The 57,671-nt window shown below is 72.5% G+C and carries 49 protein-coding genes and 2 pseudogenes (2 of these 51 cut by a window edge); 22 read left to right on the forward strand and 29 right to left on the reverse strand.

All coding sequences use genetic code 11. From position 1 onward, the window contains the following. The 4 genes from O7619_RS29140 to galT all read left to right on the forward strand — a co-directional run. Positions 1-22, forward strand: partial view of a glycosyltransferase family 2 protein gene (locus O7619_RS29140; RefSeq protein WP_282284694.1) — the final stretch only. It extends 1,541 nt beyond the left edge of the window; 22 of the gene's 1,563 nt are visible here — the last part of the coding sequence; its start codon lies beyond the left edge, outside the window; it ends in the stop codon at positions 20-22. Positions 23-163: 141 nt separating this feature from the next. Beyond that, entirely contained in the window at positions 164-1,693 is a 1,530-nt protein-coding gene (gene cysC / locus O7619_RS29145; protein WP_282284695.1) for an adenylyl-sulfate kinase, read from the forward strand. Positions 1,694-1,814: 121 nt separating this feature from the next. Then, the gene (locus O7619_RS29150; protein ID WP_282284696.1) at positions 1,815-2,603 is read left to right on the forward strand and encodes a DeoR/GlpR family DNA-binding transcription regulator; all 789 of its coding nucleotides are present in this window, start codon (positions 1,815-1,817) and stop codon (positions 2,601-2,603) included. Next, entirely contained in the window at positions 2,600-3,673 is a 1,074-nt protein-coding gene (gene galT / locus O7619_RS29155) for a galactose-1-phosphate uridylyltransferase (protein ID WP_282284697.1), read from the forward strand. The genes O7619_RS29150 and galT overlap by 4 nt, the downstream gene beginning before the upstream one ends. Before the next feature lie 69 nt (positions 3,674-3,742). Here galT and O7619_RS29160 read toward each other — a convergent pair whose 3' ends face one another. From O7619_RS29160 to O7619_RS29170, 3 genes are all read right to left on the reverse strand, one after another. After that, positions 3,743-4,960, reverse strand: a complete 1,218-nt coding sequence (locus O7619_RS29160; protein WP_282284698.1) for an NADP-dependent isocitrate dehydrogenase — start codon at positions 4,958-4,960, stop codon at positions 3,743-3,745. A gap of 413 nt (positions 4,961-5,373) precedes the next feature. After that, positions 5,374-6,324 (reverse strand): malate dehydrogenase, encoded by a 951-nt coding sequence (mdh, locus tag O7619_RS29165; protein WP_282284699.1) that lies wholly within the window; start codon positions 6,322-6,324, stop codon positions 5,374-5,376. 99 nt (positions 6,325-6,423) lie between these two features. After that, the gene (locus tag O7619_RS29170) at positions 6,424-7,287 is read right to left on the reverse strand and encodes a bifunctional methylenetetrahydrofolate dehydrogenase/methenyltetrahydrofolate cyclohydrolase (protein WP_282284700.1); all 864 of its coding nucleotides are present in this window, start codon (positions 7,285-7,287) and stop codon (positions 6,424-6,426) included. 246 nt (positions 7,288-7,533) lie between these two features. On the opposite strand from O7619_RS29170, the gene O7619_RS29175 reads away from it, so the two are divergent. The 5 genes from O7619_RS29175 to O7619_RS29195 all read left to right on the forward strand — a co-directional run bounded on the left by O7619_RS29175 (position 7,534) and on the right by O7619_RS29195 (position 13,140). Continuing rightward, the gene (locus tag O7619_RS29175; RefSeq protein ID WP_282284701.1) at positions 7,534-9,132 is read left to right on the forward strand and encodes an ABC transporter substrate-binding protein; all 1,599 of its coding nucleotides are present in this window, start codon (positions 7,534-7,536) and stop codon (positions 9,130-9,132) included. Positions 9,133-9,221: 89 nt separating this feature from the next. Beyond that, positions 9,222-10,160, forward strand: a complete 939-nt coding sequence (locus tag O7619_RS29180; protein ID WP_282284702.1) for an ABC transporter permease — start codon at positions 9,222-9,224, stop codon at positions 10,158-10,160. Further along, entirely contained in the window at positions 10,153-11,109 is a 957-nt protein-coding gene (locus O7619_RS29185; RefSeq protein WP_282284703.1) for an ABC transporter permease, read from the forward strand. Before O7619_RS29180 ends, O7619_RS29185 begins: the two co-directional genes overlap by 8 nt. Before the next feature lie 5 nt (positions 11,110-11,114). Next, positions 11,115-12,128: an ABC transporter ATP-binding protein gene (locus tag O7619_RS29190; protein ID WP_282284704.1), complete on the forward strand. Its 1,014-nt coding sequence runs from the start codon at positions 11,115-11,117 to the stop codon at positions 12,126-12,128. Then, the gene (locus O7619_RS29195; RefSeq protein ID WP_281586713.1) at positions 12,118-13,140 is read left to right on the forward strand and encodes a dipeptide ABC transporter ATP-binding protein; all 1,023 of its coding nucleotides are present in this window, start codon (positions 12,118-12,120) and stop codon (positions 13,138-13,140) included. Before O7619_RS29190 ends, O7619_RS29195 begins: the two co-directional genes overlap by 11 nt. Before the next feature lie 47 nt (positions 13,141-13,187). On the opposite strand, the gene purH is transcribed toward O7619_RS29195, so the two are convergent. Continuing rightward, positions 13,188-14,759: a bifunctional phosphoribosylaminoimidazolecarboxamide formyltransferase/IMP cyclohydrolase gene (gene purH / locus O7619_RS29200; RefSeq protein WP_282284705.1), complete on the reverse strand. Its 1,572-nt coding sequence runs from the start codon at positions 14,757-14,759 to the stop codon at positions 13,188-13,190. Beyond that, on the reverse strand, positions 14,756-15,376 hold the full coding sequence (gene purN / locus O7619_RS29205) for a phosphoribosylglycinamide formyltransferase (protein WP_282284706.1): 621 nt from the start codon (positions 15,374-15,376) through the stop codon (positions 14,756-14,758). Before purN ends, purH begins: the two co-directional genes overlap by 4 nt. A gap of 173 nt (positions 15,377-15,549) precedes the next feature. On the opposite strand from purN, the gene O7619_RS29210 reads away from it, so the two are divergent. Continuing rightward, positions 15,550-15,846, forward strand: a complete 297-nt coding sequence (locus O7619_RS29210) for a CD225/dispanin family protein (RefSeq protein ID WP_282284707.1) — start codon at positions 15,550-15,552, stop codon at positions 15,844-15,846. A 34-nt stretch (positions 15,847-15,880) separates the two neighbouring features. Then, positions 15,881-16,402, forward strand: a complete 522-nt coding sequence (locus O7619_RS29215) for a DUF4190 domain-containing protein (protein ID WP_282284708.1) — start codon at positions 15,881-15,883, stop codon at positions 16,400-16,402. 191 nt (positions 16,403-16,593) lie between these two features. On the opposite strand, the pseudogene O7619_RS29220 reads toward O7619_RS29215, so the two are convergent. Beyond that, positions 16,594-17,868, reverse strand: a pseudogene (locus O7619_RS29220) (DUF6350 family protein); the annotation flags it as partial. Positions 17,869-18,028: 160 nt separating this feature from the next. On the opposite strand from O7619_RS29220, the gene O7619_RS29225 reads away from it, so the two are divergent. Beyond that, complete coding sequence (locus O7619_RS29225; protein ID WP_282284709.1) at positions 18,029-18,298, forward strand: DUF4190 domain-containing protein; 270 nt, start codon at positions 18,029-18,031, stop codon at positions 18,296-18,298. Between the two features lie 55 nt (positions 18,299-18,353). Here O7619_RS29225 and sucD read toward each other — a convergent pair whose 3' ends face one another. The 3 genes from sucD to O7619_RS29240 form a co-directional block, all read right to left on the reverse strand. Further along, positions 18,354-19,241 (reverse strand): succinate--CoA ligase subunit alpha, encoded by an 888-nt coding sequence (gene sucD, locus O7619_RS29230; RefSeq protein ID WP_282284710.1) that lies wholly within the window; start codon positions 19,239-19,241, stop codon positions 18,354-18,356. A gap of 3 nt (positions 19,242-19,244) precedes the next feature. After that, on the reverse strand, positions 19,245-20,423 hold the full coding sequence (gene sucC, locus O7619_RS29235; protein WP_282284711.1) for an ADP-forming succinate--CoA ligase subunit beta: 1,179 nt from the start codon (positions 20,421-20,423) through the stop codon (positions 19,245-19,247). Between the two features lie 415 nt (positions 20,424-20,838). Then, positions 20,839-21,243 carry a cobalamin B12-binding domain-containing protein gene (locus tag O7619_RS29240; RefSeq protein ID WP_282284712.1) on the reverse strand — a complete coding sequence of 135 codons (405 nt, stop codon included), beginning with the start codon at positions 21,241-21,243 and terminating at the stop codon, positions 20,839-20,841. A gap of 383 nt (positions 21,244-21,626) precedes the next feature. Here O7619_RS29240 and O7619_RS29245 point away from each other — a divergent pair, with 383 nt between their 5' ends. Together O7619_RS29245 and O7619_RS29250 are read left to right on the forward strand one after the other, a co-directional pair. Next, a complete protein-coding gene (locus tag O7619_RS29245) occupies positions 21,627-22,346 on the forward strand; it encodes a M23 family metallopeptidase (RefSeq protein WP_282284713.1) in 720 nt (239 codons plus the stop codon). A 251-nt stretch (positions 22,347-22,597) separates the two neighbouring features. Next, on the forward strand, positions 22,598-23,359 hold the full coding sequence (locus tag O7619_RS29250; protein WP_282284714.1) for a M23 family metallopeptidase: 762 nt from the start codon (positions 22,598-22,600) through the stop codon (positions 23,357-23,359). A gap of 55 nt (positions 23,360-23,414) precedes the next feature. On the opposite strand, the gene pcrA is transcribed toward O7619_RS29250, so the two are convergent. After that, positions 23,415-25,805: a DNA helicase PcrA gene (pcrA, locus tag O7619_RS29255; RefSeq protein WP_282284715.1), complete on the reverse strand. Its 2,391-nt coding sequence runs from the start codon at positions 25,803-25,805 to the stop codon at positions 23,415-23,417. 287 nt (positions 25,806-26,092) lie between these two features. Here pcrA and O7619_RS29260 point away from each other — a divergent pair, with 287 nt between their 5' ends. After that, on the forward strand, positions 26,093-26,446 hold the full coding sequence (locus O7619_RS29260) for a chorismate mutase (protein WP_282284716.1): 354 nt from the start codon (positions 26,093-26,095) through the stop codon (positions 26,444-26,446). 95 nt (positions 26,447-26,541) lie between these two features. Here the strand turns inward: O7619_RS29260 and O7619_RS29265 are convergent, their stop codons facing one another. From O7619_RS29265 to O7619_RS29295, 7 genes are all read right to left on the reverse strand, one after another. Next, complete coding sequence (locus tag O7619_RS29265; RefSeq protein ID WP_282284717.1) at positions 26,542-27,558, reverse strand: dipeptide ABC transporter ATP-binding protein; 1,017 nt, start codon at positions 27,556-27,558, stop codon at positions 26,542-26,544. Further along, positions 27,551-28,579, reverse strand: coding sequence for an ABC transporter ATP-binding protein (locus tag O7619_RS29270; RefSeq protein WP_282288988.1), 1,029 nt, complete (start codon positions 28,577-28,579; stop codon positions 27,551-27,553). The genes O7619_RS29265 and O7619_RS29270 overlap by 8 nt, the downstream gene beginning before the upstream one ends. 25 nt (positions 28,580-28,604) lie before the next feature. Further along, the gene (locus tag O7619_RS29275; RefSeq protein ID WP_282284718.1) at positions 28,605-29,588 is read right to left on the reverse strand and encodes an ABC transporter permease; all 984 of its coding nucleotides are present in this window, start codon (positions 29,586-29,588) and stop codon (positions 28,605-28,607) included. A 75-nt stretch (positions 29,589-29,663) separates the two neighbouring features. Next, a complete protein-coding gene (locus O7619_RS29280; RefSeq protein WP_282284719.1) occupies positions 29,664-30,590 on the reverse strand; it encodes an ABC transporter permease in 927 nt (308 codons plus the stop codon). 144 nt (positions 30,591-30,734) lie between these two features. Beyond that, complete coding sequence (locus O7619_RS29285) at positions 30,735-32,378, reverse strand: ABC transporter substrate-binding protein (protein ID WP_282284720.1); 1,644 nt, start codon at positions 32,376-32,378, stop codon at positions 30,735-30,737. Positions 32,379-32,951: 573 nt separating this feature from the next. Then, on the reverse strand, positions 32,952-33,629 hold the full coding sequence (locus O7619_RS29290; protein WP_282284721.1) for a response regulator transcription factor: 678 nt from the start codon (positions 33,627-33,629) through the stop codon (positions 32,952-32,954). A gap of 2 nt (positions 33,630-33,631) precedes the next feature. Then, complete coding sequence (locus O7619_RS29295) at positions 33,632-34,909, reverse strand: ATP-binding protein (protein WP_282288989.1); 1,278 nt, start codon at positions 34,907-34,909, stop codon at positions 33,632-33,634. Positions 34,910-35,058: 149 nt separating this feature from the next. Between O7619_RS29295 and O7619_RS29300 the strand changes: the two genes are divergently transcribed. The 3 genes and pseudogenes from O7619_RS29300 to O7619_RS29310 all read left to right on the forward strand — a co-directional run bounded on the left by O7619_RS29300 (position 35,059) and on the right by O7619_RS29310 (position 38,788). Further along, a complete protein-coding gene (locus tag O7619_RS29300) occupies positions 35,059-36,852 on the forward strand; it encodes a PspC domain-containing protein (protein ID WP_282284722.1) in 1,794 nt (597 codons plus the stop codon). Then, positions 36,849-37,031: pseudogene (locus O7619_RS29305) on the forward strand (hypothetical protein); the annotation flags it as partial. The gene O7619_RS29300 and the pseudogene O7619_RS29305, both read left to right, overlap by 4 nt. Positions 37,032-37,540: 509 nt before the next feature. After that, a complete protein-coding gene (locus O7619_RS29310; RefSeq protein ID WP_282284723.1) occupies positions 37,541-38,788 on the forward strand; it encodes a phosphatidylserine decarboxylase in 1,248 nt (415 codons plus the stop codon). A gap of 73 nt (positions 38,789-38,861) precedes the next feature. On the opposite strand, the gene O7619_RS29315 is transcribed toward O7619_RS29310, so the two are convergent. The 3 genes from O7619_RS29315 to O7619_RS29325 all read right to left on the reverse strand — a co-directional run bounded on the left by O7619_RS29315 (position 38,862) and on the right by O7619_RS29325 (position 42,101). Then, positions 38,862-39,785, reverse strand: coding sequence for a CDP-alcohol phosphatidyltransferase family protein (locus tag O7619_RS29315; protein ID WP_282284724.1), 924 nt, complete (start codon positions 39,783-39,785; stop codon positions 38,862-38,864). A gap of 346 nt (positions 39,786-40,131) precedes the next feature. Further along, the gene (locus O7619_RS29320; protein WP_282284725.1) at positions 40,132-41,043 is read right to left on the reverse strand and encodes an NUDIX domain-containing protein; all 912 of its coding nucleotides are present in this window, start codon (positions 41,041-41,043) and stop codon (positions 40,132-40,134) included. Between the two features lie 110 nt (positions 41,044-41,153). Next, a complete protein-coding gene (locus tag O7619_RS29325; protein WP_282284726.1) occupies positions 41,154-42,101 on the reverse strand; it encodes an NUDIX domain-containing protein in 948 nt (315 codons plus the stop codon). A 144-nt stretch (positions 42,102-42,245) separates the two neighbouring features. Here O7619_RS29325 and O7619_RS29330 point away from each other — a divergent pair, with 144 nt between their 5' ends. Beyond that, positions 42,246-42,575: a PspC domain-containing protein gene (locus tag O7619_RS29330; RefSeq protein ID WP_282284727.1), complete on the forward strand. Its 330-nt coding sequence runs from the start codon at positions 42,246-42,248 to the stop codon at positions 42,573-42,575. A 7-nt stretch (positions 42,576-42,582) separates the two neighbouring features. Here O7619_RS29330 and guaA read toward each other — a convergent pair whose 3' ends face one another. Next, positions 42,583-44,139 (reverse strand): glutamine-hydrolyzing GMP synthase, encoded by a 1,557-nt coding sequence (gene guaA / locus O7619_RS29335; protein ID WP_282284729.1) that lies wholly within the window; start codon positions 44,137-44,139, stop codon positions 42,583-42,585. A gap of 119 nt (positions 44,140-44,258) precedes the next feature. Next, positions 44,259-45,941, reverse strand: a complete 1,683-nt coding sequence (locus O7619_RS29340; protein WP_282284730.1) for a GMC family oxidoreductase — start codon at positions 45,939-45,941, stop codon at positions 44,259-44,261. 130 nt (positions 45,942-46,071) lie between these two features. On the opposite strand from O7619_RS29340, the gene O7619_RS29345 reads away from it, so the two are divergent. Further along, the gene (locus O7619_RS29345) at positions 46,072-47,172 is read left to right on the forward strand and encodes an LCP family protein (protein ID WP_282284731.1); all 1,101 of its coding nucleotides are present in this window, start codon (positions 46,072-46,074) and stop codon (positions 47,170-47,172) included. A gap of 53 nt (positions 47,173-47,225) precedes the next feature. Here the strand turns inward: O7619_RS29345 and O7619_RS29350 are convergent, their stop codons facing one another. From O7619_RS29350 to guaB, 4 genes are all read right to left on the reverse strand, one after another. Next, on the reverse strand, positions 47,226-48,683 hold the full coding sequence (locus tag O7619_RS29350) for a M1 family metallopeptidase (RefSeq protein ID WP_282284736.1): 1,458 nt from the start codon (positions 48,681-48,683) through the stop codon (positions 47,226-47,228). Positions 48,684-48,802: 119 nt separating this feature from the next. Further along, entirely contained in the window at positions 48,803-50,197 is a 1,395-nt protein-coding gene (locus O7619_RS29355; RefSeq protein WP_282284739.1) for a M1 family metallopeptidase, read from the reverse strand. Between the two features lie 52 nt (positions 50,198-50,249). Continuing rightward, on the reverse strand, positions 50,250-51,371 hold the full coding sequence (locus O7619_RS29360) for a GuaB3 family IMP dehydrogenase-related protein (protein WP_282284740.1): 1,122 nt from the start codon (positions 51,369-51,371) through the stop codon (positions 50,250-50,252). A gap of 36 nt (positions 51,372-51,407) precedes the next feature. Further along, entirely contained in the window at positions 51,408-52,967 is a 1,560-nt protein-coding gene (gene guaB, locus O7619_RS29365; protein WP_282284741.1) for an IMP dehydrogenase, read from the reverse strand. Positions 52,968-53,109: 142 nt separating this feature from the next. On the opposite strand from guaB, the gene O7619_RS29370 reads away from it, so the two are divergent. Further along, on the forward strand, positions 53,110-53,511 hold the full coding sequence (locus O7619_RS29370; protein WP_282284742.1) for a DUF5319 domain-containing protein: 402 nt from the start codon (positions 53,110-53,112) through the stop codon (positions 53,509-53,511). A gap of 14 nt (positions 53,512-53,525) precedes the next feature. Here the strand turns inward: O7619_RS29370 and O7619_RS29375 are convergent, their stop codons facing one another. Then, positions 53,526-54,335 (reverse strand): response regulator transcription factor, encoded by an 810-nt coding sequence (locus tag O7619_RS29375; RefSeq protein WP_282284743.1) that lies wholly within the window; start codon positions 54,333-54,335, stop codon positions 53,526-53,528. Positions 54,336-54,586: 251 nt separating this feature from the next. Here O7619_RS29375 and O7619_RS29380 point away from each other — a divergent pair, with 251 nt between their 5' ends. Next, positions 54,587-54,970, forward strand: coding sequence for a WhiB family transcriptional regulator (locus O7619_RS29380; RefSeq protein WP_282284744.1), 384 nt, complete (start codon positions 54,587-54,589; stop codon positions 54,968-54,970). A gap of 69 nt (positions 54,971-55,039) precedes the next feature. Here O7619_RS29380 and O7619_RS29385 read toward each other — a convergent pair whose 3' ends face one another. Next, entirely contained in the window at positions 55,040-56,728 is a 1,689-nt protein-coding gene (locus O7619_RS29385; RefSeq protein ID WP_282284745.1) for a molybdopterin-dependent oxidoreductase, read from the reverse strand. Positions 56,729-56,852: 124 nt separating this feature from the next. Next, positions 56,853-57,671 carry the end of a chaperonin GroEL gene (groL, locus tag O7619_RS29390; RefSeq protein WP_282284746.1) on the reverse strand. 828 nt of this gene lie beyond the right edge of the window, so the window shows 819 of its 1,647 coding nt (coding positions 829-1,647); the start codon falls outside the window, past its right edge — the gene reads right to left on this strand; it ends in the stop codon at positions 56,853-56,855.

The raw sequence follows: 57,671 nt of genomic DNA on the forward strand, positions 1-57,671 counted from the left end.
ACCCGTCGGGTCCCGTCGGTGAGGATTCGGTGTCCCTGACTCCATCCGTGACCAGTTCACCGGCGGTCCTCGGAACGTGCGGTTGCCGGCGGGTGGAGTGGCGCTCTCGACCGATCGCCGGTGGGCTGCGAAACTGTGTGCCGGCCGGCGAGTTGGGGGTTCGATGAGCAACGGGTGGATCCTGCCCGAGGATGTGCTGCGGGATGCGCCGGCGTACGCGCCAAGACCCGCTGAACTGGCCGATCTCGAGTTGCTGTTGACCGGGGCGTACGCGCCGTTGAGCGGCTTCATGACCCGGGCGGACCTGGCGTCGCTGGGCCGGCGCGGCCGGCTCGCCGACGGCACGCCCTGGCCGGTGCCGGTGACGTTGCAGGTGCCGGCGGCGCTCGTCGAGGGGCTGGAGCTGGCCGATCCGGCCCGCCGTGCGCTGGTGCTCACCGACGGCGAGGGCGCGCCGGTGGCGGCCATGGATGTGACCGACGTCTGGCCGGCGCGCGCGGGCACGGTGGGGGTCGGGGGCGCGGTACACCGGCTGGGTGACGGCGGTCACGGTCCGTTCCAGCGGCTGCGGCGCGCTCCGGGCGAGGTGCGGGGGCTGCTGCCGCCGGGCCGGGTGCTCGGCGTCTTCGCCGACCGCCCGCTGCACCGCCCGCAGTTGGCCCAGATCGCGCACGCGGCCCGCACGCTCGGTGCGCACCTGTTGGTGCTCATCCCGGTCGGCGAGGAGTCGACGGGCGGCCTGCCGGCCGAGGCGCTGGTGCGTAGCGTGTTCGCGGCCCGCGACCGGATGCCGCCGGCGACGCTTGTGGCGGTGCCGCTGGCCGGTCGCGCCGACGAGATCAGCGAGGCGTTGCTGCGGGCCCGGGTGGCCGCCGCGTACGGGGTGACCCATCTGCTCTCCACCGAGGGCATGCTCTCCGGCGCCGGCCTGCGGGTGCTGGTGCCCCGGGAGTTGGCGTACGACAACCGGGACGGGCAGTGGCGCTGGCGGGAGGACATCCCGCCGCGCAACCGCCGGCTGGCGTTGAGCCAGGAGGAGATCGACGACCTGCTCGACCGGGGGTTCCCGCTGCCGGAGTGGCACACTCCGCCCGCGGTGGCCCGGGAGCTGGCCCGGGCCCGCCCGCCACGACGGCACCGCGGTCTGGTGATCTTCCTGACCGGCCTCTCCGGCTCGGGGAAGTCGACGGTCGCCCGAGGTCTCGCCGACGCGCTCCGGGAGCAGGGCGATCGCACGCTCACGCTGCTCGACGGCGACGTGGTGCGCCGGGAGCTGTCGGCCGGGCTGGGCTTCAGCAAGGCCGACCGCGATCTCAACGTGCGCCGGATCGGCTGGGTGGCCGCCGAGATCGCCCGGCACCGCGGGGTCGGCATCTGCTGCCCGATCGCGCCGTACGCGGCGGCCCGGGCGACCGCCCGGGAGATGGCGGAGGCGGCCGGGGCGGGTTTCCTGCTGGTCCACGTGGCGACCCCGCTGGCGGTCTGCGAGCAGCGCGACCGCAAGGGCCTCTACGCCCGGGCCCGCGCCGGCCTGATCACCGGGATGACCGGGATCGACGACCCCTACGAGGAGCCCACCGACGCCGACCTGGTGGTCAACACCGCGGACCTGACCGTCGAGGAGGCGGTGCAGCGGGTGATGCAGCACCTCACCGAGACCGGCTGGGTGGAGCCCCGCCTACAGCCCGCCTGATCTGCTCCGCGTCGCCGTAGTCCACCTCGCGTCCCCGTCAACCTGCCCGGTAGTGTTCGGCTTTGTTGGAACACGTTCGACCGCGTTCGTGCGGTCGGGGAGGCTCGGGAGGTGACCGGGGATGCTCGCGCGGCAGCGGCAGACGGCCATCCTGGAACGGGTCCGCGCCGCCGGCGGGGTCCGGGTCACCGACCTGGCCGCCGAGTTCGGCGTGTCGGACATGACCATCCGGCGGGACCTGGAGACGCTTCACGATCAGGGCCTGCTCGCCAAGGTGCACGGCGGGGCGACGCTGGCCGGGCCGGGCTCGACCGACGAGCCCGGCTTCGCGGCCAAGTCCGTCCGCCAGTCGGCCGAGAAGGCGGCCATCGCCGCCCACGCCGCCCGACTGGTCCGCCCCGGCGCCGCGATCGCCCTCTCCGCCGGCACCACCACCGCCGAGTTGGCCCGCCGCCTGATCGACGTGCCCGGCCTGACGGTGGTCACCAACTCCCTGCCGGTGGCGGAGATCCTGCACACCGCCGGCCGGCCGGACCACACAGTCGTGCTCACCGGCGGCGTACGCACCCCGTCGGACGCGCTCGTCGGCCCGCTGGCCGTGGCCGCGATCGCCGCGCTCCACCTGGACCTGCTCTTCCTCGGCGTGCACGGGATCAGCGAACGGGCCGGGTTCACCACGCCCAACCTGATGGAGGCGGACACGAACCGGGCGCTGGTGACGGCCGCCGACGCGCTCGTGGTGCTGGCCGACCACACCAAGTGGGGCACGGTCGGCATCTCCTCGATCGTCGGCCTGGACGCGGCGGACGTGCTGGTCACCGACGACCGGTTGGCATCCGACGCACGACGGGTACTCGAGGACAGGGTGGGTGAGCTGGTGACGGTGCCGGCGACGAGGGGGGCGGCGTGAAGCGTACGCAGATCGAGCTGGCCGACGGCCGCGAGCTGATCTACTTCGACGAGCGGGACGACGCGGTGCGCGACCAGCCGGACCGGCGGGAACTACCCCCGCCACCCCCCGCCTCACAGCTACGGTACGACCCGTTGACCGACGAGTGGGTGGCGGTGGCGGTGCACCGGCAGACCCGCACCTTCCTGCCCCCGGCCGACCAGTGCCCGCTCTGCCCCTCCCGCGGTGACCGGCACAGCGAGATCCCGGCGCCCGAGTACGACGTGGTCGTCTTCGAGAACCGGTTCCCGTCGCTGAGCCAGCGGGTGGCCGAGGAGCCCGCCGAGATCACGCCGTTCACCCCGGTCCGCCCCGGGGTCGGCAGGTGCGAGGTTGTCTGCTTCACCGACGACCACAACGCCTCGTTCGCCCGGCTCTCCCCGCTGCGGGTGCGGACGGTGCTGGACGCGCTCGCCGACCGCACCGCCGCGCTGAGCGCGCTGCCCGGCGTGGAGCAGGTGTTCCCGTTCGAGAACCGGGGCGTGGAGATCGGGGTGACGCTGCACCACCCGCACGGGCAGATCTACGCGTACCCGTTCGTCACGCCACGGACCCGCACCATGCTGGCCGCCGCCCGGCGGCACGCCGAGCGCACCGGGGGCAACCTCTACGCCGACGTGCTGACCGCCGAGCGCGCCGCCGGCGACCGGGTGGTGGCGAGCAACGAGCACTGGACCGCGTACGTGCCGGCGGCGGCCCGCTGGCCGTTCGAGGTGCACGTGGCCCCGCACCGGCCGGTGCCGGACATCCCGGCGCTCGACGACGCCGAGCGGGACGCCTTCGGGCCGCTCTATCTCGACCTGCTGCGCCGCTTCGACGGGCTGTTCGAGATGCCGATGCCCTACATCGCGGCCTGGCACCAGGCGCCGGTGCGGGTCGACCGCGAGTTGGGCCACCTGCACCTGCAGTTGTTCAGCGTCCGGCGGGCGAAGGACAAGCTGAAGTACCTGGCCGGTTCGGAGTCCGCCATGGGCGTCTTCATCAACGACATCGCCCCCGAGCGCGCCGCCGAGCTGCTGCGCGCCGCGTGACAGGCGCGAGGTGTTAATAAGGGCCCCTTCTACAACGCCAGGCGTTAAGAAGGGGCCCTTCCTTGCACGTCAGGCGGCGAGCTTGCGGGACAGGTTCTCGTTGAGCGCGCCCATGAACTCGTCCGTGGTCAGCCACGGGGCGTCCCGCGAGATGAGCAGCGCCAGGTCCTTGGTCATCTGGCCGCCCTCGACGGTCTCCACGATGACCTGCTCCAGCGTGTCGGCGAACTCGGTGACCGCCGGGGTGCCGTCCAGCTTGCCCCGGTGGGCCAGGCCCCGGGTCCAGGCATAGATCGAGGCGATCGGGTTGGTCGAGGTCTTCTCGCCCTTCTGGTACTGCCGGTAGTGCCGGGTGACGGTGCCGTGCGCCGCCTCCGCCTCGACGGTGCGGCCGTCCGGGGAGAGCAGCACCGAGGTCATCAGGCCCAGCGAGCCGAAGCCCTGCGCGACGGTGTCGGACTGCACGTCGCCGTCGTAGTTCTTGCAGGCCCAGACGTACCCGCCCTCCCACTTGAGCGCGGCGGCGACCATGTCGTCGATCAGCCGGTGCTCGTAGGTGAGCCCGGCGGCCTCGAACTCGGCCTTGAACTCGGACTCGAACACCTCGGCGAAGATGTCCTTGAACCGACCGTCGTACGCCTTGAGGATGGTGTTCTTGGTCGACATGTAGACCGGGTAGTTGCGGTCCAGGCCGTACCGGAACGAGGCGCGGGCGAAGTCCCGGATCGACTCGTCGAAGTTGTACATGCCCATGGCGATGCCGCCGCCGGGGAAGTTGGCGACCTCCATCTCCATCGGCGCGCCACCGTCGGCCGGGGCGTACGTGATGGTGACCTTGCCCGGGCCGGGCACGACGAAATCGGTGGCCTTGTACTGGTCGCCGTGCGCGTGCCGGCCGATGATGATCGGCTTGGTCCAGCCCGGGACGAGTCGCGGCACGTTCGACATGATGATCGGCTCGCGGAAGACCACGCCGCCGAGGATGTTGCGGATGGTGCCGTTCGGCGACCGCCACATCTTCTTCAGGCCGAACTCCTCCACCCGGGCCTCGTCCGGGGTGATGGTGGCGCACTTGACGCCGACGCCGTGCTCCTTGATGGCGTTCGCGGCGTCGACGGTGACCTGGTCGTCGGTCTCGTCACGGTGCTGGATCGACAGGTCGTAGTAGTGCAGGTCGACGTCGAGGTAGGGCAGGATCAGCTCCTCCCGGATCTGCTTCCAGATGATCCGGGTCATCTCGTCGCCGTCGATCTCCACGACCGGGTTGTTTACCTTGATCTTCGCCATCGGCCGGCGCTCCTCTCGGGGGACACGTGCTCAAGCAGTACGAGCGTACTGGAAACGGCTCGGGGCGCCCCAGCCGGCCTCACCCCGGGAGAACGGGATCGCCCGGAACGGGTCGCGAGGGCATCCTTCCCGGATGCCGCCGGCACACACGTGGGGACCCGTCACGATCACCGCCCTGCTCGACGGGACGGGGCCCGTTCTTCCAGCCGCGCCGGGAGGCGTTCCCGGACGCCACCGAGGCCCAGTGGCGCGAGGCGGACCGCCGGGACCCGGACGCGGTCGGCCCGGACGGCGGCCGGCGGCTGCCGTTCCGCGCGTGCGCTGATTCACGGAAAGAGTGGCCATCCCGGGCGGAATGGCCACTCTTTCCGTGAATTTGCTCCCGCGGAGCGGGGGGTGCGGGGTGGGTGGGGTCAGAGGGAGGAGATGTCGTTCTGCTTGGCGCGGACGGCCTCGGCGGCCTCCTTCAGGGCGGCCAGCTCGTCGGTGTCCAGGTCGGTCTCGACGACCCGCTTCACGCCCCCGGCGCCGATCTCGGCCTCGACGCCCAGGTAGACGCCGGAGATGCCGTACTCGCCGTCGACCCAGGCGCACACCGGCATGACGTCGCCGGAGTCCTCGGCCACGGCCTTCGCCATCCGGGCCGCGGCGGCGGACGGGGCGTAGTACGCGGAGCCCGTCTTGAGCAGCGCCACCACCTCGGCGCCACCGTTGCGGGTCTTGACGACCAGCTCCTCGATCTGCTCGGCCGGCATGACGTCGCGCAGCGGCTTGCCGTTCACCGTGCTCTGCGACGGCACCGGGACCATGGTGTCGCCGTGCGAGCCGAGGGTCAGGGTCCGCACCGACTTCACCGGTACGCTCAGCGCCTCGGCGACGAAGTTGGTGAACCGGGCGGTGTCGAGCATGCCGGCCTGGCCGAGCACCCGGTTCTTCGGAAACTGCGTGGCGAGCTGCGCCAGCGCGGTCATCTCGTCGAGCGGGTTCGACACCACGATGACGACGGCGTTCGGGGCGTACTTGGCGACGTTCTCGGCGACCTGACGCACGATCTTGGCGTTGGTCTCCAGCAGGTCCATCCGGCTCATGCCCGGCTTGCGGGGCAGACCGGCGGTGATGACGACCACGTCGGAGCCCTCGATGGCCTCGTAGCCCTCGCCGTTCGGGCCGGTGGTGACGCCGACGACAGTGGTCTCGAAGCCCTCGACCGCGCGCGACTGGTTGAGGTCCAGCGCGAGGCCCGCCGGCTTGCCCTCCACGATGTCGGTGATCACGACGGTGTCGAAGATGTCGTACTCGGCCAGACGCTGTGCGGTGGTGGAGCCGTAGAAGCCGGCTCCGACGACAGTGACCTTCTTACCCATGGTCGTCCCACTCCCTGTTACCAGTCGGTTTCCCGGACCGTATCAGCCATCCTGGCACCGAACCGGCCAGGGGCGGACGGTTATGACCTGTCTGGGTGGTCAGCGGGCCCGCTCGGCCCGCTCCACCACGTTGGTCAGCAGCATGGCCCGGGTCATCGGCCCGACGCCGCCGGGCATCGGCACCACCTTGCCGGCCACCTCGAACACCTCCGGGTCGACGTCGCCGGTGTAGCGCCCCTTGCCGTCGTCGCCGATCACCCGGGTGATGCCGACGTCCACCACCGTCGCGCCGGGGGCGACCATGTCGGCGGTGAGCAGCCCCGGCACCCCGGCGGCGACGATGACGATCTCGGCGGCGCGGGTGTGGGCGGCGAGGTCGAGGGTGCCGGTGTGGCAGAGCGTGACGGTGGCGTTCTCGCTGCGCCGGGTGAGCAGCAGGCCGAGCGGCCGGCCGACCGTGTTGCCGCGGCCGACCACGGCGACGTTCGCGCCGCGCAGCGGCACGTCGTGCCGGCGCAGCAGCTCGACCACGCCGCGCGGGGTGCAGGGCAGCGGGGCGTCGTAGCCGAGCACGAGTCGGCCCAGGTTGACCGGGTGCAGGCCGTCGGCGTCCTTGTCCGGGTCGATGGACTCCAGCGCCCGCTGGGTGTCCAGGTGGGCCGGGAGCGGGAGCTGGACGATGTAGCCGTGGCAGGCCGGGTCGGCGTTCAGCTCGGCGAGCGCCGCGTCGAGCTGCGGCTGACCGGCGTCGGCCGGCAGCGTGACGCGCAGCGAGGCGATGCCGACCTCGGCGCAGTCGCGGTGCTTGCCGTTGACGTACGCCTGGGAGCCCGGGTCCTCCCCGACCAGGACGGTGCCGAGCCCGGGGGTGATGCCGCGCTCGGCGAGCGCCTTGACCCGCGCCCGCAACTCGTCCTTGATCTCCGCCGCGGTGGCCTTGCCGTCCAGGATCGTCGCCGTCACGTCGTGATCGTCTCACGTCCGCGACCGGGCCGGACGACGACCGCAGGTGATCACGCTCCGCAGCGTGGGTTCCGTCACTAAGTGTAATTAGACGGAGACCCAAACGGGACGTCGGGACACACTCCGTTACCAGCTCGCAACGCTTCCGTTGTCGATCCGCCGCACCGCGACCTACCGTTACGGCTCGTTGCGCAGAGTCACCCAACGTCGGGCCGACCGCGCAGCGTGAGGAGATGAGGAGACCCCATGCGTGTTCGTAGGCTCGCGGCCTGGGCCGCTCTCCCGCTCGCGGTGACGCTGGGCCTGACGGCCTGCGGCCCGGGCGGCGGCAGCGGCGGCGCAAGCGACCCCGACGCGGCCGTGCGGATCGAGATCGCCGAGCCGCAGCACCTGGTGCCGACCAACACCAACGAGACGAGTGGCTCGCAGGTGTTGTCGGCCCTGTTCAGCCCGCTCGTCGACTACGACGAGGCGAACAAGCCGCACGAGGTGGCGGCCGAATCGGTGACGTCGCCGGACAACAAGGTCTGGACGATCAAGCTGAAGCCCGGCTACACGTTCCACAACGGCGAGAAGGTCACCGCCGACAACTACGTCGACGCCTGGAACTACGGCGCGTACGCCCCGAACGGGCAGAACTCCAGCTACTTCTTCGAGAAGATCGCCGGGTACGACGACCTCCAGGGCGAGAAGCCGAAGGCCGAGACGCTGAGCGGGCTGGAGAAGGTCGACGACCTGACCTTCACCGTGACGCTCACCGAGCCGTACGTGGACTTCAAGACCATGCTCGGCTACACCGCCTTCTACCCGCTGCCCGAGGCGGCCTTCTCCGCGCCGGGCGTGCTCGCCGAGGGCTTCGAGCAGGCGCCGATCGGCCAGGGCCCGTTCAAGATGAAGGGCACCTGGCAGCACGACGCCCGGGTCGAGGTGGAGAAGTACGACGCCTTCCCGGGCCAGCAGCCCAAGGTCGAGGGCGTCGAGTTCCGGATCTACCAGCAGCCGACCGCCGCGTACGCGGACGTGCTGGCGGACAACCTCGACGTGATCAAGACGATCCCGACCGAGAACCTGTCGACCGCCGCCACCGACCTCGGCGACCGGTTCCAGCAGAGTCCGGCCTCGTCGCTCCAGGTGCTGGCGTTCCCGACGTTCCAGAAGGAGTTCAGCAAGCCCGAGGTGCGCAAGGCCATCTCGATGGCGATCGACCGGGACGAGATCACGAAGTCGATCTTCAAGGACTCGCAGCAGCCGGCGCGCTCGTTCGTCTCGCCGGTGGTCGCGGGCTACCGGGAGAACACCATCGGCACCGCCGGCGCGTTCGACCCGGCCAAGGCCAAGGCCATGTACGACGCCGCGGGCGGCCCGAAGAAGATCGAGCTGTCCTACAACGGCGACGGCGGCCACAAGGACTGGATCGACGCCACCTGTAACCAGCTCAAGGCCAACCTGGGCGTGGAGTGCGTGGGCAACGCCGAGCCGAAGTTCGCGGACCTGCTGACCAAGCTCAAGCAGAAGCAGTCGGTGGGCCTGTTCCGGATGGGCTGGGTGATGGACTACCCGTCGATGGAGAACTACCTGGGCCCGCTGTACAGCACCAACGGCTCGTCGAACTACTACGGCTACTCGAACCCGGAGTTCGACAAGCTGCTCGCCGAGGGCGCCCGGGCGGAGACCGAGGATGCGGCGATCGAGAAGTACCAGGCGGCGGAGGACCTGCTCGCGCACGACCTGCCGGTGATCCCGCTGCGGTACGGGCAGAACAACTTCGGCCACTCCACCAAGGTCACGAACGTGCACGTGGACCTCTTCGACCGGGTGGACCTGCTGGAGATCGAACTCGCCTGACACCCGCGTCACGGGCCGGGCCACCCCCACCGGGTGGCCCGGCCCTGGCATTGGCCCGCATTTCGCCCGCTTTCGGCAAACTTGCCAGCATGCTCCGCTTCATCCTGCGGCGACTGCTCCAGATGGTCCTCGCCTTCTTCGGGACCACGCTCATCGTCTACGCGCTGATGTTCGCCGGGCAGGGCGACCCGATCCAGGCGCTCGCCGGGGAACGGCCCGTCACCGCGGCCCAGCGCGCCTACCTGACCGAGAAGTACCACCTGGACGCCACCGGCATCGGCGGCTTCTTCTACCGCTACCTCAACTACCTGGGCGGCCTGCTCCGGGGCGACCTCGGCCAGTCGCTGACCGGTCGGCAGATCGGCGACATCCTCGCCGCCGCCTGGCCGGTCACCGTGAAGCTGGCGCTGATCGCGATAGCCGTGACCATCGGAGTCGGAGTCACCGCCGGGGTGATCGCCGGCATCCGCCGGGCCGGCGTCTTCGACTACGCGACGCTCGTGCTCACGCTGCTGGTGCTCGGCATACCCACGATCGTGCTGGCCCCGCTGGCGCAGTACTTCCTCGGCGTACGCTGGCCGATCTTCCCGCCCACCGCCGGCGCCCAGCCCTCGCTGTGGGCGCTGCTGCTGCCCGGCCTCGTGCTCGGCTCGCTGTCGCTGGCCACCGCGCTGCGGCTGACCCGGACGTCGGTGTCGGAGAACCTGCGCGCCGACTACGTGCGCACCGCCCGGTCGAAGGGCCTGGTGCGGCGGCGCATCGTCGGCGTGCACGTGCTCCGTAACTCGCTCATTCCGGTGGTCACCTTCCTCGGCGTCGAGCTGGGCAACCTGATGAGCGGCGCGATCATCACCGAGGGCGTGTTCAACATCCCCGGCGTCGGCTTCAACCTGTTCCGCGGCATCCGGACCGAGGACGGGCCGCTCGTGGTGGGCATCGTCAGCGTGCTCGTCGTGGTCTACCTGCTGTCCAACCTCGTGGTGGACGTGCTCTACGCCGTACTCGACCCGAGGATCAGATATGAGTGACTTCGAGACGGTGGCGGCGACCGAGGACCAGTCGGCACGACGCGGCGTCTCCGGCGAGCCGGCCACCCCGGACCGGGCCGGCGAGCCGCGCCGGCCCCGCAGCCTGGCCGGCGACGCCTGGCGGGACCTGCGCCGCAACCCGGTCTTCTGGCTCAGCCTGCTGCTCGTCGCGCTTGTCGCCGCGATGGCCGTCGCGCCCGGGCTGTTCACCGCCAACGACCCGCGCGACTGCGTGCTCTCCCGGCAGCACGCCGGGCCGTCCGGCGGGGCCATCTTCGGGTACGACTTCCAGGGCTGCGACACGTTCGCCCGCGCCGTCTACGGGGCCCGCGCGTCGCTGCTGGTCGGGGCGTTCTCGGCGCTGATCACCGGCGCGATCGCGCTCGTCGTCGGCATGGTCGCCGGCTTCTTCGGCGGCTGGGTCGACGCGGTGCTCTCCCGGGTGATCGACATCGTGCTCGGCATCCCGCTGCTGCTGGCCGCCATCGTGCTGCTCAAGCGCGTGAGCACGAGCGGCGAGACGGTACGCCTGTTCGCGGTCATCCTGGTGCTGGCGCTGCTCGGCTGGACCACCGCGGCCCGCGTGGTGCGCTCCTCGGTCATCACCGCCCGGGAGCAGGACTACGTGGCGGCGGCCCGGATGCTCGGCGCCGGCAACGGCCGGATCATGTGGCGGCACATCCTGCCGAACGCGCTCGCGCCGGCCATCGTGGTGCTCACCATCGCGCTCGGGTCGTTCATCGCGGCCGAGGCGACGCTGAGCTTCCTCGGCATCGGCCTGAAGGCCCCAACCATCTCCTGGGGCATCGAGATCGACGCCGGCCGGGTGCACATGCGCGAGTCGGCGACGCCGCTGATCGTGCCGTCGGCCTTCCTCGCGCTGACCGTGCTCGCCTTCATCATGCTCGGCGACGCGATCCGCGACGCCTTCGACCCGAAACTGCGGTGAGACCCATGGCGACGCCGGCCTCCCCCACCCCGCCCGGCGGGCACCTGCTTGAGGTGCGGGACCTGCACGTCGAGTTCCGCACCCGCGAGGGCGTGGCCCGGGTGATCAACGGGGTGACGTACCACCTGGACGCCGGCGAGACGCTCGCCGTACTCGGCGAGTCCGGCTCCGGCAAGTCGGTCACCGCCCAGGCGATCATGGGCATCCTGGACACCCCACCGGCGTACGTCCGCGCCGGCGAGATCCGCTACCAGGGGCGGGACCTGCTCACCCGGTCGGAGTCCGAACGCCGGCAGGTACGCGGCGCGGAGATCGCGATGATCTTCCAGGACGCGCTGTCGGCGTTGAACCCGGTCTTCCCGGTCGGCTGGCAGATCGGCGAGTCCCTGCGGCAACGGGCCGGGCTGTCCCGGGCCGACGCGCGCCGACGCGCGGTCGAGCTGATGGACCTGGTCCGGATCCCGGCCGCGGCGAAGCGTCTCGGCGACCACCCGCACCAGTTCTCCGGCGGGATGCGCCAACGGGTCATGATCGCCATGGCGCTGGCCCTGGACCCGAAGGTGCTGATCGCCGACGAGCCCACCACCGCCCTCGACGTCACCGTGCAGGCCCAGATCATGGACCTGCTGGCCGACCTGCGCCGGGACCTCGGCATGGCGCTCATCCTGATCACCCACGACCTCGGGGTGGTGGCCGAGGTGGCGGACCGGATCGCGGTCATGTACGCCGGCCGGATCGTCGAGCACGCCGACGTGCGCGCGCTGTACCGGGCGCCCGCCCACCCGTACACCAAGGGGTTGTTGGAGTCGATCCCCCGGCTCGACGTGCGCGGCCAGGCGCTGTCGACCATCCGGGGGCTGCCGCCGAACCTGATGCGAATCCCCTCCGGCTGCCCGTTCCACCCCCGCTGCCCGTACGCGCGGCAGGTCTGCGTGGACGAGGTGCCGCACGACCTCGTCCTCGGCGACGGCCGGACCAGCGCGTGCCACTTCGCGCAGGAGGTCCACGATGACCGCTGACCCGGGCAAGGTTCGCGGCGAGACGATCCTCGCGGTGGACGAGTTGGTCAAGCACTTCCCGATCACCCGGGGCGTGCTGTTCAAGCGGCAGATCGGCGCGGTGCGGGCGGTCGACGGGGTGAGCTTCGAGCTGCGCCGCGGCGAGACGCTCGGCGTCGTCGGCGAGTCCGGCTGCGGCAAGTCCACGCTCGCCCGGCTGCTGATGCGGCTGGAGACGCCCACCGCCGGGCGGGCCACCCTGGAGGGGCGGGACCTGTTCCGGGCCGGGGGCGCCGAGCTGCGGCGGGTGCGGCGGAACATGCAGATGGTGATGCAGGACCCGTACACGTCGCTCAACCCGCGGATGACGGTGGGCGACATCGTCGGCGAGCCGTTCGCGATCCACCCGGACGCCGCGCCGAAGGGCAGCCGGCGGCAGCGGGTGCGGGAGCTGCTGGACGTGGTCGGCCTCAACCCGGAGCACATCAACCGCTACCCGCACCAGTTCTCCGGCGGCCAGCGGCAACGCATCGGCATCGCCCGCGCGCTCGCGCTGCGCCCCGAGATCATCGTCTGCGACGAGCCGGTGTCGGCCCTGGACGTCTCCATCCAGGCCCAGGTGATCAACCTGTTGCGGCAGCTCCAGGACGAGTTCGGGCTCTCCTACATCTTCATCGCGCACGACCTGTCGGTGGTCCGGCACATCTGCGACCGGGTGGCGGTGATGTACCTGGGCCGGATCGTGGAGATCGGCACCGAGGAGCAGATCTACCAGCGGGCCACCCACCCGTACACCCAGGCGCTGCTGTCGGCGGTGCCGGTGCCCGACCCGGAGGCCCGCGACCGGCGGACCGTCATCCGGCTCACCGGCGACGTGCCCAGCCCGGCCGACCCGCCGTCCGGCTGCCGGTTCCGCACCCGGTGCTGGAAGGCGGAGGAGGTGTGCGCCGTCCAGGACCCGCAGACGGTGCCCCGCGCCGCCGACCCGCACCCGTCGGCCTGCCACTTCGCCGAGGTGCGCCCGGACGTGTGAGCCACGAGGTCGGGTGCGTCCGCCGGACGCACCCGGTCCCCCGAGCGTCAGTGGAAGAAGTGCCGGGTGCCGGTGAGGTACATCGTCACGCCGGCCTCCTTGCAGGCCGCGATCGTCTCCTCGTCGCGGATCGAACCGCCGGGCTGCACGATCGCCCGCACGCCGGCGTCGATCAGGATCTGCGGGCCGTCGGCGAACGGGAAGAACGCGTCCGAGGCGCAGACCGAGCCCCGGGCCCGCTCGTCGCCGGCCCGGGCGACCGCCAGCCGCGCCGAGTCCACCCGGTTGACCTGGCCCATCCCCACCCCGACGGTCGCGCCGTCGCGGGCCAGCAGGATCGCGTTGCTCTTCACCGCGCGGACCGCCCGCCAGGCGAACGCCAGGTCGCGCAGCGTCGCCTCGTCGGCCGGGTCGCCCGTGGCGAGCGTCCAGCCGGCCGGGTCGTCGCCGGGCGCGTCCACCGCGTCCCGCGCCTGCACCAGCACGCCGCCGCTGACCGGCCGCCACTCCGCCGGCCGCGGCGCGTACGCCGGCGCGCGCAGCAGCCGGAGGTTCTTCTTCGCCCGCAGCAGCTCCAGCGCGTCCGCGTCGAAGCCGGGCGCCACGAGCACCTCGGTGAAGATCTCCGCGACCTGCCGGGCCAACTCCACGCCGACCGGGCCGTTCACCGCGATCACGCCACCGAACGCGGAGACCGGGTCGCAGGCGTGCGCCTTGCGGTGCGCCTCGGCCACGTCCGCGCCGACCGCGATGCCGCACGGGTTGGCGTGCTTGATCACCGCCACCGCCGGCTGGCCGGGGAAGTCGTGCACGGCCCGCCAGGCGGCGTCCGCGTCGACGTAGTTGTTGTAGGACATCTCCTTGCCGTGCAGTTGCTCGGCCTGGGCCAGCCCGGCCGGGGCGCCCGGGTCGGTGTAGAGCGCGGCCGACTGGTGCGGGTTCTCGCCGTACCGCAGCACGGCCCGGCGGCGCAGCGCCAGGCCCGCGAACTCCGGCCAGCCGTCCTCGGCCGGGGCCACCGTGGCGGCGAACCAGTCGGCCACCGCCACGTCGTAGTCGGCGATGTCGGCGAACGCCCGGGCCGCGAGCGCGCGGCGGCGGGCCAGGGTGAAGCCGCCGTCGGAGATCGCGGCCACCACCGCCGGGTACGCGGTCGGGTCGGTCACCACCGCGACCGAGGCGTGGTTCTTCGCGGCGGCCCGGACCATCGCCGGACCACCGATGTCGATCTGCTCGACGCACTCGTCCTGGTCGGCGCCGGAGGCGACCGTGGCCTGGAACGGGTAGAGGTTGGAGACCAGCAGGTCGATGCCGGCGATGCCGTGCTCGTCGAGCTGGCCGGCGTGCGCGTCCCGGCGCAGGTCGGCGAGGAGCCCGCCGTGGATCTTCGGGTGCAGCGTCTTCACCCGGCCGTCGAGGATCTCCGGGAAGCCGGTGACCTGCTCGACCGGGGTGACCGGCACGCCCGCGCCGGAGATCGTCGACGCGGTGCTGCCGGTCGAGACGATCTCCACGCCGGCCCCGTGCAGAGCGCGGGCCAGCTCGACCAGGCCGGTCTTGTCGTAGACGCTTACCAGCGCGCGCCGGATCGGGCGACGGCCGTCCTCTGTCGTGCTCACGGAATGCTGACCTTTCTGCCGGTGATCGTCCAACCTTCACGGACCAGGCGGCCCACCTGCTCGACGAGCTGGCGGCGCTCGGCGGACTTGATGCGCTCGGTGAGCGTCTCCACGTCGTCGCCGTCGAGCACCGGTACGGCGACCTGGGCGACGATCGGGCCGGTGTCCATGCCGGCGTCGACGAAGAACAGCGTGGCCCCGGTGACCTTCACGCCGTACGCGAGCGCGTCACGGGGGCCGTGGATGCCGGGGAACGCCGGGAGCAGGGTGTTGTGCGTGTTCAGGTAGCGGTCGCCGAACGCGGTCAGGAACTCCGGCCCGACCAGCTTGAGGAAGCCCGCGCTGACGACCAGGTCGGGGCGGTGCTCGGCGACCCGGGCGGTGAGCGCCTTGTCCCAGTCGCCACGGGTCGGGTGGTCGGAGACCCGCTCGACGAAGGACGGCACGCCCGCGGCGGCGGCCCGGTCCAGGCCGGCGATCCCGTCCCGGTCGGCGCCCACCGCCACCACCCGGGCCCCGTAGCCGGGGTCGGCGGTCGCGTCCAGCAGCGCCTGGAGGTTGCTGCCGGAACCGGAGACGAGGACGACGAGGCGGGCGACGGACGCGGGCTCGGTCACCCGGCAACCCTATCGGGCAGGCCGGGCGGTCCGGCTGCCGGGCGGCGGCCCGTCGGGTGACCTCACCGGTGGCGTCCTCGCGGTACGCTGCCGGTCGCCCGGTGTTCGGCGTACGCCCGACCCGCACCAGTCAGACCAGGCACGCCGTGCCGCCGGACCGAGGAGTCACCCCGATGCAGCCCGGATACCCCCAGCAGCAGCCGCCGCAGCTCGACAACAACATGACGATGTCCATCGTCACGATCTTCCTGTTCTGGCCGCTCGCGATCCCGGCGATCATCAACGCCTCCAAGGTCAACCCGCTGCTCCAGCAGGGTGACTACGCTGGCGCCCAGGCCGCCGCGGCCGAGTCCAGGAAGTGGTCCAAGTGGGCCCTGATCGTCGGCCTGGTCTGGATCGGCATCATCGTGGTGTGTTGCCTGTTCGGTGGCCTGGCGACCTTCGTCGGCGGCAGCACCGGCACAAACTGACCGACAGCGACACCAATCTGAGGAGTTCCCCGACATGCAGCCCGGTTACCCCGGACAGGACCCGTACGGCCAGCAGCCGAACCAGGACCCGACCGCCCAGCCGCACGACCCGTACGGCCAGCCGCCGCAGGCCCCGCAGTACGGGCAGCAGCCGACCTCCGGCCAGCCGTACGGCCAGCCCACCTCCGGCCAGCCCTACGGCCAGGACCCGTACGCGCAACAGCAGCAGCCGTACGGCGCCGCGCCGCAGTACCCGGCCGCCGGTTACCCGGCCGGCCCCGGCCAGGGTCAGGGCCAGAACAACACCATGGGCCTGATCGGCATGATCGTCGGCATCGCCTCGATCGTGCTCGGCCTCTGCTGCCCGCTGCTCGGCGTCCCGGCCGGCATCGCCGGCGTGGTGCTCGGCGTGCTCGGCCAGAAGAAGGTCCAGGCGGGCGAGGCCAGCAACCCGGGCCAGGCCAAGGCCGCCCTGATCTGCGGTGGCGTCGGCGTGGTCCTCGGCATCATCAGCGCCATCGCCGGCACCCTGATCAACGCGGGCAACTTCTCCTGACCGGCGGGAACGAGGGGCGTCCGGCGACCGCCGGGCGCCCCTCGTCGTGTCCCGTGGGCCGGGCGCGCTCAGCTCGACGCGGCGGGCCGCCTCGCCGGGTCGCCCGGGCGGCGCACGTCGGCTCGACGTGGCGGGTCGGCCGGGTGCGACGGAGGCTCGGGGCGGGGACGCCGGCGGGGCGGCGGGCCCGGACGGGTCAGGGTGCGGGTGGCCGCGGCGCCGAGCATCGCGCCCACGGCGATGACAAGCGTGGCCACCCCGGCCACCGGCCAGGGCGACGGGCCGATCTCGGCCAGCCGGCCACCGCCGAGGGACCCGCCGGACGCCGCCGCGGCCAGCCCCAGCAGCACGCCCGCGACCGGGCCGGCGAGCGCGGCCGGGACCAGCAGTTCCGGCCATCCGACCTCGACCCGCGCCTCGGCCGCCGCGCGCAGCAGCCGCCGCGCCAGCAGCCAGCCGGCCGCCATCGCGGCCAGCACCGGCACCGCGAGCAGCGCGGCCTCGAGCCCGTCCACCGGGCCGCGCGGCAGGCCGGCAAGCAACGGTACGGCCGGCAGCGCGCCGACCGACACCTCGCTCGTGCGTACCGCGGTGTCCGTGCCGACGGCGAACCCGGGGCCGAGCAGGTAGCTGGCCGCCCAGGCGGTGGCGTTCGGCGCGTAGGCGAGGCTGACAAGCGTGATGCCCGCCTGACCGGCCACCCCGGTCCGGTACGCCCCGATCATGTCGGCCGCGTCACCACCGCCGGTGGCCACCGCGAGCCCGGCCGCCCCGGCGCTGGCGGCGAGCAGCAGCAGGGCCGCGACCAGCCCGGCGCGCAGCCCGTCGCGGACGACCGGCGGGCAACGCCGCGCCAGCAGCGCCCAGACGCCCGTGGTGCGCAACGCGCCGACCAGGGCGGCCGGGGCGCCGAACGCGGCGAACGTGAGCGCGGCGGTCACCGGCGAGACCCGCAGCCCGCCCGCGCCGACCACGAGCGCGGCGAGCGCGCCGAGCAGCGCGTACCCGAAGCCGACCGCGACCGCGACGGTGAGTGCCTGCCGGGGTGAGCCGGCGCCGCGGGCGCCCACGGCCCGGCTGACGTGCACCCCGGCGCGGGTGAGTCGCCAGGCGACGAGCACGCTCAGGGCGAGCGGCGCCAGGCCGAGCGGCCCGGCGTCGGTCTGCAACGGCACCCCGTGCCCGAGCAGCCAGCCGGCCAGGCCGGCGCGCAGGGCGCCGGGCAGCGAGCCGGCGTCCTCGGTGAGTTGGGCGAGGCCGAGCACCACGGTGACCGGCAGCCAGGAGGTCACCGCGGCCCAGAGCGCGGCCACGCCGGCGGCGACGGGCAGCGGGGCCCGGCCCCGGGACGGCTCGCCCGGCCGGGGCGCGGGCACGCGGGCGGCGGGGCGAGCGCGGCCTCGGGGCCGGGCGCCGGCAGCGGGACCGGTGGCGCGGCGGGGCTGGTCAGGGGTGGGACGTGACATCGTCGTCTACTCTGGCACGCCGCGCGGCGGACGGCAGTCCGATACCGGGCCGGGACCGGGGCGAGTTCGCCGAACCCCCGGATCGGCGGCGGTGATCCGGTCTAGCCTCGGCTTCAGGCGCGACCTTTCCTGTCGCGGCACCGACCGCCCGGAGGAAGCCGTGAACGCTCCCTACCCGCCGCCACCGCCGCCACCGGCCGCCGGCCGGGACCGGACCACGCTCTGGGGCGTCCTCGGCATCGTGCTCGGCCTGCTCTGCTGCGGCATCCTGGGCATCGTCCTCGGCTGGTTGTCGATCCGGGACGCCCGGCGCTTCGGCAGGTCGCCGCTGCTCGGCTGGCTGGCCGTCGCGTTCGGCGTCGTCAACATCATCGCCAGCGCGATCGTGCGGGCCCGCGGCAACTACTACTACCCGTACTGGTACCGCTGACCGACGAGGGGGCCGACGGCGAACCGGTCGACCCCCTCGGCACGGTACGGACCGCTCAGCGGCCGGACATGATCTCCCGCATCAGGTTGGCGGTCTCGGTCGGGGTCTTGCCGACCTTGACGCCGACCGCCTCCAGCGCCGCCTTCTTGGCGTCGGCGGTGCCGGCCGAGCCGGAGATGATCGCGCCGGCGTGACCCATGGTCTTGCCGGGCGGAGCGGTGAAGCCGGCGATGTAGCCGACCACCGGCTTGGTGACGTTGGCCTTGATGAACTCGGCCGCGCGCTCCTCGGCGTCGCCGCCGATCTCACCGATCATGACGATCGCGTCGGTCTCCGGGTCCGCCTCGAAGGCGGCCAGCGCGTCGATGTGGGTGGTGCCGATGATCGGGTCACCACCGATGCCGACGCAGGTGGAGAAGCCGATGTCGCGCAGCTCGTACATCATCTGGTAGGTCAGCGTGCCGCTCTTGCTGACCAGGCCGATCCGGCCGGCGCCGGTGATGTCGGCCGGGATGATGCCGGCGTTCGACGCGCCCGGCGAGGCGATGCCCGGGCAGTTCGGACCGATGATCCGGGTCCGCTCGCCCTGGGACACGTTGTACGCCCAGAACGCGGCGGTGTCGTGCACCGGCACACCCTCGGTGATCACCACGGCCAGGTCGATGCCGGCGTCGATCGCCTCGACCACCGCGGCCTTGGTGAACTGCGGCGGCACGAAGATGACCGTGACGTCGGCACCGGTCTCCTTCATCGCATCCGCGACGGAGGCGAACACCGGCAGCTCGGTCCCGTCGAAATCGACCGTGGTGCCGGCCTTGCGCGGGTTGACGCCGCCGACCACGGTGGTGCCCGCGGCGAGCATCCGCCGGGTGTGCTTGGAACCCTCGGAACCGGTCATGCCCTGCACGATGACCTTGGAGTCCTTGGTCAGCCAGATAGCCATTGTCTAGACCCCCGAAGCAGCCAGCTCGGCGGCCCGCTCGGCCGCGCCGTCCATGGTGTCGACCCGCTGGATGAGCGGGTTCGCCGCGCCGTCGAGGATGGCCCGACCGGCCTCGGCGTTGTTGCCGTCGAGGCGGACCACGAGCGGCTTGGTGGCCGTCTCGCCACGCTGCTCGAGCAGCGCCAGCGCCTGCACGATGCCGTTGGCGACCGCGTCGCAGGCGGTGATGCCGCCGAAGACGTTGACGAAGACGCTCCGCACCGACGGGTCGGAGAGCACGATCTCCAGGCCGTTCGCCATCACCTCGGCGCTCGCGCCGCCGCCGATGTCGAGGAAGTTGGCCGGCTTGACGCCGCCGTGCCGCTCACCCGCGTACGCGACCACGTCGAGCGTGGACATGACCAGGCCGGCGCCGTTGCCGATGATGCCGACCTCGCCGTCGAGCTTGACGTAGTTGAGGTTCTTCTCCTTGGCCGCCTGCTCCAGCGGGTCCACCGACGCCTGGTCGACCAGGGCCTCGTGGTCCGGGTGCCGGAACGCGGCGTTCTCGTCCAGGGTGACCTTGGCGTCCAGGAGCAGCAGCTTGCCGTCCTTCGTGGTGGCCAGCGGGTTCACCTCGACCAGGGTGGCGTCCTCGGCGACGAACGCCTGCCACAGCCCGACCGCGACGTCGACGACCTGGTCGGCGACCTCGGTGGGGAAGCCGGCCGCGGTGACGATCTCCCGGGCCGTGGCCTCGTCCACGCCGGTGTTGGCGTCGATCGGCGCCTTGACGACCTTGTCGGGGGTCTCGGCGGCGACCGCCTCGATGTCCATGCCGCCGGCCACGCTGGCGATGCAGAGGAAGGTGCGGTTCGCCCGGTCGAGGAGGTACGAGAAGTAGTACTCCTCGGCCACGTCCGCGGTCACCGTGATCATGACCTTGTGGACGGTGTGGCCCTTGATGTCCATGCCGAGGATGTCGGTGGCCCGGGCCACCGTCTCCTCCGCGCCCTCGGCCAGCTTCACGCCGCCGGCCTTGCCGCGGCCACCGACCTTCACCTGTGCCTTGACGACCACCCGGCCGCCGAGGCGTTCGGCGATCGCGCGGGCCTCCTCCGGGGTCGTGGCGACGCCGCCGGCCAGCACGGGCAAGCCGTGCCGCTCGAACAGGTCCCGCCCCTGGTACTCGTACAGGTCCACGATTGCGCGTCCCGTCCCGTCTCCGCGGCGCGCCGTCGCGCCGCTACCAGCGTTGGAAAAAATCAGTTTGACGCCTGTCCTCAGAACGGACAGGCCATTTGCCGCAGCCTAACGAGATGGAAACCGGGGGCAACCGAGCGGGTGTCCGGTGTGCGGTAATGCACAGCCGTCGTCGTGGGCCGGGGCCGGCGTGCGGGGTGCGGGTCAGCCGTCCGGGGGATCTCCCGGCCGGGGCGTAACCCCCGGTCAGGGGCGTCGTTGAGTGTGATGTCGGAGCGCTGGTCAAGCGCGATGACGGGAGCGGCCGATGCCCTGTCGGTCGAGGGGTGGCGGCGGGGCATCGTGCATAGAGGGGCCGGGCGTGTGAGGGGTGCGTCCGGCCCTTCCCCCTGCCCGCGTTCCGGTGCCGGCGCTCTCAGCCGACCGGCTGGGCGACATTTTCCCGCACCCAGTCCACGATCGACCCGGTGGTGGCCCCCGGGGTGAAGATCTTCGCGACCCCGAGCCGTTCCAGCTCCGGGATGTCGCCCTCCGGGATGATGCCGCCGCCGAAGACCACGATGTCGGCGGCCTCGCGCCCGGCGAGCAGTTCGAGCACCCGCTTGAAGAGGGTCATGTGCGCGCCGGAGAGCACCGAGAGGCCGACCGCGTCCGCGTCCTCCTGGATCGCCGTCTCGACGATCTGTTCGGGAGTCTGGTGCAGACCGGTGTAGATGACCTCCATGCCCGCGTCGCGCAGGGCACGGGCCACGACCTTCGCCCCCCGGTCGTGGCCGTCCAGGCCGGGCTTCGCGACGACGACCCGGATACGAGAGCTCATCTACGTACACCTTTCCCCGGCGGCACTCCTGACCTGAACGAACGGTAACCCGGCCGGGTGGGGTGCCGGAACCCGGGCCGACCCCTACCGCCCGATCGCGTACGCCGGAAGCCGGACACCTCCGCCGAATGGTCACCGTCCGCTACGAATGGACGGTGGCGGGGCCGTCCAACCGGCGGCACGAAACCTGACAAGGACGGACGGAAACGGACATAAAGAATCGCCGGTTCGGCGCTTCAGCTTGTGACAGGAGTGGCGGTTGGCTAACGTGTGCTCGGTTGTCATCGAGTCCACGGACGGGTGACGACGCGACACCGGAGGTTCGACCGAGCTTCACCGAACGGTCCGAGGTCGCATCGGATCCCCGACAACGGAGGGTGTGCGTGCGCCAGCGCCTGTCGTCTGAGCCCGATAGATATCGCGGCCGTCGCCGCGTACCCACCCCCCCGCGGAGCCGCTACGCGGCGGTCGTCACCACCGCCTTCGTCGGCGCCGGCATCGTCGCCCTCGGCGCGAACGCCCTCCCCGACGCCAAGAGCGTCAGCCCCTCGGTGCTGGACGAGCTCCGGCAGGCGTCGATCGCCAGCCAGGACGCCGCCGCCCGGGCCGACAGCGCCGACCGGGCCACCCGTGCCGAACGGTCGAGCGACGCGACCACGGACGCCGCGGAGCAGGACCCCTACCTCCTCCCCCTGCACGGCTACGACTTCAAGTCGCCCTACGGCGTGCGCTGGGGCAAGCTGCACACCGGCATCGACCTGGTCGCCCCGGAGGGCACCCCCTACCAGGCCATCCACTCCGGCACGGTCACCAAGGCCGGCTGGTTCGGCGGCTACGGCTACGCCGTGATCGTCCGGCACGCCGACGGCACCGAGGCGATCTACGGCCACTCCTCCGCCGTGACGGTCAAGGAGGGCCAGCAGGTGAAGGCCGGCGACCAGCTCGGCCTCGTCGGTAACACCGGCCACTCGTACGGCTCGCACCTGCACCTGGAAGTGCATGTCAACGGCCAGCCGCTGGACCCGGTGCCGTGGCTCCAGGAGCGCGGAGTGGACATCAAGCTCGAAACCGAGGCACTCTACGGCGACGTAGCCGCCTCCTGACTCTGCGCACCGCCCGATAGCCGCCCGGATCGCGTGATCCGGGCGGTTTCGCGTCTCGGCACGTGGGGCGCGTCACACCTGCGGATGTGAGCGGTCCCACAGCCCTCGATGATCGACTCTTTCGCCGAACCACCCAGTCGATCCGAAAGCCGGACACGATCCCGCGACGCCCACGCCGTCGCCACGAACCCGCCACCGGTCCAGCCATACCCCGACCCCAGTATTTCGAGGTCCCACCTGCCCCTCGACTGGTGAAGGTTCCCGTGCAGCACCGCAGCCCCACCCCCGCCCGGCACCGGCGCACCGGCCGGCGTACCGCATACCTGGCCACCGCCGCGGTGGCCCTGCTCGGCCTCGGCCTCGGCGGCGTCGTGGTCGCCACCACCGACGACCCGCCCCCGGCCCCCGCCGCGATCGACCTCGACGCGCGGGCGCGCGCCGACGCCGCCGCCCGGGCCGACCGGTCGGCCCGCGAGCCGGTCGCTCCGGTCACCCCGTCCGCCAGCCCGGCCAGCCCGTCCCCGAGCCCGAGCGCGACCACCCCGAAGCCGAAGAAGACGGTGAAGGCGACGGCGAAGCCGAAGCCGAAGCCCAAGAAGGCCGCGCCGAAGCCGAGCTGGGTCATCCCGATGGAGGGCGCCGACATCACCTCCTGCTTCGGGCAGCGGTGGGGCACCCTGCACGCCGGTATCGACTTCGCCATGCCCGCCGGCACCCCGATCCGGGCCGCCGCGGCCGGCACCGTGGTCAAGGCCGGCGACGTGGGCGACGGGTACGGCAACTCCGTCTTCGTCGACCACCACAACGGCTACCTGACCCACTACGCACACCAGAGCCGGCTCCTCGTCGACGTCGGCGACCGGGTGAAGGTCGGCCAGGTCATCGGCTACGAGGGCGCCACCGGCGACGCCACCGGCCCGCACCTGCACTTCGAGGTGCACCAGGGCGCCATGTGGAACCAGATCGACCCGGCGCCGTTCCTGCGCGCCCGGGGCGTCGACGTGGCCTGCTGACCGCCACCGCACGAGGACGGGGCCGGTCCGGCGTCGCGTCGGACCGGCCCCGCGCTCAGAGCTTGTCGATCGGCGCGTGCCGCAGCACCAGCCACATGGTCTGGTCACCGAAGTCGATCTGGGCCCGCGCGCCCGGCCCGGCGCCCTCCACCGCCAGCACCCGGCCCAGGCCGTAGCGCTGGTGGTTGACCCGGTCGCCCGCCGAGACCTTGGGCGCCTGCTTCAACTCGCTCGCGGTGGCCAGCCGGCTGGCGTCCACACCGAGACGCTTGGCGAGCTGGGTGGCCTTGGGCGTGCCGCCGGTGAAGCCACCCGACGACCGGTCCGCCCGGCCGCCGACCCCGGCCCCACCACCACCCCACGAGGTGTACGACCCCTCGGTGCGCTCCCAGCGCACCAGCTCCGGCGGCAACTCCTCCAGGAACCGCGACGGCGGGTTGTAGGCGGGTGCGCCCCAGGCCGAGCGGGTGACCGCCCGGGACAGGTAGAGCCGCTGCCGGGCGCGGGTGATCCCCACGTACGCCAGGCGACGCTCCTCCTCCAGCTCGCGGGTGTCGCCGAGCGAGCGCAGGTGCGGGAAGACCCCGTCCTCCAGGCCGCTCAGGAAGACCACCGGGAACTCCAGCCCCTTGGCGGTGTGCAGGGTCATGAGGGTGACCACGCCCTGGTGGTCGGGATCGTCGGAGGGGATCTGGTCGGCGTCGGCGACGAGCGCCACCTGCTCCAGGAAACCGGCCAGGGTGGCCCGCTCGTCGTCGGCGCCGAGCGCCTCGATCCGCTCGGTGTATTCCCGGGCGACGCTCACCAGCTCCTGGAGGTTGTCCACCCGGCCGGCGTCCTGCGGATCGAGGCTCTCCTCCAGCTCGGCCAGGTAGCCCGAGCGGGTCAGGACCGCCTCCAGGACCTCCTCCGGGGTGCCGGTGGCGGCCAGCTCGCGCGCGGCGTCGAGCAGCGCGACGAAATCGGCGATGCCGTTGGCGGCCCGGCTGGAGATCCCCGGCGCGTCCTTCGCCCGGCGCAGCGCGGCGCCGAACGAGATGCGGTCCCGCCCGGCAAGCGCCTCGACGCACGCCTCGGCCCGCTCGCCGATGCCCCGCCGGGGGGTGTTGAGGATCCGGCGCAGGCTGACCGTGTCGTCGTCGTTGACCACCGCCCGCAGGTAGGCAAGCGCGTCGCGGACCTCCTTGCGCTCGTAGAAGCGCACCCCGCCGACCACCTTGTAGGGCAGGCCGACCCGGATGAACACCTCCTCGAACACCCGGGACATCGCGTTGGTGCGGTAGAAGACGGCCACGTCGCCCGGGCGGGTGTCACCGGCGTCGACCAGCCGGTCGATCTCCCGCGCCACCCAGTCCGCCTCGGCGTGCTCGGTGTCGGCCACGTAGCCGACGATCTGCTCGCCGGCGCCGGCGTCGCTCCACAGCCGCTTGGGTTTGCGCGAGGTGTTCCGGTCGATCACCGCATTGGCCGCGTTGAGGATGGTCTGGGTGGAGCGGTAGTTCTGCTCCAGCAGGATGGTGCGCGCGTCGGTGAAGTCCCGCTCGAACTCCAGGATGTTGCGGATGGTCGCGCCCCGGAAGGCGTAGATGGACTGGTCGGCGTCGCCCACCACGCACAGCTCGGCCGGCGGGATCCCCTCGGTGCCGGAGACCAGCTCCTTGATCAGCACGTACTGGGCGTGGTTGGTGTCCTGGTATTCGTCCACGAGCACGTGCCGGAACCGGCGACGGTAGCTCTCCGCCACGTGCGGGTGCGACTGGAGCAGGTGCACCGTGGTCATGATCAGGTCGTCGAAGTCGAGCGCGTGCGCCTCGCGCAGCCGCCGCTGGTAGAGCGCGTACGCCTCGGCGAGCGCCCGCTCGTTGGGCCCCTTGGCCCGGCCGGCGAACTCCTCCGGATCGACCAGCTCGTTCTTCAGGTTGGACACCTGGGCGGCCAGGCCCCGGGCCGGGTAGCGCTTCGGGTCGAGGTCCAGCTCGCGGGCCACCATCTGCATCAGCCGCCGCGAGTCGTCCGCGTCGTAGATCGAGAAGGTCGACTTGAGGCCGGCGTGCTCGTGCTCGGCGCGCAGGATCCGGACGCAGGCCGAGTGGAACGTCGACACCCACATCAGCCGGGCGCGCGGGCCGACGAGCGCGGCCACCCGTTCCTTCATCTCGCCGGCGGCCTTGTTGGTGAAGGTGATCGCGATGATCTCGCCGGGGTGCACGTCCCGGGCGGCGAGCAGGTAGGCGATCCGGTTGGTGAGCACCCGGGTCTTGCCCGAGCCGGCGCCGGCCACGATCAGCAGTGGGGAGCCGGCGTGGGTCACCGCGTCCCGTTGGGGGCCGTTCAGGCCGTCGAGGAGGGCCTGCGGATCCGACCGCGCGCCCCCGGAACGGCGCGGCGGGGTCGGCCGGGACTCCGGCGCGGGCGGGGACGCGGGAATGTCGAAGAGAGGATGCATCGCAGCACGAGTCTATGCCGTCGGCCGGACACTTCCCCGCCCGCGCGGCCGGTCCCACCGCCGGGCCGCGTCCCACCTGTTGGCCGACTTCCTTGCGCGCCCACCCCGGCGGTCGGCATACTCGACGACGTGTTCGATCAGCACTTCTTTTACTACGGCACCGGGAGTCCGGCAGCCGTGGGTCGCGCCTGATCGACAGACCTACGAAAAAGCCCCGGGCTCCCCGAGCCCGGGGCTTTTCCGTCCCGGGATCCGGGTACCGGGCCCGACCCCCGAGAGGGACGACGATGATGACTGACGTGGTGGAGTCCAGCGGCGGCCTGGCGCGGCACGAACGGCCGGTGGGCGGCGACCCGACCGGTGCCGCGGCGGCGCGGACCGGCACCGACGACTCGGCCGCGGCCGAGCGTATCGGCGACATCCGGCGGCGGATCGACGAGATCGACAGCACGCTCATCGCGCTCTGGCAGGAGCGGGCCGCGCTCTCCCAGGAGGTCGGCGCGACGCGGATGGCCTCCGGCGGGACCCGGCTGGTGCTCTCCCGCGAGCGGCAGATCCTGGAGCGGTTCCGGGCGGAGCTCGGCGCCGACGGCACGCAGCTCGCGCTGCTGCTGCTGCGCGCCGGTCGCGGCCCGTTGTGACCCGCCCACCGGAGACGCGGACGGCCTGCGGGCCGCCGGAAACGACGGACCGCCTGCCGGCGTCGGGGTGACGCCGGCAGGCGGTCCGGTCTGGTTCAGGCCACCTCGTGGGTGACGACCATATTCCGCTTCTCCGCGAAGTGGCAGGCGCTCGGGTGGTCCGAGCCCGGCCGGATCTGAAGCAGCGGCACCTCCTGGGCGCAGATGTCCTGCGCCTTCCAGCACCTGGTGCGGAATCGGCACCCCGAGGGCGGGCTGACCGGCGAGGGCACGTCACCCTGGAGCCGGATGATCGCCTTGCTCTCCCGCAGGGTCGGATCCGGCACCGGCACCGCCGACAGCAGCGCCTGGGTGTACGGGTGGGTGGGCCGCTCGTAGATCTCGTCCTCGGTGCCCACCTCCACCATCTTGCCCAGGTACATCACGGCCACCCGGTCCGACAGGTGCCGTACGACCGACAGGTCGTGGGCGATGAAGACGTACGACAGACCCAGCTCACCCTGGAGCTTCTCCAGCAGGTTCATCACCTGGGCCTGGATGGAGACGTCCAGGGCCGACACCGGCTCGTCGCAGACGATCACCTCGGGCCGCAGCGCCAGCGCCCGGGCGATGCCGATGCGCTGCCGCTGGCCGCCGGAGAACTGGTGCGGGTAGCGGTTGATGTGCTCCGGGTTCAGGCCGACCAGGTCGAGCAGTTCCTTGACCTTGTCCCGCCGGCTGCCGCGCGGAGCCACGTCGGGGTGGATCTCGAACGGCTCGCCGATCAGGTCGCCGACCGTCATCCGCGGGTTGAGCGAGGTGTACGGGTCCTGCATCACCAACTGGATCTGCCGGCGCAGCCGCCGCAGCGCGCCACCGGAGAGCTTGGAGATGTCCTGACCCTTGTAGAGCACCTGGCCCGCCGTCGGCTTCTCCAGGTTCATCAGCACCCGGGCGAGCGTCGACTTGCCGCAGCCGGACTCGCCGACCACACCGAGCGTCTCGCCGGCCTTGAGGTCGAAGGAGACGCCGTCGACCGCCTTGACGTGACCGATGGTCTTCTTGAACACGACGCCCCGGGTCACGGGGTAGTGCTTGACCAGATCACGAACCTCGATGATGTTCTCAGTCACGGTTCACGAGCTCCTCGGCGAAGTGGCAGGCGCTGGTCCGGCCGTTGCCCAGTTGCAGCAGCGGCGGGACCTTCTCCCGGCACACCGGCTGCGCCATCGGGCAGCGCGGGTTGAAGGAGCAGCCCGGCGGGATGTTCATCAGGTTCGGCGGGAGCCCCTTGATGGTCCGGAGCTCAAGCCCCTTCTCGTCCATCCGCGGGATCGAGTTGAGCAGGCCCAGGGTGTACGGGTGCGCCGGCTTGGCGTACAGCTCGTAGACGCTGGCCTCCTCGACGATCCGGCCGGCGTACATGACCGCGATCCGGTCCGCGACGTCGGCGACCACGCCGAGGTCGTGGGTGATCAGGATCATGCCCATCTGCCGCTCCCGCTGGAGTTCGCCGAGCAGGTCCATGATCTGGGCCTGCACGGTCACGTCCAGCGCGGTGGTCGGCTCGTCCGCGATCAGCACCTCGGGGTCCAGCGCCAGCGACATGGCGATCATGGCGCGCTGCCGCATACCGCCGGAGAACTGGTGCGGGTAGTTGCTGAACCGGCCCTTGGCGTTGGGGATCTTCACCTGGTCGAGCATCTCGATCGCGCGCTTCTTGGCGTCCGAGCGGCTGAGGCCGCGCCGGATGCGGAACTGCTCGGCGATCTGGAAGCCGACGGTGAAAACCGGGTTGAGGGCCGAGAGCGAGTCCTGGAAGATCATGGCGATGCCCTCGCCACGGATCCGTCGCCGCTGCTCGGCGGACTGCTTGAGCATGTCCTTGCCGTGGAAGCGGACCTCGCCGCCGGTGACGAAGCCGGGCGGGGTGTCCAGGATGCCCATGATCGTCTGCGCGGTGACGCTCTTGCCGGAGCCGGACTCGCCGAGCACGGCGAGGGTCTCCCCCGCCTCGACGTGGTACGTCACACCGTTGATGACCTTGGCGACGCCGTCCCGGGTGCGGAACTCCACCCGCAGGTCGTCGACCTCGAGCAGGCGGCCCGAGGGGCGGCCGGATCCGCCGGCGCCGGCCGCGGACTGCTCGGACACGAGAATGTCGGACAACTCAGTTCCCCTATCGGAGCTTCGGGTCGAGGGCCTCGCGGACCGTCTCGCCGAGCATCACGAAGCTCAGCACGGCGGTGACGAGGAAGGCGGAGGGGAAGAACAGCAGGAACGGCGAGACGCGGATGTAGTTCTGCGCCTCGCTGATCATGATGCCCCAGGAGACCACCGGGCTCTTCAGGCCGATGCCCAGGAACGACAGCGTGGCCTCGGCCCCGATGAACGAGCCGACCATGATCGTGCCGTAGACCAACAGCGGCGCCAGGCAGTTCGGCAGCAGGTGCTTGAGGATGATCCGGCCGGTGCCGGCACCGAGCGCGCGGGCCGCCACGATGTAGTCGGCCTCCTTGGTGGCGAGCACCGAGGAGCGCATCAGCCGCATCACCACCGGCCAGCTCAGCACGCTCAGGGACAGGATGACCAGCCCCATGATCGTCCACTCGCCGTTGTCGGTGCCGGACCCGTTGAACGTGGTCAGGATGACGATCGCGCCGAGCACGAACGGCAGGCCGAAGAAGATGTCCGCGATCCGGGAGAGCAGCGCGTCCACCCAGCCGCCGCGGTAACCGGCGATGATGCCCATCGCGCCACCGAACAGCAGGGTGAGGGTGGTGGAGACCAGGGCCACCACGATCGACGCCCGGGCGCCGTAGATGACCCGGGAGTAGACGTCACGGCCCTGCACGTCGTAGCCGAACCAGGCGGAGGACGACGGCTCGACCCGGCTGCGCTCAAGCGCGCCGTTGACCGCGTCGCCGGAGGTGAACAGCGACGGGAACGCCGCCATCACGATGAAGAGCAGGATGAACGCCGCCGAGATCCAGAACAGCGGCTTGCGGCGCAGGTCGAGCCAGGCGTCGCCGAGCAGGCCGCGCGGCTTGTGCTGCTTGGCGTTCTCCGGCAGGCCGGCGTCGGCGGGCGCGCCGGACCCGGCCTCGGTGGGCATGGTCGACGGCGGCGGCGCCACGACCGACGCGCTGTTCGGTTCACTCATGCCCGCACCTCGATGCGCTCGGCGCGGGCGTGGTTACCCGCGCAGACTGCTGGGACGATTCGTTCGCTGCGGCGGTCACTCATAGCGGATCCTCGGGTCGAGGGCGGCGTAGAGCAGGTCCACCAGCAGGTTCATCACGAGGTAGACGAGCACGAGCACCACCACGATGCCCACAACGGTAGCGCTCTCCTTCGTGACGATGGAGCGCAGCACCTGCCGGCCGATGCCGTTGATGCCGAAGATGCCCTCGGTGACGATCGCGCCACCCATCAGCGCGCCGAGGTCGGTGCCGAGCAGCGTGACCACCGGGATGAGCGAGTTGCGCAGCAGGTGCACGCCGACCACCCGGCGCATCGGGAGGCCCTTGGCGATCGCGGTGCGGACGTAGTCGGCCCGCCGGTTCTCGGCGATGCTCGTGCGCGCCACCCGGGCGATGTACGCCATCGAGGCGCTGCCGAGCACGAAACCGGGCACGATCAGTTCGCTGAACGGCATCTCGTTGGAGACGGTCGGGGTGATGATGCCCCACTTGACGCCGAGCACCCACTGGAGCACGAAGCCGATGACGAAGACCGGCAGGGCGATCAGGAAGAGGGTGGAGATCAGGACCAGGTTGTCCAGGAAGCCGTTGCGTCGCAGACCGGTCAGGACACCCGCGCCGAGGCCGATCACGGCCTCGATGGCGAGAGCGACCACCGCCAACTTCAGGGTGTTCGGGTACGACGTGGCGATGATGTCGCTGATCTCGCGACCGCCGAACGTGATACCGAAGTCACCCTGGAACAGGTTCTTCATGTAGCTGGCGTACTGCACCCAGATCGAGTCGTCGAGATGGTATTTCTCGGTCATCATGGCCCGGTAGTTCGGCGGGCAACCGCGGTCGCCGCACTTGCCGGCGAAGGGGTCACCGGGCACCGACCAGACGAGCCAATAGATCAGGAACGTCGTGCCGATGAACACCGGCACGAGTTGCAGCAGCCGTCTCAAGAGATAACGGCCCATGGGGTGGTCCTCCAGACAGGGAGCGCCGGGCACCCGACGCGGTGACGACAACGTGCGAGGGGTTCGTTGTACACCCCCTCGCGGAACGGCCCCGGGTCGGGCTCACCGGTTAGGCGAGCCCGACCCGGGGTCAGACCGTTCGGATCAGAGCTCGACCGAGGTGATGTCGAGTTCGCCGACGTTGGTCAGTTCCAGCTTCTTGATCTTCTCCGAGTGGCCGGACTGCTCGCCACTGAAGTAGATCGGCATCGTCGGGACGTCCTCGTCGATCAGCTTGACGGCCTCGGCGAACTTCTTGTGGGACTCCTCGAGGCTGGGGGCCGCGGAGGCCTCCTTGGCGAGGGCGTCCACCTGCGGGTTGCTGTACTTGCCGTCGTTCGAGGAACCGCCGGTCACGTAGAGCGGGTTGACCCAGTTCTCCACGTCCGGGTAGTCCTGCTGCCAACCGGCCCGGTACGCGCCGTCCATCTTGTAGCCGTTGATGTTGGCACGGAAGACCGCGAAGGTCGGCACGCCGACGGCGACCGCGTCGATGCCCAGGTTGGTCTTGATCTGCTGGGCGACGGCCTCCATCCACTCCTTGTGGCTGGCGTCCGCGTTGTAGGACAGGGTCAGCTTGCCCTGGAAGCCGCCGGCCTCCTGGAGGAGCTGCTTGGCCTGGGTCGGGTCGAACTTGCAGGCGGTGCAGTTGCCCGGCTCGGCGCCCGGGGTCAGCGGGTTGGCCCAGCTGTCGGCCGGCTTGCGGTTACCGAAGAAGATCTTGTCGGTGATCGCCTGACGGTCGATGGACAGCGAGATCGCCTTACGCAGCTTCGCGTTCTGGAAGCGCTTGTCGTAGATCGGGAAGGCGATGATGCCGGTCGACGGGACGGTGGTCTGGATCGCCCGCTCGCCCAGGTCGGTCTTCCACTTGTCACCGGCCAGCGACGAGACCGGAACCTGCTGCTGGAAGTCCAGGTTGCCGGCGAGCAGGTCGTTGTAGGCCGCCGTGTCGTCCTGGTAGATCTTGACGGTGACGTCCTTGATCTTCATCTTGTCGCGCAGGCTGTAGTCGTCGAAGCGGGTCAGCTTGATCTCGACGTCGTCCTGCCAGGAGACGAGCTGGACCGGGCCGTTGCCGATCGGCTTCTTGCCGAACTCCGCCGGGGTGGTGGCGAAGAACGCGTCCGGCAGCGGCATGAAGGCGCTGTAGCCGAGCTTCACCGGGAACACGGCGGTCGGCGCGGCGAGCGTGACCTCGAAGTTCCAGTCGTCGACGACCTTGAGGCCGGACATCTCCTTGGCCTTCGGCTCCGGGGCCTTCTTCGGGCCGTCCGGGCCGTCCGGGTCCTCGGTGTAGACGTCCTCGAAGCCCTGGATGTCGGAGAAGAACGAGGCGTTCTGCGCGCCGTTCGGGCCGTACGCCGCCCAGTTCCAGGCCTTGACGAAGCTCTCGGCCTTGACGGTGGTGCCGTCGTGGAACTTGGTGTTCTGCTTGATCTTGATCTTGAAGACCTTCGAGTCGGTCGTGTCGATCGACTCGGCGAGCAGGTTCTGCGGCGCCCCACCGTTGTTGGGGTACTCGACCAGGCCACTCCAGACCCAGTCGATGATCTTGCCGCCACCGGTCTCGGTGGTGTTCGCCGGAACCAGGGGGTTCTCCGGCTGGGTGCCGTCGATGACGATGGCGCCATCCGAGCTGGCGCCGGTCTCGCCACCGTCGTTGTCGCCGCTGGAGCAGCCGGACGCGATGAGCGCGAATGCCGCGCCCACCGCGAGCGCGCTGCTCGCCCGCTTCGAGACTCTCATTCCGAGGGGCCTCCTCTTTCTAACCTGGTTCCGTCGTGGGTTTCACGCACGTGTGGGGGGTGACACCGCCGACGACCCGAATCACAGGTCGCCGGTTTACCGCAGAGGAAATCGGGACACCCCTGGGGTACCGATCCGCCGGGCGCCACACCCTTCGACGAGGACACCGCGCAGATCGACGACCACGGGCGGCGCGGGTAGCGGCGTTCCGCGGTCGGTGGACCCGACGAGATGCCTCACACCGGGGGGTGAGGTGCTGCCACTGTGACACCCACCGGCCCATTCCGTGAAGGTGCCGTTATCAAGCCGTTAGTTGCCCGCCACGTTGCCGATACTTGAGAAAAGATCACAAAGAGCGCGGATCACACGCCCGTGAACAGGTAAGACACGTCCATACCGACGAAGACCACCCGGGCCGCCCGGCTCGGCGAGCGCGCTCCCACCCACCGCGACGCTCTCCGAATTGGTGCCAATCACACCGAGTTCTGCCCATCCGGCTGATGGCGTCGTCCGCTGTGCGGGCACCACCTCTGGCTGGGCGGACGAGGGCGTCGCGGGTGCCCGGGGTCGCGGTCAGACGAGCCGGCGGTCGGCGGCCCACCGGGACAACTCGTACCGGTTCGACATCTGGAGCTTGCGCAGCACGTTGGACACGTGCGTCTCGACCGTCTTGATCGAGATGAAGAGCTCCTTGGCGATCTCCTTGTACGCGTACCCCCGGGCGAGCAGCCGCAGGACCTCGCGCTCCCGGTTGGTGAGCTGGTCCAGCTCGGGGTCGGCGACCGGCGTGTCCGGCCGGGACGCGAACGCGTCGAGCACGAACCCGGCCAGCCGCGGGCTGAACACGGCGTCACCGTCGGCCACCCGGCGGATCGCGTCGGTCAGCTCCTCCGGCGAGATGGTCTTGGTGACGTAGCCCCGGGCGCCGGCCCGGATCAGCCCGATCACGTCCTCCGCCGCGTCGGACACGCTCAGCGCCAGGAACTTCACCTGCGGGTGGGTCCGCCGCATCGCCTCCAGCACGGCCCGGCCGCCCCCGTCCGGCATGTGCACGTCGAGCAGCACCACATCCGGGCCGGTGGCCGCGATCCGGGTCACCGCCTCGGCCACCGAACTGGCCTCGCCCACGACGTCGACCCGGGTGCCCAGCTCGGCGCGGACGCCGGCCCGGAACATGGCGTGGTCGTCGACGAGGAACACCCGCAGCGGGCCGCGCGGCGTCGCACTCTCGACCGGTTCCTGCTCGGACATGGTCACCTGTCCCTTTCCGCAGTGGCGCCGGAGCCGCTGATCGGCAGGATCAGCCGGACCTCGGTCCCTTCTCCCGGCTCGGACCGGATCTCCGCCCGGCCACCGTGCCGTCTCATCCGTCCGATGATCGAACCGCTGACGCCGTGCCGGTGATTCTCCACCGTATCCGGGTCGAAGCCCTTGCCCCGGTCGCGGACGAACACGCTCACCTGCTCCGGCTCCACCTCCGCGTAGAGCGACACCGTCTGCACCCCGGCGTGCCGGGCCGCGTTGACAAGCGCCTCCCGGGCGGCGGCGACGAGCGCGCCGACCCGCTCGTCGGTCTCCCGGTCACCGACCACGACCGCCTCGACCGTGATCCCGAACGTGTCCTCCACCTCGGCGGCGGCCTGCTCCAGCGCGGCGGCGAAACGCTCCGTCGGCGAGGCGGTCGGCTTGTAGAGCCAGTTGCGCAGCGAGCGCTCCTGGCCCCGGGCGAGGCGCTGCACCGTCTTGACGTCGGCGGCGTTGCGCTGGATCAGCGCGAGCGTGTGCAGCACCTGGTCGTGCACCATGGCGGCCAGCTCGGCCCGTTCCTGCTCGCGGATGCGGCCCTCCCGCTCCGACCGGAGCTGGTTCCAGGTGCGCCAGAGCACCGGGCCGGTGACCACACCCACCCCGGCGAGCCCGACCAGCGCGAAGATGACGCCGTTGAGCACCGCGTCGAAGTTCTGCGCCGGCGAGTAGACCGCGGCCACGCCGATGATCCCGACCGCGACGAGCACCCCACCGCCGATGAAACGGAGCACGAAGGCCCGGCGGTCGCTCTCCTCCACCACCGCGCCCAGCCAGGGCACCGCGGAGTCGCCCCACTGCCGGCGCCGCTCCGGGCCGGACTGGTGCCAGATCACCCCGGCGCCCACCGCGATGATCGCAACCAGCCAACCGGCGGTGCCGGCCGCGCCGACCGAGTCGAACGCGACCACCTGGAGCAGCAGGACACCCAGCCCGATCGCCACGAACGGCAACAGCTCGGCGAGGTCGCGGCGGGGCGGGGCGGCGGTGTCGCCGGGCCGGGGCGGCACCACCGCCCAGAAGGCCGCGTAGAGCAGCAACCCGAGCCCGCTCAGCCCGAGCAGCACCATGAACGCCACCCGTACCCGGAGCACCGGGATGCCCAGGTGGTCGGCGATGCCGGAGGCCACCCCGGCGCCCAACCGGTGCCCGGTGGCCCGGTAGAGACGTGGGGGGTGCGGCGTGACGGTGCTGCTGATCGGAAGCTCCCGGGTCGGCGCGGAGATGCCGGCGGCGGCCGACGCTCCGATCGTCACACGGCGGAAGGCCCGGGACCACGGGGACGCCCCGGACATTCGCCGCCACCGGATCTCAGGGTGGGGTCAGGGTCGGGTCCTGAGGTCGTCCGGGCCGCCGGGGCAGCAGTATCGAAGGCATGACCGAGGACGCTGCCCGTCCGCCCCGCCCCTGGGCGGCAGCACAGGACGATCCGCCGCCGCCCCCGCCGGGGCCGGCACCCTCCGCCGACGGCGCGCCACCGCCCGGTGGCGACGCGCCGTTCGCCGGCCCACCACCAGGTGGGTACGCCCCACCGCCCGGCGCCGCCGGATTCACCACCCGGTACGGCCTGGTCCGTCCCCGGGAGGGTCGCTACCTGGCCGGGGTGTGCGCGGCCATCGGCCGGGCCACGAACACCGACCCGGTGCTGTGGCGCGTCCTCCTGGCCGTGCTCGGCTTCTTCGGCGGCATCGGGCTGCTCGTCTACGTCGCCGCCTGGCTGATCATCCCCGGCGAGGGCGACACCGCCTCCCCGGTGGAGTCGATGCTCGGCCGGGGCCGCTCCAGCATGTCCCCGGTCACCGTGATCGTCCTCGGCATCGTGGTCGCGGTCGGCTTCGGCTACGTCGTCACCGACGGATTCCGGGCCATCCTGCTCGGCGCGGTGATCCTGATCGGGGGCGCGCTGATGCTCAACCGCGACCAACGCGGACCCGCCTTCCGCACCGGCGCCCCCGGCCAGCCGCCCGGAACGGGTCCGGTGCCGCCGGTCGCCTGGCCGCCGCCGGCGACCGCGCCGGGCGCCGGGCCGCAGGCCGCGTCCTGGGCCGGTCCGCCGGCCGGTCCGGGGGCGCCGTGGACCGGCGAGTCCACCGGGTACGCGGCACCCGCCGGGACGGCCGCCCCGTCCGGACCCGGCGAACCGGCCGGATCCGCGTCGCCGGGCTGGCCCGCCGGCCGGGCCGGGGGTGACACCGGCTCCCCGCCCTCGCCCACCGCCCCTGCCGAACCCGGCTATCCGACCCCGCGCGTCGAACCCGGCTATCCGGCCACGCCGCTGTCCGCCCCGGGCTGGCCCGCCGCGGCAAGCACCCGACCGACCCCCGGGCCGGTGACCGCCGCGCTGCCCGGGACGGCCGGGGACACCACCCCGGCGTGGCCCGCCCCCCCGACCACAGGTGGCCCGGTGGGCGAACCGTTCACCGCGCCGCCGCCCGCTCCGACCGGCGCACCGCTGCCACCCGGCGGCTACCGACCGCCGTTCGCGCCACACGGCCCGTACGCCGGCTCGCCTCCCGCCCCGGCGCCGGTCCGGCCGCCGCGTCCGCCGAAGCGGCCGAAGGAACGCTCCCCGCTCGGTGCGATCACCTTCTCGCTGATCTTCCTGGCGCTGGGTCTGGTGGCGATGCTCGACCTGCTTGACGTGTTCCCCGTCGGCGCCGCCGGCTACTTCGCCGCGACGCTCGCCACCATCGGCCTCGGGCTGCTCGTGGGCACCTGGTTCGGCCGGGCCCGGTGGCTGATCGCTCTCGGCCTGGTGACCGCGGCGGCGCTCGGCGTCGCCACCGTCGCCGAGTCCTACGACCGGGTCCGGGGCATCGACGGCAACGTCACCTGGGCGCCACCCGACCGCCGCGACCTGGCCGACCGGTACGAGAACAACTTCGGCGACGCGGTGCTCGACCTGCGGGCGATCGACTTCGACGGACAGGACACCCAGGTGACCGTCGCGGTCAACTTCGGCAAGGCGACGGTGGTGGTGCCGCCGGACGTGGACGTGACCACGGTGGCCGACGTCAACGCCGGTGACGCCTCCGTCTTCGGCCGGCGCACCGGTGGGCTCAACGGCCGGCTCTGGGAGAGCACCGATGCCGGCGCGGACGGCCCCGGTGGGGGCACGCTCCGGCTCTACATCCACGTGAACGCCGGAAACCTGGAGGTGACCCGATGAAGGCCCACCGCACGGACCTCGTGTCGTTCGCGTTCGGCCTGATCTTCCTCGGGCTCGCCCTGTGGTGGCTGCTGGCCCGGATCCTCGGGCTGGCCGTACCGCCGGTCGGCTGGTTCCTGGCCGGCGGGCTTGTCGTGATCGGGTTGCTCGGCCTGGTCGGCGCGCTGCGCTCGGCCCGCGGCCCGGAACAACCATCCCCGCCGGGCGGGCCGGAGACGACGGTGGCCGCGCCGTACCGCGACGGCACCCCGGCCGGCGCCTTCGCGGCCCCCGCCGAGGCCGACGAGTGGGCCCCCGCCGGGGCCGACGAGTGGGCCACCGCCGCGGTGACCGACGAGCCGACGCCGGCGCGGGAGGACCGGCCCGCCGACGCTGAGCCGGTCCGGTCACCGGCCGAACCGGCGACCGGGGGACCGTCCACCGTCGAGCCCGAGGGCCGGTCCGGACCGGCCACCCGCGAGCTGCCGCCGGTGCGCCAGGAGACCGAGGAACCACGCGCCTCCGGTGGACCGCCGGTCTGAGACCGCGCCGGTGTGACGGCGCGAAGACGCGGCCTATGCTGGCTGAGGGAGATCTCGCCGCCGACGTCCGGTCCGAGCCACCCGACCGCGCCGGGCGCACCCGGTCGGCCGGCCGGGTCGCCGAGGCGGTCCCCGTCCGTCCCTACCTCGTCAGGAGCTCGCCCGACATGACCCAGTCCCCCGCCGTGCGCGTCACCGGACCGTCCGGTGCGGTCCGCCTCGGCGAGCGCGCCGCCCGTACGCTCGTCGCCGAGTTCGCCCGGCGTAACGACCCGAAGGCCGGCCTGCTGGTCGGCGCCACCCCGGAGTCCGCGGTGCTGGCCGCGGCGATCGAGGCGCTGCTCCCGGGCGACCGGCTGGTGGTGACGCCGGCCGAGGGCGCCGCGACGGTGGCGCTGCGGGAGCACGTGACGGCCCAGGGCCGCTGGGTCGCCGACCGGGTACGGGTGGTCGACACGCTCTCCGAGGCGGACGCGGCTGCGGTGGTGATCGTCGCCGAGCCGTTCACCGGCACCGCCGAGGAGGCCCGCGCCGCGGTGGACGGGCTCGCCAAATACCTCGCCGAGGGCGCGGTGCTCAGTGTCGCCGCGCCGCTGTTCCGCACCGAGGGCGCCGGCCCGGAACTGGACCGGCAGGGCGTGCTGCACGGCGTCCGCACCGACGTGGTGCTGCGTAACTCCCCGCCGGTGCGCGTGCACCACCTGCGCTTCACCCCGGCACCGGTCACGCTTGCCGCCTCGCTGTCGCCCGCGTACCGGCCGTCCAGCGTGCCGTTGACCCGCCGGATGCACATCGACTCCAACGGGGTGGCCGCCGCCGGCATCACGCTCGGCCTGGCCGCCCTGGCCCGGGCCGCCCGGCCGAAGTCCCGGCTCTGGCTGCTGCCGGCGCTCGCCACGGCACCTGTGGCCGCGTTCTTCCGGGACCCGGAGCGGGACGTCCCGGAGGACCCGACGGCCGTGGTCGCCTCGGCGGACGGCCAGGTCCTGTCCGTGCAGCGGCTCACCGACGAGCGCTTCGGCGACGGCGAGTGGCTGCGGATCGCGGTCTTCCTGTCGGTGCTGGACGTGCACGTCAACCGCGCCCCGGTGGCCGGCAAGGTGGTCGACTACTTCGTCGCCGACGGCGGCTTCGTCAACGCGATGAAGCCGGACGCCGAGCACAACGTGGCGGCGTACACGGTGCTGGACACCGATCACGGCACGGTGGTCGTGGCCCAGCGCACCGGGTTGATCGCCCGCCGGATCGTGCAGCGGGCGGCGGTCGGGTCACTGCTCGCGAAGGGCGAACGCTTCGGGCTGATCCGGTTCGGTTCGCGTACCGACGTCTACCTGCCGGCCGAGGCGGCGGAACCGCTGGTCGGCCCCGGCGACAAGGTGGTCGGCGGCGCCACGGTCATCGCGCGCTGGCGCTGACCCGCCGGACATGCGAGAAGGGCGCCGCTCGTGCGAGCGGCGCCCTTCTCGTCGTACGTGGTGTGCGTGTGCCTCAGGCGGCGCGACGCTGGTGCAGCCAGAGCAGCGGGCCGCTGACCAGGTAGCCCACCACCACGAGGGCGAAGGTGAGCCGGATGTCGACGAGCGCGCCGACCACCGGGGCGAGCCAGAGCCACGGCGGCAGCTTCACCAGCCGGGCCAGCTTCGCGTACGGGAAGCTGGACACCATGGCGAAGGCGAGCAGCGCCACGCCGGCGACCATGACCAGTCCGGGGACCGGGAGCCCGATCGCCACGGTCAGGGCGAGCACCGCCGCCGCCATGGTGGTCGGTACGCCGCAGAAGAAGCGGCCGTCCTTCGGCGAGACGTTGAACCGGGCGAGCCGGATGGCCGCGCACGACGCGACCAGGGCGCAGGCGACCGCGGCGGCGGCCGGCGGCGCCGAGCCGACCAGGGAGGCGTAGACCACCACCGGAGCGGCGAGGCCGAACGAGCACATGTCGGCAAGTGAGTCCATCTGCGCGCCGAACGGGCTGGCCACGCCGAGCTTGCGGGCCAGCGCGCCGTCGAGACCGTCGAACGCGACGCACGCGATCAGGCAGACCGCGGCGATCCGCACCTCACCCTGCATGGCCAGGAAGATGGCCAGCATGCCGAGCATCAGGCTGCTCAGGGTGCACGCGTTGACAAGCGCGAACTTGGCCCGCCGAGCGGCGGTGCGGTCACCCGGCAGCAGCGGGATCGACATCGCCGGAGCGTCGTCGTCAACCGGGGCGACCGGAACGACCGGGGCGACCGCCGGGCTGATCGGGCGTACCGCTTCGAGGTCGGCGTCGAACCGGCCGTAGCGACGGCGCTGGCGGTCGGCGTAGCGGTGGTCGGGGGTGACCAGGTCGGTCCTGGAACCGGCCGGGCCGTCCCGGCGGCCCACCCGGACCAGCAGCACCTGGCGGGCGAACGTGCTGCTGCGGCGCAACCGGCCCGCCCAGCGACGCCCTGCGGGGCGCGGACTGTCAGTCGTACGACGCCGGCGCCATGGGGCTCTCGGCACGCTTCCTCCATCACCGGATCGACTGGCCGCCCACGTCGGGGCGGGTGTCCGGCTGTCTCGTGCCGGACCTTTCGGGCCCGGCAGCCCATTTGCGGAGTACACCATTGCACAGGGGACAAGGGCTTGGCGATAGCTGCCGGCGGTACTTATAACTCCCATAACCGCGCGAAGCGCTCAGTTATTCCCATCTCGGGCCGCAACGCCCATTTTCCTTGGCTCGTCCCAACTCCTGACTGTACCGGAGGTGGCCCAGGGCGGCTCGGCGAGCGTTTCAGCTCACCCGCTGCCCGGTCGCCCACCTGGCCACGTCGGTCATCGACAGACCGGTGACCTGCTCCCGCGTGAACCAGGCGGCCCGGGCGGTCGAGCCACCGGCCAGCTCGGTCACCACCGCCTCGGTCGGCGCGTCCACCCGTACCCGGTAGATCACCCGGACGCCGTGCCAGTCCAGCGGCCGGCCCTCGGGGCCGAGCGCGGCGGGAGTGTGCAGGTTGTCCACGGCCAGCAGGTCGACCACCCGGCCCAGCTGCCCGGCCTCCTCCACCAGTTCGCGGAGCAGCCCGGCGGCCGGCTGTTCCCCGTGCTCGGTGCCGCCGCCGGGCAGGTGCCACCGCCCCGCGCCCGGGTAGCCGTCGGCGATCATCGTCAGCAACACCCGGTCGTCCGGGTCGGTGACCAGCCCGTACGCGGCGAAGCGCTGCCGCCGGTCGGCAGCCGGCCCGGTCGGCGCGACCGGGAGCGCCCGGGGCAGGTCGGCCGGCAGTGGGGAGACAGGCAGGCCGAGCAGCTCGGCGGTGAACGGCATCAGCGGCCGGGCGGCTGCCTCGCCGAGAGTGAACCAGGCCACCTCGTCGCTGCCACCGTCCGACTCGGGCCGCAGCCGCCCACCGCGGGCCTCGATCTCGAAGATCAGCCGATCGGTGTGCACCGCCACCCCGTCGGGCGGGTAGGTGGACACGTCGGCGATGGCGGCGGCGATCCGGCCGACCGTCACGGTCAGCCCGGTCTCCTCGGCGAACTCGCGGGCCACGGCGACGGCCGGGTGCTCGGCGTGCTCGACCCCGCCGCCCGGCAACTGCCACACCCCCGGGTACGGACACCGGACGCCCCCACGCGCCAGCAGCACCCGCCCACCCGCGTCCCGCAGAACCCCAAAGGCCCCCACCCGCCGCAGCCGCTCCACCCGCACCACCCCTTCCCACTGCGTCGATCATGAACCTATTGCCCACCGCAACGGCGTGTCGTGGCAATAACTTCATGATCGACCCCGGGGGTGGGGGTGGGGTGGGGTTGTTAGAGGAGGTGGGCGGCCTGGACTGCTTCGGCGGTTACCTCGGTGAGGCGGTCGGTGGGGAGGGCGCCCAGCTCCTCGCGGCGGAACCAGCGGGCCTCGCACGTGGAGCCGCCGACGTCCGCCACCGTGGGTGGGGCGGGCTGGTCGACGACCACCCGGTAGAAGGCGCGGACGCCGTGCCAGTCGATCGGGTAGCCCTCCGGGCCTAGCGAGGCCGCATCGCGGTGGCTGGCCACCCCGAGCAACTCGACCAGGCGGCCGGTCTGCCCGGTCTCCTCGACCAGCTCGCGGATCAGCGCCGCGGCGGGCTGCTCACCGTAGTCGGTGCCGCCGCCGGGCAGGTGCCAGCAACCGGCACCCGGGTAACCGTCGGAGACGCGGGTCAGCAGCACCCGCTCCTCCGGGTCGGTCACCACCGCGTACGCGGCGAAGCGCTGCGCCCGGTGCAACCCGTCCGGACCGGGGACGGCGTAGAACGAGGGGAACTCCGGAACCTCCTCCGGCACGACGTCGTGGCTGGAGGTGGGCAGGCCCAGGGCGCGCGCGGTGAACGACCGCAACGGCAGCTCGCGGGCCTCGTCGAGGGTGAACCAGCGGGCCAGGTCGGTCGGGCGGTCGACCCGCTCGGTGAGCGTCCCGCCGCGGACCGAGACGGTGTAGAGCAGGCGGTCGGTGTGGATCGTGATGCGCCGCTCGGGCAGCGCCCGCATGTCGGCGAGCACGTCCTGGAGGCCGGCGACGGCGACCGAGAGGCCGGTCTCGGCCGCGGTCTCCCGAACGACCGTGTGCTTGGGGTCCTCACCGTGGTCGACCGCGCCGCCGGGGAGCGACCAGGTGCCGGGGGTGCCGGAGCGCTCCGATGCGCGGACCAGCAACACTCGGCCGTTTGAATCAGCACAAACTGCGTATGCCGCGATCCTGCGCAGCGGCTCCAGCGAGGTGGTCACGGGAGCAAATTCTCCCCGGAGCGGGTTACCTCCATCGAAAAGAGTCAGATTCCTGACACACTGCTGGTGCCTCAGGGACGGATCAGGGTAAGCGTCCGGGCGGTCACCGAGGTCGCCCGCCGTCCGGCGCGGGACCGTGGAGACATGACCTACCCGAACCCTTCCCAGGCCCCGTACAAGCAGCTCCGCCGACCGGTGAGCGACCGCATGATCGCCGGGGTGGCCAGCGGTGTCGGCCGCTACTTCGCCCTCGACCCCACCCTGGTGCGGGTGGTCTTCGCCACCGCCACGGTGCTCACCGGCGGGCTGGCCGCGCTCGCGTACCCGATCATGTGGTTCCTGATGCCCGAGGAGCCGGCCGGCGCGCCCGCCTGGCCGCACCCGCCGGGCACCGCGCCCGGATGGCCGCCGGTCCCGCCGAGCGCGCCGGGGACTGCGCCTCGGCCGGAGGCCGGGCCGCCGCCGGCCGCGTGACCCGGCGTCACTCCCACTCGATGGTGCCCGGCGGCTTACTGGTGACGTCCAGCACCACGCGGTTGACCTCGGCCACCTCGTTGGTGATCCGGGTGGAGATCCGGGCCACCACGTCGTAGGGCAGGCGGGACCAGTCGGCCGTCATCGCGTCCTCGCTGGAGACCGGGCGCAGCACCACCGGGTGCCCGTAGGTGCGTCCGTCGCCCTGCACGCCGACGCTGCGCACGTCGGCGAGCAGCACCACCGGAAACTGCCAGACCCCCCGGTCCAGGCCGGCCGCGGTGAGTTCCTGCCGGGCGATCAGGTCGGCCTTACGGAGCAGCGCGAGGCGCTCCTCGTCGACCGCGCCGATGATCCGGATGGCCAGGCCCGGGCCGGGGAACGGGTGCCGCCACACCATCGCCTCGGGCAGCCCCAACTCCAGGCCGATCGTGCGTACCTCGTCCTTGAAGAGCGTGCGCAGCGGCTCGACCAGGGCGAACTTCAGGTCCTCGGGCAGGCCGCCGACGTTGTGGTGGCTCTTGATGTTGGCGGTGCCGGTGCCGCCGCCGGACTCCACCACGTCCGGGTAGAGCGTGCCCTGCACCAGGAACTCCACGTCACCGTGGGCGGCGATCTCCCGGGCGGCGGCCTCGAAGACCCGGATGAACTCGCGGCCGATGATCTTGCGCTTCTGTTCCGGATCGGTCACCCCGGCGAGCGCGCCGAGGAACCGCTCCCGGGCGTCGACCACCCTGAGCGTGATCCCGGTCGCCGCCACGTAGTCCTTCTCCACCTGCTCGGCCTCGCCGGCCCGCAGCAGCCCGTGGTCGACGAAGACGCAGGTGAGCTGGTCGCCCACCGCCCGGTGCACGAGCGCCGCCGCGACCGCCGAGTCCACGCCGCCGGACAGGCCGCAGATGACCTCCTTGTCGCCGACCTGCTCGCGGATCCGGGCGACCTGCTCGTCGATGATGCTCTCCGGCGTCCAGGTCGGCGCGACCCCGGCGATGTCGTAGAGGAAGCGGGTCAGCATCTCCTGCCCGTGCGCGGTGTGCCCCACCTCGGGGTGGAACTGCACCCCGGCCCGCCGACCGGCCACGTCCTCGAACGCGGCGACCGGGGCACCGGCCGACTCGGCGGTGACCGTGAAGCCGGCCGGCGCCTCGGTCACGCAGTCGCCGTGGCTCATCCAGACCGGCAGGTCCGCCGGCAGGTCGCGCAGCAGCACACCGGGCTCGGTCAGGCGCGGACGCAGCGGGGTGCCGCCGTACTCCCGGTTGCCGGTGCGCGAGACCGTGCCGCCGAGCGCCTGCGCCATGGCCTGGAAGCCGTAGCAGATGCCGAACACCGGCACACCGGCGTCGAACACGCCGGCGTCGATCTGCGGGGCGCCCGGGGCGTAGACGCTCGACGGGCCACCGGACAGGATGATCGCGGCCGGGTTCTTCGCCAGCATCTCGGACACCGGCATGGAGTGCGGGACGATCTCCGAGTAGACCTTCGCCTCGCGGACACGGCGCGCGATGAGCTGGGCGTACTGGGCTCCGAAGTCCACCACGAGGACGGGGCGAGGCGTGCTCATGTGCGCAAAGCCTACCGACAGTCACCGGCCGCGCGGACGCGCCCCGGCGGTGTCGCGGCTGGAACGTGTTAATAAGGGGCCCCGCCTCTACCGAAGGCGTTAAAAGGGGCCCCCTCCTTTCACCGCAGCGCGGCGGGAGCGTGCGCCGGCACCGCCGGCGCACGCGGGGGGACCGGGGCCACGCGGGTGTACGGGGAGCCGAGCGGCGGGCGCGGATCGGCCTCGCCCCGGTTGGGCCAGAACGACATGGCGCGCTCCGCCTGCGCGGTGATCGTCAGCGACGGGTTGACGCCCAGGTTCGCCGAGACCGCCGCGCCGTCCACCACGTGCAGCCCCGGGTGGCCGTACACCCGGTGCCAGGGATCGACGACGCCGTCGGCCGGGGTCGCGCCGATCACCGCGCCACCGAGGAGGTGCGCGGTCACCGGAATGTTGAACGGCTCGGTCACCGCGCCGCCAGGGGTGCCGTCGATCTCCTCGGCGAGCAGCCGGACCGCCTCGTTGCCGGCCGGGATCCAGGTCGGGTTGGGTGCGCCGTGGCCCGGGCCGGAGACCAGCCGGCGACCCCGCCAGCGGGTGGTGAGGGAGTTGTCGACCGACTGCATGACAAGCGCGATGACGGTGCGCTCGGACCAGCCGCGTACCGACAGCATCCGCGCGGCCAGCCCCGGCTGCCGGACGATGCTGCCCAGCCAGCGCCGGACCCGGTGCGGCCCGCCGTCGACGAGCAGCGACTGGAGCAGTCCCATCGCGTTGGAGCCCTTGCCGTAGCGGACCGGCTCGATGTGGGTCTGCGGGTCCGGATGGAACGAGCTGGTGATCGCCACACCCTCGGAGAAGTCGAGGCCACGCCGCCGGGCCGCCCCGGAGGCCACCGAGGCGCCGAGGATCGCCTCCGAGTTGGTGCGGGTCAGCTCGCCCAGCCGGGGCGAGAGCCCGGGCAACGCGCCGGTCGCCTTCATCCGGTGCAGCAGCCGCTGGGTGCCGAGCGCGCCGGCGGCGAAGACCACCTGGTCGGCGTGGATCACCTGGCGACGCTTGCGCAACCAGGCCCCGGTGCGCTCGGTGTGCACCGCGTAACCGCCCGCCGGGTCCGGCCGCACGGCGGTCACCGTGGTCAGCGGGTGCACCTGCGCGCCGATCCGCTCGGCCAGCCAGAGGTAGTTCTTGACCAGGGTGTTCTTCGCGCCGTGCCGGCAGCCGGTCATGCACGAGCCGCAGTGGCGGCACCCGGTGCGGTCGGGCCCGACCCCGCCGAAGTACGGGTCCGGCACCCGCTGCCCCGGCCGCCCGATGTGCACGCCGACCGGGGTCGGGTGGAAGGTGTGCGCCACCCCCATCCGCTCGGCCACCGCCCGCATGGCCCGGTCCGCGCCGGTGTCGAGCGGGTACGCGGTGACGCCGAGCATCCGCTTCGCCTGGTCGTAGTGGCGGGCCAGCTCGTCGCGCCAGTCCGTGACGTCCCGCCACTGCGGGTCGGCGTAGAAGGCGTCGAGCGGCTCGTAGAGCGTGTTCGCGTAGACGAGCGAGCCGCCGCCCACCCCGGCCCCGGAGAGCACCAGCACACCACCGCCGGTCCGCCGGCCGGCGGAGCGGAGCAGGGTGATCCGTTGCAGCCCGAAGCAGCCGAGCCGCGGCGCCCACAGGAACCGCCGCGCCTGCCAGGACGTCTTCGGGAACTCGTCGTCGGCGAAGCGCCGGCCGGCCTCCAGGACCCCTACCGAGTAGCCCTTCTCGGCCAGCCGGAGCGCGGTGACGCCGCCGCCGAAGCCCGATCCGATGACCACCACGTCGTAGTGCATGAACGCATCATTACCGACGGGTAGCTATGGCGCCAGGTCGAGCTTTCGCAGATCATGCAGAGCGCTCGACCGCCGGTGCAACCTTTGGTGCCCCCGGCCGCGTCGAACCACACGGGGAGAGGACGAAAACGTGACGAGACGACGCCTGCTGGGCCTGGCCGTCCTGGTGGCGGCGTTGCTGGTCGCCGGCGGCGCGGTGGTGACCACCCGGCTGGTCGGGCACCACTCGCCGACCGGGGCCGCCGCCCCGGCCACCTCGCCGCCCGGCTCACCCACGCCGGCAGCGACGAGCGCCAGCCCGACCCCACCGCCCGGCGCCGACCTGACCGGCCCGCTCAACCTGATGCTCGTCGGCGTCGACACCCGGGTCAGCATCCCCGGCTGGGAACCGCACGCCGACGCCGTGCTGGTGCTGCACGTGCCCGCCGGGCTGGACCGGGCGTACCTCTTCTCCCTCCCCCGCGACCTGGTGGTCGACATCCCCGCCTACCCGAAGGCGCGCTACCCGGGCGGGAAGACCAAGCTCACCCACGCGATGAGCTACGGCAGCCGGGTCCCGGGCGACAAGGCCCACCCCAGCACCGCCCAGGGGTACGAGCTGCTGCGCACCACCGTCTCCCGCTACACCGGGCTGCGCATCGACGCCGGCGCCGTGATCACCTTCGGTGGCTTCGACAAGCTGGTGGACACGCTCGGCGGCGTCGACCTCTACGTCGACCAGAAGGTCGCCTCCCGGCACCGCCGCCCGGACGGGACGATGCGACCGCTGAGCGGAGGCGGCTACCACGGGCCGCAGATGGTCTATCAGAAGGGCAACCGGCACCTCACCGGCTGGCAGGCGCTCGACTACGCGCGGCAGCGTTACACCGCCGGCGGCGACTACACCCGGCAGCGGCACCAGCAGCAGCTCATCCGCGCGCTTGCCGGCAAGCTCGTCGGGCAGGGCACGGCCCGCGACCCGCAGCGGGTCGAGCAGGTCGTCGCCGCGCTCGGCAAGACCCTGGTGTACGTCGGGGGCGCGCGGAAACTGATCGACTTCTCCTACGCCCTGGGCGGGATCCCGGCGGACCGGATCACCCTGGTCGGGCTCCCCGGCAGCGGCGTGGGCAGCGGCGCGTCCTACCGCGGCGAGCAGCTCCAGAAGCTGGGCCGGGACTTCCTCACCGCGCTGCGCGGCGGCCGGGTCGAGGCGTTCCTGACCGCGCACCCGTCCCTGCGCGTCAAGACCTGAGGTGTTAGGCGGGGGCCCCGGTTATGCAGAAAGCGTTAAGCGGGGGCCCTTCCTTACCGGGGCTTGGGGGTGGGTGGCCGCTCGGTGCCGAACAGCCAGGCGTCGAAGAGCTTGTCGAGCTTCTTCCCGGACACCCGCTCCGCCAGCGCCACGAAGTCCGCCGTGGTGGCGTTGCCGTCCTTCCACTCCGCCGCCCAGGTGCGCAGGATCGTGAAGAACGCGGTGTCGCCCACCGCCACCCGCAGCGCGTGCACGGTCATCCCGCCCCGGTCGTAGACCGAGCTGCCGAACAGGTTCTCCACCCCCGGCTTGCCCGGCGGCGTCCGCCAGAGCAGGGTGGAGGCACCGGCGTACTTCTGCTCGAACGTGCGCTGCACGGTCGACTTTCCGGTGTGCTCGGCCCACAGCCACTCCGCGTACGTGGCCAGCCCCTCGTTGAGCCAGATGTCCTGCCAGCGCCGGATCGAGACGCTGTCGCCGTACCACTGGTGGGCCAGCTCGTGCGCCACCACGTCGGTGTTGTCGCCCTGTCGGAAGAAGCTGGCCCCGTAGACCGGCCGGCTCTGCGTCTCCAGCGCGTACCGGATCCGGCTGTCCGCCACCACCACACCGCCGTACGCGCCGAACGGGTACGGCCCGAAGATGCTCTCCAGGTAGTCGGCGACCTCGACGGTGCGGGCGATCGAACGGTCCGGCGCGCCCTCCGGCAGTTGCGTGGTGACCGCGCTCCAGACCGGGCGGCCCTTGTGCTCGTCGGTGGTGACGCGGAACTTCCCGATCACCACGGTGGTCAGGTAACTGGCCATCGGCGAGCCCTCCGACCAGCGCCAGGTGGTCCAGTCGCCGCTGGTCGTCTTCCCCTTCGGCACGCCGTTGCCGACCGCCGTCAACCCCTTCGGCACGGTGATCTCGACGTCGTAGGTGGCCTTGTCCGACGGGTGGTCGTTGACCGGAAACCAGGTGCTCGCCGACTGCGGCTGGCCGAGCGCGATCGCCCCGTCCGCGGTGTGCAGCCAGCCGCCCTCGCCGAGCGCCTCGCTGCGCAGCGCCTCCGGCCGGCCGCCGTACCGGATCTCGGCGACGAACCCGTTGCCGGAGGTGAGGCCGGCGGCCGGCGTGACCACCAGTTCGTCGTCGGTGCGGGCGTGCCGGGCGGCGGCGCCGTCCACGGTGACCGAGCGGACGGTGAGCCCGGCCAGGTCCAGGTTGAACGCGGACAGGTCGGCCGTCGCGGTGGCCCGCACCGTCGTGGTGCCGGTGAGCTTGTCGGTGTCCGGGTCGTAACGCACCTTGATCGTGTAGCTCGCGACGTCGTAGCCGCCGTTGCCGTAGGTGGGGAAGTAGGCGTCGCCCGCGCCGGCTGCGCCGGGCGCGAAGCTGCGGGAGGCGGTCGGGCCGGGGTCGGAGGGCGCCGCGGCGCTCCGGTCCGGCTCGGCCGATCCGCAGCCGGCCAGCAGCAGCGTCCCGCAGGCCAGCAGCCCGAGCCGTCGTCGTCCGCCGCGCCGTGCCATCGCCTCGATCCTTCCCCGGGCCCGTTCGGCGGCCCCGCCCCGGGGCCGCTTCGCCCGCGGCAGCCTACCCAGTGCCGATCACGCCCGCGTCACGGCAACCCCGCGTCCGGGCGGGGCCCTCAGGGCAGGCCCGGCGGTGTCCCGCCGACCAGCCAGGCGTCCAGGAGCGCCCGCAGCGGGCGGCCGGCGGCCCGCTCCGCGTACCCGATGAAGTCGGCGGTGGTGACGTTGCCGTCGCGTCGCTCGGCCAGCCACCCGCGCAGCACGCGGTAGAACGTCTCGTCGCCGACCGCGCGGCGCAGCGCGTGCACCGCCAACGCGCCCCGCTGGTAGACCGCGTCACCGAACATGCCGGCCCGGCCCGGGTCGACCGACGGCTTCGACCAGTCGGTGGCGGCGTACCGGTCGGCGACGGTCCGCGCCACGGTCCGCCCGCCGTCGTGCTCGGCCCAGAGCCATTCGGCGTACGTGGCGAAGCCCTCGTTGAGCCAGATGTCGCTCCACCGGGCCACCGACACGCTGTCGCCGAACCACTGGTGGGCCAGCTCGTGCGCGACCACCTCGGTGTTCGGCCGTCCACTCCGGAAGAAGCCGGGCCCGTAGACCGGGCGCGTCTGGGTCTCCAGCGCGTACCGGATCCGGTCGTCGGCGACCGCCACCCCGCCGTACGCGTCGAACGGGTACGGCCCGAAGCGCGCGGCCAGGAAGTCGACCACCTCGCCGGTGCGGGCCACCGACGCGGCGGCCGGCCCGTCCGCGGGCAGCGTCGCGGCGACGGCGGTGACGAGCGGTTTACCGCCGTGGGTGCCGGTGGTGACCCGGTAGTCGCCGATCACCAGCGTGGTCAGGTAGCTGGCCATCGGCGAACGCTCCGACCAGCGCCAGGTGGTCCAGCCGCCGGCGGTCGTCCGCCCCTTCGGGACGCCGTTGGCGAGCGCGGCGAGCCCGTCCGGCACGGTGACCGCGACGTCGTAGGTGGCCTTGTCCGACGGGTGGTCGTTGACCGGAAACCAGGTGCTCGCCGACTGCGGCTGGCCGAGCGCGATCGCCCCGTCCGGCGTGTGGTGGAAGCCGCCGTCGCCCAGCACGGGGTCGGGCAGCGGCCGGGGCACCCCGCCGTACGCCACCTCGACGGTGAACCGCTTCCCGGCCGGCAGCCCGTGCGCGGGCGTGACGATCAGCTCCGCGCCGTCCCGCCGGTGCCGGGCCGGCGCGCCGTCCACCGCGACCCGGTCGACGGTGAGGCCGGCCAGGTCGAGTTGGAACGCCGACAGCGCCCGGGTGGCGGTGACGGTGAGCGTGGCGGTGCCGGTCAGCCGGTCGTCGGCCGGGTCGTAGCGGACGTCGAGCGCGTAGTGCCCGACGTCGTAGCCGCCGTTGCCGGCCCCCGGCACGTACGGGTCACCGGCGTCCGCCGCGCCCGGCCGGAACCCGCCGTCGTCGGCGCCCGTGCACCCGCCGGCGGCGAGCGCCACCGCCAGCACGCCCGCCACCCAGACCCGCCTGTGCGTCATCCTCCGACCCTAGGGGCCGGACGGCGTGAGCCGGCGGCGTTGCGGCCACGTGTCAGGGGCGGTCCAGGACCAGGCTGACCTTCTGGAACTCCTTGAGGTCGCGGTAGCCGCACTTGGCCATCGCGCGGCGCAGCCCGCCGAAGAGGTTGAGCTGGCCGTCCGGCTCGTCCGCCGGGCCGAACAGCAGCTTCTCCATCGAGCCGAGCGGCTCGCCGGCCACCTCGAACGCGCCCCGGGGCAGCGACGGGTGGCTGGCTGCGGAGTGCCACCAGGCGCCGCCGGCCGGCGCCTCCGCGCAGAGCGAGAGCGGCTCGCCGAGCATCACCGCGTCCGCGCCGCAGCCGAGCGCCTTGGCGATGTCGCCGGAGGTCTGCATGTCGCCGTCGGCGATCAGGTGCACGTACCGGCCGCCGGTCTCGTCCAGGTAGTCGCGGCGGGCCGCGGCGGCGTCGGCGATCGCGGTGGCCATCGGCACCCGGATGCCGAGCACCGACTCGGTGGTCGACCAGTCGTCGCCGCCGATGCCCACGATCACGCCGGCCGCGCCGGTGCGCATCAGGTGCAGCGCGGTCTTGTAGTCGGTGCAGCCTCCGACGATGACCGGCAGGTCGAGGTCGGCGATGAACTCCTTGAGGTTGAGCGGCTCGTCGGTGGTGGAGACGTGCTCGGCGGAGACGAGGGTGCCCTGGATGACCAGGATGTCCACGCCCGCGTCGAGGATCACCGGGGCCAGCGCCAGGGTGTGCTGCGGCGAGACCCGGACCGCCACCGTGCCGCCGCCGGCCCGCAGCTCGCGGACCCGCTCGGCGATCAGGTCGGGGCGGATCGGCTCGGCGTAGACCTCCTGGAGGCGCTTCGTGGTGCGGGCGTCCTCGCCGAGGCCGGCCAGCTCCTCCAGGATCTTGGTCGGGTTCTCGTACCGGGTCCAGAGGCCCTCGACGTTGAGCACGCCGAGGCCGCCCAGCTCACCGAGGCGCACCGCGGAGGCGGGGCTCATGGTGGCGTCCGAGGGGTGCGCGACGCAGGGGATGCCGAACGGGTAGGCGTCGAGCTGCCACGCGGTGGAGACGTCGTCGACGTCCCGGGTGCGGCGGCTCGGCACGATGGCGATGTCGTCCAGGTGGTAACCGCGCTGCGCGGTCTTGCCCAGCCCGATCTCGACCACGTCACGCATGGGTACTCCAGGTGTGTTCGGGGGTGGAGGGAGGGGTCAGCGGGAGTGGTAGTTGGGCGCCTCGACGGTCATCTGGATGTCGTGCGGGTGGCTCTCCTTGAGCCCGGCCGCGGTGATCCGGATGAGCTGCCCACGCCGGTGCAGCTCCGGGATGCTCTCCGCGCCGACGTATCCCATCGCGGCGCGCAGGCCGCCGGCGAGCTGGTGGGCGACCTGGGCCAGCGGGCCGCGGTAGGGCACCTGCCCCTCGACGCCCTCGGGGACCAGCTTGTCCTCGGCCATCACGTCCTGCTGGAAGTAGCGGTCCTTGGAGTAGGACTTGCCCTGACCGCGGGACTGCATCGCGCCGAGCGAGCCCATCCCCCGGTATGCCTTGTACTGCTTGCCGTTGATGAAGATCAGCTCGCCGGGGCTCTCCTCGCAGCCGGCCAGCAGGCTGCCGAGCATCACCGCGTCGGCGCCGGCCACGAGCGCCTTGGCGATGTCACCGGAGTATTGGATGCCGCCGTCGCCGATCACCGGCACGCCGGCCGGACGGGCGGCCCGGGCCGCCTCCATGATCGCGGTGATCTGCGGGACGCCCACCCCGGCCACGATCCGGGTGGTGCAGATGGCGCCCGGCCCGACGCCCACCTTGATGCCGTCGGCGCCGGCGTCGACGAGCGCCTTCGCGCCCGCGTACGTGGCGACGTTGCCGCCCACGATGTCGATCGTCACGTCCCGCTTGAGCCGGGCGACCATCTCCAGCACGGCCCGCTGGTGGCCGTGCGCGGTGTCCACGACGACCACGTCGACACCGGCGTCGACCAGGGCGCGGGCCCGCTTGTAGCCGTCCTCGCCCACGCCGACCGCGGCGGCGACCCGGAGCCGGCCCGCCTCGTCCTTGGTGGCGTTCGGGTACTGCTCGCTCTTGGTGAAGTCCTTGACCGTGATCAGCCCGCGCAGCTTGCCGGAGTCGTCGACGATCGGCAGCTTCTCCACCTTGTGGCGGCGCAGCAGGGCGAGCGCCTCGTCCTTGCTCACCCCGACCGGCGCGGTGATCAGCGGGGTGCGGGTCATGATGTCGCGGACCGGCGTGGCCGGGTCGGAGACGAAGCGCATGTCACGGTTGGTGACGATGCCGACCAGTTGCCCCTGGCCGTCGACGAGCGGGACGCCGGAGATGCGGTAGCGACCGCAGAGCGCGTCCACGTCGCGGAGCGTGTCGTCCGGGCTGGCGGTCACCGGGTTGGTGATCATGCCGGACTCGGAGCGCTTGACCAGGTCCACCTGGAGTGCCTGGTCCTCGACGGAGAGGTTGCGGTGCAGCACGCCGATGCCGCCCTGGCGGGCCATGGCGATCGCCATCCGCCCCTCGGTGACGGTGTCCATCGCGCTGGAGAGCAGCGGCACGGTCAGCTCGATGGTGCGGGTGAGCCGCGTGCGGGTGTTGACCCGGCTGGGCACCACGTCCGACTCGCCCGGCTGGAGGAGCACGTCGTCGAAGGTCAGCCCGAGCGGCACCACCCGGGCGGAGCCGGCCGGCAGCTCGGGCAGATGGCCGCCCAGCTCGCCGTCCGGGCCGGTCGGGATCTCGGTGCTGGGCGAATTCTCCACGATTGCTCCCCTAGGTGACGGCGCGTCGCCTCATCGTACCCATTGGCCCGGCCGGCTCCGGCCGGTGTCGGGCCCTGCGTAGGCGGGGCCACAGCGCGGCCGGGGGCGGGCTTTCCGGCGGCGCGGGGTCTACGGTGAGGGGGTGCACGACGAGCCCATCGACCCGTTCAACGGCGACCCGGCCGATCCGGCTGCCGGCCTGCACGATTCCGGCGAGGAGGACGCACTCGACCCGCTGACCGAGGTCGAGCGGCAGGACGTGCTCGAGGATCTGGCCGATCTGGAGATCTACCAGGCGTTGCTCCAGCCGATCGGGGTGCGTGGCCTGGTGATCGAGTGTGAGGACTGCCGCGAGCCGCACTACTTCGACTGGGACCTGCTCCGGGGCAACCTGCGGCACCTGCTCAACTCGGGCCGCCCCCGGGTGCACGAGCCGGCCTACGACCCGGATCCCGACCACTACGTGAGCTGGGACTACGCCCGCGGCTACGCCGACGGGGTGCACGACACGCTCACCGAGAGCGCCGACGACGCCACGGAGTGACGTCCCGCCGTTGATCAGGCCACCAGGCCGGCCCGGAAGCCGGCCGCCACGGCGTGCGCCCGGTCGCGTGCGCCGAGCTTGCGGAACAGCCGCCGGGCGTGCGTCTTGACGGTGTCCTCGGAGACGAACAGCTCCCGCCCGATCTCCGCGTTGCTCTTGCCCTCCGCCATACCGAGCAGCACCTGAAGCTCGCGTTCGGTCAGCCCGACCGTGCCGCGCGCTGACCGCGCCGGGCGCTGGCCGGCACCCGGCTGGGTCTCCGTCCCCTCCGGCGCCGGGTCGTTCGCGTCCTCGCCGCGTTGCACCGGCACCATCGTGGGCAGGCCCGCGGGATCCGTCGGCGCCCCCGGCCAGCCGGGCCCACCCGGGGTACGCCCCGGCGCCGTCGCCCGGGTCGGCCCGCCGACCGCCGCCGTGTCCCGGGCCGTGTCGGCCACCCGGTTCCGGTGGGTCCGGCCGGGGGCGGAGAGCAGCAGCAGGGCCTTCGCCACCGCGCTGGTCAGGTCGTGGTCCGCGTTCTGGATCAGACCGCGCGCGCCGGCGCTGATGGTGGCCGCCGCCGACTCCGACTCCTCGACGCCGAGCAGCAACACCGCGGCCTGCGGGGCACGGGCGAGCACCCGACGCACGAAGCCGGCGCTGTCCGGCCGGGTCAGGGCGGTGTCGGCGAGCACCACGTCGACCGGGCGCTCAGCCAGCCGCAGCATCACCTCGGGATCGGAGACGGCCGTCCGGACCACGCCGGACAGCCCGAGCCGCGCCGCCGCCGAGGTCAGATGCTGGGCCGCCAATGGTGTCCGAACGCACACGAGAACGCTACGCACAGTGGGCTCCTCTCCGACTCAGAGCAGACCACGTACGGGTGGGGTCGGGAGGGGGTTCCGAGCAATCATCCGAACTTTTCCGGCATATGGGTCATATGCCACCGGTTGTCCGAGGTTTTCGATCACAGATGTGTGAGCCGGGGACGGCTCGGGTACCGGGACGTTCATCCGGAACCGGCATCCCGCGCGGACCGCCGCCCGGTAGCTGGCCACGAACATTCTCGCGGTGCCGCGCGGGAGGAGGGGTGCTGATGTCGAACGTACGTAGGCTGCCTGGACCCATCGTCGATCTCTGGGACTGGCAGCGGCTCGGCGCGTGCCGGGGCCGCGACAGCGCCCAGTTCTTCCACCCGGACGGCGAGCGCGGCTCGTCCCGGCTGCGCCGCGAGTCCGGCGCGAAGTCGGTCTGCCGCGCCTGCCCGGTGCGCGCCGAGTGCGCCGCCCACGCCCTCGCCGTCCGCGAGCCGTACGGCGTCTGGGGCGGGTTCAGCGAGTCCGAGCGGCTGCGGCTGCTCGCCCTCGGTTGGGAGGACCTGGCCGACCGCCGGCAGTCCCGGGTGGACGTCGCCCGGCTCGAAGCCCGCCTCGGCCGGTCGCACAAGACCGCCGTGCCGGACCAGCGCAAGGTCGCCTGACCCGCACACACTTCCCGCCGCCGTGTCCCGCATCTCCGGGGCACGGCGGCGCTTCTTCTTGCTAGGCGGTCAGGGCACGGTCACCTTGACGGTGTGCCAGCCGGTCGCGCCGTCCGGGGCCACCGGGCTACGCCGCTCCGGCTGCGTCTCGCCGCCCGCGTCGGTGGCGCGTACCGCGAGGGTGTGCTCGCCCGGTGTCGCGTCCCAGCGCCACGACCACTGGACCCAGGTGTCCGACGACACCGCCGGGGCCAGCGTCGCCTCGCGCCAGGGGCCATCGTCGACCCGTACCTCCACCCGGCGGATGCCCCGGTGCTGGGCCCACGCCACGCCGGCGACCGTCACGGGGCCGGCGGCGGGACGGCTGCGCGCGCGGGGCGTGTCGATCCGGGACTGCGTCTTCACCGGGCCCTGCGCGGACCAGCCACGCGGCACCCAGTACGCGTCGAAATCGGCGAAGCTGGTCAGCTCCAGCTCCGTCACCCACTTGCACGCCGACACGTATCCGAAGAGGCCGGGCACCACCATCCGCACCGGGAAGCCGTGCTCGATCGGCAGCGGCTCGCCGTTCATCCCCACCGCGAGCAGCGCGTCCCGCCCGTCGCGCAGCACCGACGTGGGGGTGCCGCAGGTCCAGCCGTCCACCGCGCGCCCGACCACCTGGTCCGCGCCGTCCTCCGGGTCGGCCTCGTCCAGCAGCTCCTTGAGCGGTACGCCGAGCCAGCGGGCGTTGCCGATGAGGTCGCCACCCACCTCGTTGGAGACGCAGGCAAGCGTCACGTAGCGCTCGACCATCGGCCGGGCGAGCAGCTCGTCGAAGCTCAGCTCGATCGGGTTGCGGATCCGGCCGTGGATGCGCAGCCGCCAGGTGACCGGGTCCACCTGCGGCACCACGAGCGCGGTGTCGATCCGGTAGAACTCCCGGTTGGGCGTGACGTAGGGGGCGAGCCGGGGCAGGGACAGGTCCGCGCCGGCCGGCACCGGTGAAGCCGGTGTCGCCGGGGCGGGCAGCGTCACCGCCTCCCGGGCCGCCGAGACGCCCCGCCGTCCGGCCAGCCAGTGGCCGCCGAGCCCGGCCACCGCCGCCGCGCCGGTCAGCAGGCCGGCGCCGCGCAGGAACCGGCGTCGTGACTCCGCGTCGCGGCTCTCCAGCGGCTCCCAGCCACCCGGAGTCTCCTCCTCGCCCGCGAGCGCGGCCACCGCCGGAGGCGGCACCGGCCGGTGCCGGGACGCGGGCCCGGTGACCTCGGGAGGCGGCGTGGGTCCGGGCCGGGATGCCGGCGCGGGCCCGCCGGCGCCGCCGGAGAACGTCGCCGGATCGCCCGGCCGCAGCGGGCCGGCCACGAGCGCCCAGAGCGTGAGCCCGCCGACGGCGGCACCGACGAGCGAGGGCAGTGCGTCGAACGCATTCGCGCCGGCCCGGGTCAGCGCGGCGGCCACGCCGAGCACGGCGAACACGCCGATGCCGGCCAGGCCGACCACCAGCCGCCGGGCCGCCGCCAGGCCGAGCAGCGCCGCGAAGCCGGCCAGCAGCAGCGCGGTGCCGACCAGCAGCGCGATCTTGTCGTACGTGCCGAAGAGGTCGATGGCGAACTGCTTGAGCGGCTCGGGCACCAGGTCGACCACGAGGCCGCCGACGGCGATCAGCGGCGCGGACCGGGGACCGGTCAGGACGGCCACCGGCTCGGCGACGCCGAGTGCCACCACGGCGGCGACGACACCGGCCAGTGCCGCGGAGCGGCGGGAGATCGTGCTCACGCGGCCCAGTCTGGTCGACCGGTCGGGTCCGCCGCCAATTCCGTCAGCGTTCCGTAAGCGAATACGCCTCAGGGCACACCGCCGGCTCGGCGGTGTGCCCTGAGGTCGGGTCGTACTCCTCGGGTCAGAAGCCCGGGCCGTGCTGGTGGCCGTGGCCGTGCGAGTGGCCGTGCCCACCGGCGGCGGCCGGCTCCGGCTCGGCCGGCTTCTCCACGATCAGGCTCTCCGTGGTGAGCAGCAGGCCGGCGATCGAGGCGGCGTTGGTGACCGCGTTGCGGGTCACCTTCACCGGGTCGAGGATGCCGGCCTTGGCCAGGTCGACGTATTCGCCGACGGCGGCGTCGAGGCCGGTGCCCCATTCCTGGCCGGCGACCTTCTGCACCACCACGTAGCCGTCGTGGCCGGCGTTCTGGGCGATCCAGCGCAGCGGCTCGACGAGCGCCTTGCGCACGATCGAGACGCCGACCTTCTCGTCACCGGTGAAGCCCAGGTCGTCGTCGAGCACCGGCAGGATCTGGGCCAGGGCGGCACCGCCACCGGGGACCGTGCCCTCCTCCACCGCGGCCTTGGTCGCGGCGATGGCGTCCTCGATGCGGTGCTTGCGCTCCTTCATCTCGACCTCGGTGGCCGCGCCGACCTTGATCACCGCGATGCCGCCGGAGAGCTTCGCCAGCCGCTCGGCCAGCTTCTCCCGGTCCCACTCGGAGTCGGAGGCCTCGATCTCCTTGCGGATCTGGGCGACCCGGTCGGCGACCTCGGCGGACTGGCCGCCGCCGTCGACGACAGTGGTGTTCTCCTTGTCGACCACGACGCGGCGGGCGGTACCGAGCACCTCCAGGCCGACCTGGTCGAGCTTGTAGCCCAGCTCCGGGGCGACCAGCTCGGCGCCGGTCAGGATCGCCATGTCCTGGAGCATCGCCTTGCGCCGGTCGCCGAAGCCGGG

It is taken from the genome of Micromonospora sp. WMMD998 (assembly GCF_029581235.1).
Lineage (GTDB): Bacteria > Actinomycetota > Actinomycetes > Mycobacteriales > Micromonosporaceae > Micromonospora.

What these genes read in the sequence shown, in the direction of transcription:
- O7619_RS29180 (WP_282284702.1), top strand. Translation starts at nt 9,222, where the DNA reads ATGCTCCGCTTCATCCTGCGGCGACTGCTCCAGATGGTCCTCGCCTTC.
- O7619_RS29240 (WP_282284712.1), bottom strand. Translation starts at nt 21,243, where the DNA reads ATGAGCTCTCGTATCCGGGTCGTCGTCGCGAAGCCCGGCCTGGACGGC.
- O7619_RS29280 (WP_282284719.1), bottom strand. Translation starts at nt 30,590, where the DNA reads ATGGGCCGTTATCTCTTGAGACGGCTGCTGCAACTCGTGCCGGTGTTC.
- O7619_RS29310 (WP_282284723.1), top strand. Translation starts at nt 37,541, where the DNA reads ATGACCCAGTCCCCCGCCGTGCGCGTCACCGGACCGTCCGGTGCGGTC.
- O7619_RS29290 (WP_282284721.1), bottom strand. Translation starts at nt 33,629, where the DNA reads ATGTCCGAGCAGGAACCGGTCGAGAGTGCGACGCCGCGCGGCCCGCTG.
- pcrA (WP_282284715.1), bottom strand. Translation starts at nt 25,805, where the DNA reads ATGCATCCTCTCTTCGACATTCCCGCGTCCCCGCCCGCGCCGGAGTCC.
- O7619_RS29190 (WP_282284704.1), top strand. Translation starts at nt 11,115, where the DNA reads ATGGCGACGCCGGCCTCCCCCACCCCGCCCGGCGGGCACCTGCTTGAG.
- O7619_RS29330 (WP_282284727.1), top strand. Translation starts at nt 42,246, where the DNA reads ATGACCTACCCGAACCCTTCCCAGGCCCCGTACAAGCAGCTCCGCCGA.
- O7619_RS29210 (WP_282284707.1), top strand. Translation starts at nt 15,550, where the DNA reads ATGCAGCCCGGATACCCCCAGCAGCAGCCGCCGCAGCTCGACAACAAC.
- mdh (WP_282284699.1), bottom strand. Translation starts at nt 6,324, where the DNA reads ATGGGTAAGAAGGTCACTGTCGTCGGAGCCGGCTTCTACGGCTCCACC.
- O7619_RS29275 (WP_282284718.1), bottom strand. Translation starts at nt 29,588, where the DNA reads ATGAGTGAACCGAACAGCGCGTCGGTCGTGGCGCCGCCGCCGTCGACC.
- O7619_RS29355 (WP_282284739.1), bottom strand. Translation starts at nt 50,197, where the DNA reads ATGACGCACAGGCGGGTCTGGGTGGCGGGCGTGCTGGCGGTGGCGCTC.
- O7619_RS29380 (WP_282284744.1), top strand. Translation starts at nt 54,587, where the DNA reads ATGTCGAACGTACGTAGGCTGCCTGGACCCATCGTCGATCTCTGGGAC.
- cysC (WP_282284695.1), top strand. Translation starts at nt 164, where the DNA reads ATGAGCAACGGGTGGATCCTGCCCGAGGATGTGCTGCGGGATGCGCCG.
- O7619_RS29340 (WP_282284730.1), bottom strand. Translation starts at nt 45,941, where the DNA reads ATGCACTACGACGTGGTGGTCATCGGATCGGGCTTCGGCGGCGGCGTC.
- O7619_RS29215 (WP_282284708.1), top strand. Translation starts at nt 15,881, where the DNA reads ATGCAGCCCGGTTACCCCGGACAGGACCCGTACGGCCAGCAGCCGAAC.
- O7619_RS29160 (WP_282284698.1), bottom strand. Translation starts at nt 4,960, where the DNA reads ATGGCGAAGATCAAGGTAAACAACCCGGTCGTGGAGATCGACGGCGAC.
- O7619_RS29260 (WP_282284716.1), top strand. Translation starts at nt 26,093, where the DNA reads ATGATGACTGACGTGGTGGAGTCCAGCGGCGGCCTGGCGCGGCACGAA.
- O7619_RS29360 (WP_282284740.1), bottom strand. Translation starts at nt 51,371, where the DNA reads ATGCGTGACGTGGTCGAGATCGGGCTGGGCAAGACCGCGCAGCGCGGT.
- O7619_RS29300 (WP_282284722.1), top strand. Translation starts at nt 35,059, where the DNA reads ATGACCGAGGACGCTGCCCGTCCGCCCCGCCCCTGGGCGGCAGCACAG.
- guaA (WP_282284729.1), bottom strand. Translation starts at nt 44,139, where the DNA reads ATGAGCACGCCTCGCCCCGTCCTCGTGGTGGACTTCGGAGCCCAGTAC.
- O7619_RS29185 (WP_282284703.1), top strand. Translation starts at nt 10,153, where the DNA reads ATGAGTGACTTCGAGACGGTGGCGGCGACCGAGGACCAGTCGGCACGA.
- sucD (WP_282284710.1), bottom strand. Translation starts at nt 19,241, where the DNA reads ATGGCTATCTGGCTGACCAAGGACTCCAAGGTCATCGTGCAGGGCATG.
- O7619_RS29150 (WP_282284696.1), top strand. Translation starts at nt 1,815, where the DNA reads ATGCTCGCGCGGCAGCGGCAGACGGCCATCCTGGAACGGGTCCGCGCC.
- O7619_RS29285 (WP_282284720.1), bottom strand. Translation starts at nt 32,378, where the DNA reads ATGAGAGTCTCGAAGCGGGCGAGCAGCGCGCTCGCGGTGGGCGCGGCA.
- O7619_RS29350 (WP_282284736.1), bottom strand. Translation starts at nt 48,683, where the DNA reads ATGGCACGGCGCGGCGGACGACGACGGCTCGGGCTGCTGGCCTGCGGG.
- O7619_RS29195 (WP_281586713.1), top strand. Translation starts at nt 12,118, where the DNA reads ATGACCGCTGACCCGGGCAAGGTTCGCGGCGAGACGATCCTCGCGGTG.
- O7619_RS29175 (WP_282284701.1), top strand. Translation starts at nt 7,534, where the DNA reads ATGCGTGTTCGTAGGCTCGCGGCCTGGGCCGCTCTCCCGCTCGCGGTG.